We start from the raw sequence: 57,671 nt of genomic DNA on the forward strand, positions 1-57,671 counted from the left end.
GGCGGCGTTCGGCGGTGGTGGCCGCGGCCTCAAGGTCGCGTGGACCGCCGAGGAACTGCCCGAGCTGTTCGAGAGCGCCGTGCGCGAGGCGGTCGCCGCCTTCGGCCGCGGCGAATGCTTCGTCGAGCGCTACCTGGACCAGCCGCGCCATGTCGAGACGCAGGTGCTCGCCGACACCCACGGCAACGTCGTCGTCGTCGGCACCCGCGACTGCTCGCTGCAGCGCCGCTACCAGAAGCTCGTCGAGGAGGCGCCCGCGCCGTTCCTCACCGAGGCCCAGAACACCGAGCTCTACGAGGCGTCCAAGAAGATCGTGCGCGAGGCCGGCTACGTCGGCGCGGGCACCGTGGAGTTCCTCGTCGCCAAGGACGGGATGATCAGCTTCCTGGAGGTCAACACGCGCCTCCAGGTCGAGCACCCGGTGACGGAGGAGACCTCCGGCGTCGACCTGGTCCGCGCCCAGTTCCGCATCGCCGAGGGCGAGGCGCTCAACCCGGTCGACCCCACCCCGCGTGGGCACTCGATCGAGTTCCGCATCAACGGCGAGGACCCCGGCCGCAACTTCCTCCCGGCCCCGGGCACCGTCACCACGTTCACCGCCCCGGCCGGCCCCGGTGTTCGGCTGGACACCGGTGTCGAGAGCGGCAGCGTGATCGGCGGGGCGTTCGACTCCCTGCTCGCCAAGCTCATCATCACCGGCGCGAGCCGCCAGGAGGCCCTGGAGCGGGCCCGCCGCGCTCTCGACGAGATGGTCGTCGAGGGCATGGCCACCGCGCTGCCGTTCCACCGCGCGGTGGTCCGTGACCTGGCGTTCGCCCCGGAGGCCGCGGACGAGCCGTTCCGGGTGCACAACCGCTGGATCGAGACCGAGTTCGACAACACCATCCCGCCCTTCACCGGTGGCACCGATGCGGACACCGCCACCGATCCGCGGGAGACGGTGGTCGTCGAGGTCGGCGGCAAGCGTCTCGAGGTCGTGCTGCCCGCCGGTTTCGGCGCGGGCGGTGGCGGTGGCGCGGCCACGGCGGGTTCCGCGCCGAAGCGCCGGTCCGCCGGCAAGGCTGCCTCCAAGGTCACCGGCGATGCCCTGACGAGCCCGATGCAGGGCACCATCGTCAAGGTCGCGGTCAGCGACGGTGACACCGTCGAGGCCGGCGATCTGATCGTCGTGCTCGAGGCGATGAAGATGGAGCAGCCCATCAACGCCCACCGCGCGGGAACCGTCGGCGGGCTCACGGCAGCGGTCGGGGCTGTCGTGACCAGCGGCGCCGTTCTCTGCGAGATCAAGGACTGATCTCGCCCGACGGGCACCTGCGGCGGCGTTCCCTCCCTCACGGGCGGGAGCGCCGCCGCTGCCGTTGCGGGGCGCCACGCAGGTGCGCGCGGACACGGGCGGGCCTGGCGGCAGGAGGCGTGGGCGGGCCCGGTGGCAGGAGACGGCGAACGGCACGCGACACCCGCCGATTCGTGGACGGCACGCCGCGCTGGGGCGGTCCTGGCGTCCGTAGGCTCTAGCTATGGACGGTCAGGCCCAGCATCCCGATACCGACGCGGAACCCGCCCGAGCGGTTCCAGCCGAGGCGGTTCCGGCCGAGGCTGACTCGACCTCTACCGCGGCCGCGGCCGACTCACCGGTATCGGCCGAGGCCGAGGGCGACTCACCGGTAGTCGACACCGGCTCGACCTCCGACCCGGCGGCCGGCTCGGCCGCAGCGGTGGCCACCGGGCCGGAGACTCCTGCGGGCGGCGGCACGCGGGCGCGGGAAAGCCCACCGCTCGGCGGCAGAATGCACTACCTGCTCGGCGGCACGCTCCCGCCGCGGTACAACGACTGGGTCTCGCACGACCTCACCGGGTCGGGGTGGCGGCTACGCCAGGCGTTGCGGCCCTTCGTCCTCATGCTCCCCTTCGCGGTGGTGTTCGCCCTGCTGCCCGGCCAGCTCAGCGTCCGGATCACCATCGTCGTGTTCCTGCTGCTCTCCGGCGTCGGCCTGGGTCTCGCCACCAGCGGCTACTTCCGCAACCGGAGGCTGGAGCAGCACGGTTTCCCGCCCGTCTTCCCCCCCACGGAGTGATCGGCGCTCCGACCTGCCGCGAGCGCGCCCGACAGGTGTGAGATGGAAAGGGTTCAGTGCTGGTCGAGGTACTGACGGGTGGTGTCGCGCGGGGCGCCGAGGTCGGTCACGCCGCCGGCGTTGACGGCGACGACCCGGTCCGCGCCGCGCACCGTTGACGTCCGGTGTGCCACCACGAGCACGGTCCGGCCGGCCGTCGCAGCGACGAGAGCGGCCTCCACCAGCCTCTCCGTGCCCGGGTCCAGGCCGGAGGTCGCCTCGTCGAGCACGACGACGTCCGCGTCGAGCAGGCAGACCCGGGCCAGCGCGACCAGCTGCCGCTCACCGGCGGACAGCAGCGAGCCGCCCTCCCCCACCGGCGTGGCCAGGCCGGTGGGCAGGCCGGCCAGCCAGTTGCCGGCACCGACCGCCGCCAGCGCCCCGGCCAGCTCGTCGTCGGTCGCACCGGGCCGCACCGCACGCAGGTTGTGCGCGAGGGTGCCGGCGGTGAGCTGGCCGTCCTGGGCGACCATCACGACCCGCGAGCGCAGCGCCGGCCAGGTCGCCTCCCGGACGTCCACCCCGGCGTAGCTGACCCGGCCGGCCGTGGGGTCGAACAGCCGGGCCATCAGCTTCGCGAGGGTCGACTTGCCGGCCCCGGTCGGCCCGACGAGCGCCACCCGCTCCCCGGGCCGCAGCGTCAGGTCCACTCCCCGCAGGACGTCCGGCTGGCCGTCCCCGTAGCGGAAGCCGACGCCCTCGGCGGCGAGCGGGCCGGTGCGCACCAGCTCCCGGGAGCCCTCCGGGACGTCCACCGGCTCGTCGAGCAGCGCGTAGATCTTGCGCAGCGCGGCGGCCGCCGACTCCAGGACGGTGACCAGGAAGCTCAGCGACTGCACCGGCTCAAAGGCGAGCAGCAGGTAGAGAACGAACGCGCTGAGGGTCCCGATGGTCACCGCGTCCCGCGCGGCCAGCACGCCGCCGACGGCCAGCACCGCGGCGATGCTGCCCACGGTGGCGAACTCCATGGCGGCGAGGTAGAAGGACTGGACGCGCACCGCGGTGACGTTGGCGTCGAGCTGCCTGCGGCTGCGCGCCAGCAACAGCTCGGTCGTGCCGGCCTCCTGGCGGAACGCCCGCACCACCCGCAGCCCGGCGAGCCGCTCGGTCAGCGCGGCCACCGTGTCGGCGACGCGGTCGCGGACCGCGGCGAACGCCGCGCGGGAGGCACGGCGGAACCACACCGTCGCCGCGATCAACGCGACCGCGGGCAGCAGGCAGACCAGCGCGAGCTGCCAGGACAGGGCCACCAGCACGACGGCCAGGAACATGAGAGTGAGCACCGCCTGCGCGAACGGCACGATGCCGAGCTGGACGACGTCCTGCAGTGCGTCGATGTCGGCGGTCAGGCGCGACACCAGCACCCCGGCCGGTGTGCGGTCGAAGTAACGCACCGACATCGCCAGCACGTGGTCGGCGGCCCGGCTGCGCAGCTCGCGCACCAGCCATTCGCCGATCCAGCCCACCAGCCTGACCTGCACGCGGGCCATCGCCAGGCCGGCAACCGCCAGGCCCAGGTAGAGCAGGCCGGCACGGGTGACCACGCCGGTGTCGGGATGGTCGCCGACCAGCCCGTTGTCGACGGCGTAGCGCAGGATCCAGGGCCCCGCCAGCGACGTGGCCGTGGTCGCGACGAGCAGCAGCGCGGCCAGCGCGACCGCCGCCCAGCGCGGTCGCAGCACCGCCAGGGTCCGCACCGCGAGACCGGCGCCTGCGGTGGACGTCATGGCGTCACCGAGACGGCGCGGTCCACGCCGCCGGAGTGCGTGTCGCCGGAGTGCGCCCCGCCGGGGTGCGTACTCCCAGGGAGCGTGCCGCCGGGGAGCGCGCCGCCGGGGTGCGCGGCCAGCACCTGGCGGTAGCGCGGAGATCGGGTGAGCAGGTCGTCGTGGGTACCGAGGTCCGACACCCGGCCGCCGTCGAGCAGCACGACCCGGTCGGCGAGGGCGATCACCGCGGGCTGGTGCGCGACGAGCAGCGTCGTGCGGCCCTGGATCACCGTCGCCAGGGATGCGACGATCTCGGCTTCCTTCGCCGGGTCCACCGCGCTGGTCGGCGAGTCCAGCAGAAGCACCGGCGGGTCCGCGACCAGCGCGCGAGCCAGTGCCAGCCGTTGGCGCTGGCCACCGGACAGGTCGAGTCCGCGTTCACCGACGGCCGCGTCGTAGCCGCCGGGACGCCCCGCCACCACATCCTGTGCCCCGGCCAGCCGGACGGCGACCCGCAGCCGCGTGTCGTCGGCCTCGGGCGCGCCGAGGCGGAGGTTGTCGCGGACCGTCCCGCTGAACAGGAAGGCGTCTTCGAAGCCGACGCCGAGCTGGGCACGCAGTTCGGCGAGGGGCCACTGCCGGACATCGCGCCCGCCGACGAGGATCCGGCCGGCATCGACCTCGTAGAACCGCGGCACCAGGGCCCCGAGCGTGGTCTTGCCGCTGCCCGTAGCCCCGACCACGGCGACGCACTCGCCAGCCCGCACCACGAGGTCGAGATCCCGCAGGACGGGACGTCCCGGGCCGTAGCCGAACGTCACGCCCTCGAAGCGGACGTCCAGCCCGCCCGCCACCCGCCCGGTCGAGCGGGTGGGGTCGCCCCCGGCCGGTCTGGTCGCCGGTGCCGGGGCCGGGGCCGGTGCCGGTGCCGGTGCCGGCCGTCTCTGCGACGCTTCCTGACGCTCGTCGAGGACCGCGGCCACCAGGCCGGCCGAGACCACCGCGCGCTTGAGCTGGGACGCGGTCATCCCGGCTATGCGCAGCGGGCCGACGATCACGAGCCCGAAGTAGCTGAACTGGACCAGCTCGCCGACCGTCAGGGAGCCGTGCGCGACCCGCAGCCCACCGATCCACAGCACGCCGACCAGCCCGAACGCGGGCAGCAGATCGATCAGGGGCTGATAGGTGGCGCGCACCGTGTTCAGCCGCAGCGCCGCCCGCTGCACCTCACCGGCCCGCTCGTGGATGCGGCGCCGCTCGTCGTTCTCGGTGCCCAGGCCCTTCGTGGTGCGCACGCCCGCGATCGACTCCTCCACGGTGCTGGCGAGCCGGCCAAGCCTGGTCTGCAGGTCCAGCGCACGCGGCCCCAGCCGCCGGGTGAACCGGACGGCGACCGCGAACACCGCGACCGCCGGCGCCAGGGCGATCGCCGCCAGCACCGGATCGATCGAGGCCAGCAGCACTGCGGCCCCGACAAGCATCACCAGGTTCGAGACCATGATCGCAATATTGATCACGGGCTGCTGAGCCTGCTGCAGGTCGGTCGTCGCCCGGGCGACCAGGACCCCACCCGGGTGTCGATCATGGAAGGCCGCCGGCAGCCTCACCACCCGGGCCAGCAGGCGGTCGCGCAGGTCGGCCTCCACCACGAAGGCCAGGCACTGCCCGTAGTAGCGACGCAGCCCGGCGAAGCCTGCGCCGACCACCGCCAGCCCGGCGAACAGCATTACCCCGAGCCACAGGCGGCTCGTGTCACCACCGAGCACCCCGGTGTCAATGGTCCACGTGACGAGCGGAGGCGCGGCAAGCTTCGTGCCCGTCCAGACCAGGCCAGCACCGATCCCGGCGGCCAGCAGCCGCCGGTGGCGGCCCACCGCCGCGACGATCAACGCCAGGCCCGGCCCACCGCGCACCGCCCGTGCGGTCGCAGACCGTGGGGTCGCAGACCGTGCGGTCCCAATCCGATTGGTCAATGGCGGGTTGGTCACAGCCCGGCTGGGTCCGGCGTCCCGCCTCCAGCGGGTGCGGCGGCGGCAGCCAGCGCGGCCGGTACCGGTGCGACGTCGTCCCGCTGGGCCGCCTCGCCGCGGTCACGCCGGGCCACCTCCGCGCGCACGAGCGGCAGCAGGTGGCGACCGTAGTCGATCGCGTCGTCCAACGGGTCGTAGCCGCGGATCAGCAGCGTCGTGACGCCGATGTCGACGTAGTCGAGCAGGGCCGCGGCCACCGTCTCCGGCGTGCCGACCAGGGCCGTGGAGTTCCCACCACCGCCGACCGCGGCGGCCAGTGGCGTCCACAGCGCCCGGTCGTGCAGCTCGCCCTTGGCCGCGGCGGCGAGCAGCCGTTGCGAGCCGATGTTCTGGGGCGCGTCGCGGTTGCCGGTGAAGCCGCGGAACTCCTTGAAGTACCGGGCTGCCTTCCCGACGTTCGCCCTGGTCGAGGCAAGGATCTGGTGGGCCCGCTCCCAGGCCAGCTCCTCGGTCGCGCCGAGGATCGGCCGGAACGACACGCTGATGCGAGGCGGCGTGTCGCGGCCGGCGGCAGCGGCGGCGGCGTTGACAGCCGCGATCTGCTGGGCGGTTTCGGCGAGCGGCTCCCCCCACAGCGCGAAGACGTCCGCGTGCCGGCCGCCGACCCGGTAGGCCGCCTCGGACGAGCCGCCGAAGTAGATCGGCAGATGCGGCTGCTGCACCGGAAGCACTCCGGCCAGCTGGTCCTCGAGCTGGTAGTAACGCCCTTGGTGGGAGAAGGGCTCGGTCGCGGTCCAGGTCCGGCGGACGATCTCCAGGTACTCGTCGGTGCGGGCGTAGCGCTCGTCCTTGCTCAGATAGTCGCCGTCGCGCCGCTGCTCGGCGTCACTGCCGCCAGTGATGATGTGGATCGCCACCCGGCCGGCGGAGAAGTGGTCGAGCGACGCGAAGTACCGCGCGGCGACGGTGGGGAACACGACACCGGGCCGATGCGCGACCAGGTAGCCGAGCCGCTCGGTGTGCGCCGCGGCGTAGGCGGCGACCTGCAGGTTGTCGACCGAGCCGCTGCTGTAGCCGATGAGCACGCGGTCGAAGCCGGCGTCCTCGTGGGCGACGGCGAACCSCCGGGTGTAGTCGCGGTCCACGACCGGTCCGGGGGTGAGGCTGCTCGCCTCGGAGCCGGGACGGGTGGCGATCAGGCCGATGAACTCGACCGGCATGGTGGCACCTTTCTCCGCACGGGTGACCGGTTGACTGCGCTGTGATGAAGAAGTGCTGATCGAGGCAACCCTCGACGATCACCCTCTATGTCGATCGACTAAGTGAACTTAAGACACGTTGTCCGAACAGAAGGGGCTTGTCAATACAAGAACAATCAGTTACAGACTTGGCACACCAGGCAGGCGCGACCGGATGCGCGCCACGTCGACCGCACGACCCGAAAACCCGACAGCCGAGACACCGAAGGCGCGGCAGATACCCACACCCCGCCGCCTGAGCGCGACCTACACCATCACCGCAGGCGATCAAAAGGTCACCCGAAGGTGGGACGAACGCTACCATTGCCACCCGAAACATGACTGGACGTCGCATGACGGGGGACGATCAAGCCAGTGACACACGATCGGCAGCCGACCCTCGACRATCAACAAACATGGCGAGATCTCTCGGCCGCACTGGCAGACAGCTGGCAGGGGCGCGCAGTCCTCGCCCAGCTTCGCGACGACCGGGCCGCAGGCACCGAATCACTGCGCGCGATGCTGACCGAAGGGCCGCCGCCCGCCTTGTCCAGGCTGGTCGAGCTGTACGGCGTCGACCGGCTTGTCACCTGCGCACGCGGGCAGGCCCGCACTCGGCTCCCCCGGCGCGCAGTGATCGCGGGGTGTGCTTTCGTCGCCCTGGTCGTCGCCGTCGTGGCGACGGTCGTGTCGATCCACGGCTCGGGCGGAGAGTCACCTCCGTCGGCGAGCCCGACGATGCAGGAAGCCGCCGCGCCCACCGGACCCGCGACGCCCGGCCCGTCGGCGACGGTTCCGGAGCGCACCGGCCCGTTGTCCGGTGACCTCCAGGACAAGGAGCTTCAGGCCGCCGTGGTCCGGCGCCTGGCCGGCGCGCAGTGGGTGCGGTTCACCAAGCAGGGCTTCGCGTACGAGGCACGTGCTGTCATGGTGCATAACTTGACCGACGGGACGGAAATCGCCAGGCCAGGCTTTCACAAACTGGCTTTCCTGATCGAGGTGCACAACCTGCAGAAGGACCGACCAGCACCGACTCCGATCGCGGGCGACTACTTCGGCAGTCTCATAGCCGTCCCGAAGAGTTTCGCCGCCGGGATGGATGACGGCTGCGCGTACCCGTTCACGGACAGGTTCTACGTCTCCGCCGCCGAGCTGGTCGACAGGACGACGGACAAATGCGATATGGCTCTGCAGCCGTTGGCCCGGAAGGACAGGTATGAGTTCACCGACCTGAGCACTGCCCCCGACCAGAGCATTGTCGCCGACCAGAGCGTCACGTTCGGCATGGTCGCCGAGAGCGACGTGTCCGACGCGGTGCCTGACACCGCGGTCAGCCTTGTCGTCAACGGCGACACGAGCGCCGGAAGCACCGATGCCTCCTCCGTGCTCGTCCCCCTCGGATTCGGATGAGGCCGCTGGGGGCGCGGCCAGATCGCCGCGCCGGTCACACGGCGCCGTAGAGGCGGTCGCCGGCGTCGCCGAGGCCGGGCACGATATACGCGACGTCGTTCAGGTTCTCGTCCACCGCGGCCGTGACGACGCGGACGTCGAGACCACTCTTTTCGAGTGCGGTGAGACCTTCGGGCGCGGTGACGGCCGAGACCACCACGATGCCGGTGGCACCGCGGGCCGTGAGCAGCCGCAGCGCGTGCAACGCCGATCCACCGGTTGCCAGCATCGGGTCGAGCATGAAGACCGGCCGCCCGGCCAGGTCGGCGGGCACCGACTCCAGGTAGACCCTGGGCTCGAACGTCGCCTCGTCCCGGGCGAGCCCGATGAAGGCCGTGCGGGCGTCCGGCATGACCGTGAGCGCGGCCGGCAGCATGCCCAGGCCGGCCCGCAGCACCGGGGCGACCACCGGCTCAGCGGCGAGCACCACACCGGTGGTGGTGGTCAGCGGCGTGGTCACCGAGACGGGCATGGTCGGCAGGCCGCGAGCGGCCTCGTAGACCAGCATCATCGCCAGGTCGTGCAGGGCAGCGCGGAACTGGGGACGCGCCGTCCGCTCGTCGCGCATCACGGTGAGTGCCACGGCTGCCAGCGGATGGTCGACGACCTGTACCTGCACGGTTGGCTCCTGCCGGGAGACTTTTGGGTCCGGTTTTTCGATGAGCGATGATGCCAGGTATGCCGACGGACCCCACCGTTCCGGATCGTCCCGCGTCGGGCGACGACGCGGCCACACCTCCGGCCGCCCTTCGCCGCGCCGACCTCGCGAAGATCATCGATCACACGCTGCTACGCCCGGAGACGACCGGCGAGGAGATCGTCAACCTGTGCACGGACGCGGCGAAGCTCGGTGTCGGCACCGTCTGCGTCGCGCCGACCCACGTGTATCTGGCCGCAGCGAGCGCACGACAGGCGGGCAAGGACGACGAGCCCTCGTTCGCGGTGGCCTCCGTTGTGGGCTTCCCGCACGGCACGGGCCTCACGGTGATCAAGGCCGAGGAGGCCCGCCGCGCGGTCGCCGACGGGGCCACCGAGATCGACATGGTCATCGACATCGCGAACGCCATGGATGAGAACTGGCGCGCCATCGAGACCGAGATCACCGAGGTGCGGCTGTCGGTGCCGCCGCATGTGATCCTCAAGGTGATCCTGGAGACCGCGTTGCTGCCCGACGAGTGCATCGCGGCCGCCTGCCGGGCCGCCGAGAGCGGCGGGGCCGAGTACGTGAAGACCTCGACCGGCTTCCACGCCGCCGGCGGCGCGTCGCTGCGCGCGGTCCGGGCGATGGTGGCGGCGGTCGGCGGCCGGCTGGGCGTGAAGGCGTCCGGAGGCATCCGCACCGCGCCACAGGCTCTGGCGTTCCTCGAGGCCGGGGCCACCCGCCTCGGGCTCTCGGCGACCAAGGACATTCTGGCCGACATCCCGGTCTGAGCTGGCCGGCTGACCGGCTGGCCGGCTGGCCGGTGATCCCGGCGTCAGGCCGGTCTGATCCGGATGCCGGGCCGGGCCGGCCGGCCGCAACCCCGCCGGCGACAGCCGGCTCGGGCGTTACGCTGGTCCGGAGGTTCACGCCCGCCAGCCATCGCGAGGAGGTGCGCCATCACCGCCGAGATGATCGCCCCTGCCTGGATGCACCAGCAGATCACTGCCGACCAGTACGACTCCTGGTCCCCGGAGCAGTGCGCGGGCATCGAGATCGTGGACGGGATGATCGTCGTGAGCCCCAGCGCGTCCAAACGCCACAACCGGCTGATCAAGATTCTCGCCGTCGCCCTGGAAGCCGCGGCCGGGCCGGGCTGGAACGCCGACTTCGACTTCGACGTCCGGCTTCAGGACGCGCCGCTGACGAACCGGCGCCCCGATGTCACCGTCTACCGCGCCGACACGATCGACATCATGCCGGCCCGCCCCGAGCACATCCTGCTCGTCGTCGAGGTCGTCTCGCCCGGCTCGGAGACGACCGACCGGATCGTCAAGGCCGAGCAGTACGCGAAGGCCGGCATCTCCTACTACTGGCGGGTCGAGCAGCCGCCCGCCGGAGTCCCCGTCGTCTGCACCCACGTCCTCGACCCGGCGAGTCGGGCCTACCACGCCGGTGAGGTCTTCACGGGCGTCGTCGACGCCGTCGCACCGTTCCCGGTCAGGATCGACCTGACCCGGCTCTGACGTCGTCTCCGCCGAGCTGACACGGGTACCGGGCTGGAGCCTGTAGCAGAATCCTGAGACGCGGCGGATCCGGGCCACCGGTTGGGGCTTGGCGCAGCCGTGCTGACGGAATGCGAATCCCACCCGCACGGCCACCCATCGAGGATTCCGCACCGCCGTGCAGCACCGACGATTCACACCTCAAGAGTGGCAAAAGGGGCGCAGATTCACCTGACAACCCGCAGGACTTGAGGATTTTGGTCGTCAGAACGACCAAAATCGTTCACTCTTGCGACTCGTCAAACCGGGCCGCCGGGCTCGCGTAGGCCCGGCCGCGTTCGTGGAGTGCGGACCTCCCCGCCCACCGACCAGCGATCTTGATTGGCACCGATCTGCGACAGGCTCTCTGGCAACCAATATCCTCAACTCTCGGGGTTGTCAGGCGGCTCCGCGCGCTGCCGTCGCGCTGAAGCCGCTAGAGCCGCAGCAGTGCCCGGAGGTCGTCGCGCAGCGCCGCGAGTTCGGACTCGGCCCGCCGCCGGGCGGCGGGCAGCCCGATGGCCGCGATGTCCGCCGGGCCCACCACGGTCTGCAGATAGAGCTTGAGCTTGGGTTCCGTCCCGCTCGGGCGGGCGACGACGCGGGCGGCGCCGGCCAGATGAAAGATCAGCACGTCGGCGGCCGGCAAGCTTTCACCGTCCGGCCCGGCAGCCCCGACGCCTCCGGCGGACCCGGAACCTCCGGCAGGTCCGGTGGGTCCGGCAGGTTCGATGGGTCCGTCGAGCAGGTCGCGTACCGCGCTGACCGCCCGGCCGCCGAGGTGCGACGGCGGCGACGCACGCAGCGCGCCCATCACCGCGTCGATCGCGGCGAGGTCGGTGAAGCGAGCGGCGACCTGACCGGTGGCGAAGACGCCCACCTGGCGGCACAGGTCGTCCAGGACGTCGAGCAGCGTCCGGCCGGCGCGCTTCGCACGGAGCGCGGCGTGTGCCAGGGCCAGGGCGGCGGTGATGCCGTCCTTGTCCCGGACCAGGTCGGGCGCGACGGCGTAGCCCAGGGCCTCCTCGTAGCCGAACGCCAGGCGCGGATCCGCCCGCATGATCCACTTGAAGCCGGTCAGTGTCTCCACGCAGGGCACCCCGTACCGGCGCGCCAGCTCCCGCAGCGCCGACGAGCTGACGATGGTGGTGGCTACCGGTCCAGGCCGCTCCCGCAGCACCTGCTCGGCGAGCAGCAGGCCGACCTCGTCCCCGGTGAGGACACGGCGGCCGACCGCGGCGGCGCAGCGATCGGCGTCCGGGTCGTTCGCCAGCACCAGGTCGGCTCCCAGACGCTCGCCGAGCGCGAGGACCGCGTCCAGGGCGCCGGGCTCCTCCGGATTCGGGAACGGCACCGTCGGGAAGGCCGGATCGGGTTCCCGCTGGTCGGCGACGGCGACGGGGGCAGCCAGACCGGCCCGGCGGAACACCGCGTCGACCACGTCCGCCCCCACCCCGTGCAGCGGCGTGTAGGCGACGCACAGCGGCGGCGGGCCGCCCACCACGTCCGGCGCACCGGCGTTCCGGGCCGCGCCAGCGCCACGGGCCGTACCAGCAGCGCCGGCAGCATCGGCCGGACCTGCAGCAGCACCAGCCGGACCGGCGCCAACCTCGCCGACCGCGGTCACCGCGCCCTCGACGTACGCGGCGACGATCGAGTCGTCCAGGCGGTGCCAGTGGTCGGCGAGAGGGACGTCCACCGCCGGGCCGACAGCCGCGATCGTGTGTTCGATCTCGGCGTCGGCTGGTGTGACGAGCTGGGCGCCATGCCCGGGATCCCCGGCGCCGGTTCCCCTGCCGGCAGGTCCCCCGCCGGCGGATTCCCCGCTGCGCGTTCCCCCGCCGAAACCGGCCAGATACACCTTGTAGCCGTTGTCGGCGGCCGGATTGTGGCTGGCCGTGATGACGATTCCGGCGTCGGCGGCGAGGTGGCGGACCGCGAAGGCCACCACGGGTGTGGGCGTGGGTGCCGGTAGCAGCAGCGCCCGCGCCCCGGCACCGGCCAGCACCCGCGCGGCGTCGAGCGCGAACCGGTCGCTCCGCCGGCGCGCGTCGTAGCCGATGACCACCGTCGGGTCCGCCCCACCGGCCCGGCCGCGCAGCCACTGCGCGAGGCCGGCCGTGGTCCGGCGCACCACGGCGGTGTTCATACCGGCGGGCCCGGGCCGCAGCGGCCCGCGCAGCCCGGCGGTGCCGAAGGCCAGCGGGCCGGCGAAGCAGCCGGCAACCGTTTCGACGTCCCCCGCGGCGACCAGCCGGGCCAGTTCGGCCCGGTCATCCGGGTCCGGGTCGCCGCGCAGCCAGGAGGCGACCTGCGCCGCCAGCGGTCCGGGCAGGTCAGGCACGCCGGGCCGGCCGGGCGGTCCGGGCGGCTCGCGGTTCAACGCGCTTTCACAACGCCACGGCAGGGGACGTCGCGGCAGCGGGGCGTCACAGCGACGGGACGATCTTCGCGAGGATCGAGCCCATCCGCTCGGCCGCGGCGGCACCCGCGGCAAGCACCTCGGTGTGGCTCAGCGGCGTGCCGGTCATCCCCGCGGCCAGGTTCGACACCAGGGACAGCGCCAGCACCTCCAGCCCGAGGGCACGGGCGGCGATCGTCTCGTGCACCGTGGACATTCCGACGAGATCGGCACCGAGGCCGCGCAGCATGCGGATCTCCGCCGGTGTCTCGTAGTGGGGGCCGGGCAGCGCGGCGTAGACACCTTCGGCCAGGCCGGGCTCGATGGTGCGCGCGAGCGAGCGCAGCCGCGGCGAATAGGCGTCGGTGAGGTCGGTGAACAGCGGGCCTACCAGCGGGGAGCGGCCGGTCAGGTTGAGATGGTCGGCGATCAGCACCGGCTGGCCGACGTACATGTCCGACCGGAGCCCGCCGGCCGCGTTCGTCAGGATCACGGTACGGGCACCCGCGGCACGCGCGGTGCGGACGGTGTGCACGACCCTGGTGAGGTCATGGCCCTCGTAGGGGTGCACCCGGCCGAGGAAGACCAGCAGCCATTTTCCGCCGACCTGGATGGAGCGGACCTTGGGCGTGTGCCCGGACACCTCCGACACCGGAAAGCCGCCCAGGTCGGAGAAGGGGATGTCGATGACGTCCCCACCGGCGCGCGCCAGGACGTCGGCGGCAGGTCGCCAGCCCGACCCCAGCACGATTGCCACGTCATGCCGATCCACCCCGGTGACACCGGCCAGCCGGGCGGCCGAGGCCTCGGCCTCCGCCCCTGGTTGCCCGCCGATGCTGCCACGTTCCGCCACCAGGCGACTGTACGGGCACGCTCCGACCACACCGGGGTGGCCCACTACACGCCACGACGTGGCGTACGCGGAGCACACTGGAGGGGTGGCGCTCGTGTCCGCTGTCCGCAAGCCCCCTCGGGTCCCTCTGGAAGAGGGCGAGTTCATCGAGGTCGTGCTCCGTGGCCGGATGACCGATCCTGCAGGTGGCGGGCGTGTCGTCGCGAAGGCCGAGCGTTTCATGGGGCATCGGCTCGGAATGTCGCGCTGGATTCTGCTGACGACGCGGCGCCTTCTCGTGGTCGCGCCGTTCCCCCGCGAAGGTGACTGGTTCGACGTCTCGCTCGACCGGCGCGATGTGTCCGCGTCCCGCGGCCTGCGCCACGGCGAGGTGATCGTGGTGGAGCTCACAACGCCCAGCGGGCGTCAGATCCTGCGAATCCCGAACCGGATGCGCGCCGAGGCGGCGCGTTTCATCCGGGCCCTGCGCCGCTGAGGCCGCCGCGCGGCCGATCAACGGGCGTCCTTCCGATAGGGTCGCCGGCAGGCATCACGTATCTCGAGATACAGGATTCCTCTGATTCGTGGTGTCGTGACAGCGGCACCCAGTGACAGCGGCACGCAGTGATACAGGACGGATGGCAATGTCGACAGCCTCCAGCACGCCCGGAACGCACAGCACGGCGATGCGTACCCACCTGTGCGGCGATCTGCGGCTGGACAATGCCGGCCAGCGGGTCACGGTGTGCGGGTGGGTCGCCCACCGGCGCCAGCACGGCCAGTCGCTGATGTTCGTCGACCTGCGGGACCATTCCGGGCTGTTGCAGTGCGTCGTCGACGGCTCGGTCGACGCCCGCTCCGAGTACGTCCTGCGAATCACCGGCACCGTCTCCGTCCGGCCCGAGGGCACCGCCAACCCAGGACTGGCGACGGGTGACGTCGAGCTGACGGACTGTTCGGTCGAGGTGCTCTCCACCGCGACGCCGCCGCCGTTCCCGCTCGACGACCGGGCCGACTCCGTCGAGGAGGGCACCCGGCTCGCCTACCGCTACCTCGACCTGCGCCGCGAGCGGATGCAGCGCAACCTGCGCACCCGCTCGGCCGTGCTCGGCGCCCTGCGCTCCGCGTTCGCCGACAGCGGCTTCGTCGAGGTGGAGACGCCGCTGCTGATGCCGTCGACGCCGGAGGGCGCCCGCGAGTTCGTGGTCCCGTCCCGGCAGTTCCCGGGCAGCTTCTACGCCCTGCCGCAGTCGCCCCAGCTGTTCAAGCAGCTGCTGATGGTCGGCGGGATGGACCGGTACTTCCAGCTCGCCCGCTGCCTGCGGGACGAGGACCTGCGCGCCGACCGCCAGTACGAGTTCACCCAGCTCGACCTGGAGATGAGCTTCGTCGACGTGGACGATGTCCTTGGCGTGGTCTCCTCGGCCGTGCTGGCCGCGGCCGGGGCCGCCGTCGCGGGCTCCGGGCGGGCGATGCCCCCGATCGAGCGGCTGACCTGGCACGACGCCATGAACCGGTTCGGTGTCGACAAGCCGGACCTGCGTTTCGGGATGGAGCTCGTCGAGCTCACCGCGATCTTCGGGAACAGTGGTTTCAAGGCCTTCGCGGGTGCTCCCGCGATCAAGGGCATCCGGGTGCCCGGTGGGTCGGCCACCCACAACCGCAAGGCGCTCGACACGCTGACCGACCGTGCCAAGAAGCTGGGTGCCAAGGGCCTGGTGTGGATGCGGGTCGCCGCCGCCGGCGCGCTGGAGTCTCCGGTCGCCAAGTTCCTCTCCGCCGAGGAGCTCGCCGCGATCGTCACCGCGACGCAGGCCCAGGAAGGCGACCTGCTCCTGCTCGTCGCGGACGAGTGGGAGACGGCCTGCGAGGTGCTGGGCCAGCTGCGCAACGACCTGGGGCGCCCGCCCGCGGGCGAGGGTGAGCTGCGCTTCGTCTGGGTCGTGGACTTCCCGCTGTTCGTCGGCGTGGACGCCGCCACCGGGCGGCCGAAGCCCGGGCATCACCCGTTCACCCGGCCGCATCCCAGCGACGTCGAGAAGATGGAGTCGGACCCGCTGGCCGTCCGCAGCCTTGCCTACGACCTGGTCCTGAACGGGTGGGAGCTGGGTTCGGGGTCGATCCGGATCCACGAGAGCGAGCTGCAGCAGCGGATCTTCGGCCTGCTCGGCATCTCACCCGACGAGGCGCAGCAGCGGTTCGGGTTCTTCCTGACCCCGTTCGGGTACGGCGCTCCGCCGCACGGCGGTTTCGCGTTCGGTATCGACCGCCTCGTCGCGATCCTCGCGGGCGAGGACAACATCCGCGAGGTCATCGCCTTCCCGAAGACCCAGTCCGGGCTGGACCCGATGACGGGCGCGCCGACCACCGTCGACGAGCGGCAGCTACGGGAGCTCGGTATCCGGGTGGTCGTGCCGCAGGCCGCGCCCTCGCCGCGCCCCGCCGCGGCCTCCTGACGCCGCCGCGGGTGTGCGGCTGCCGCGGCTGCCGTACACCCGCGGCTGCCGCGCGCCCCTCACCCTTCCCCTCCGCACCCCCTTCGGACCCCCTTTCTCGTCACGGTCGCTCGCCCGCACCACGGCGACGACCTCGAACGTCTCATCATGTCGTGACGCAAAAAAGGCGATGGGTCCGAAATTCCTTCTATGCAAAGCACGAAATGTGACCTTAATATGACTCCGAGTTGGAGCTGATCCGGGAACTGGCGTGCGCACGGTCCGGCGGGGGCCAACAAAGTGGCCCCTTCCGCCATCGTCGGCGGGGATACGGCCGCGCGGTCTGGGTAACCAGCCCGGAGAGCTCGCTGCCCGAGTTCCGGGTTCGCCCACCGGCGTGCCCGCTCACCCGGAGGAGCCGCGGTGCACATTCCCTTCGTTTCGTCGCCGAGTTCTAGCCTGGGAATCGAGTGGGAGCTGGAACTCGTCGACCTGCAGAGCCGCCATCTGCGTTGCGGCGCGACCGAGATCCTCGAGGACCTGCGCGGGAAGGTCGGCGAGGAAGCGGCGGCGAAGGCCAAGCACGAACTCTTCGAGTCCACGATCGAAGTGATCACCGGGGTGTGCGGATCCGTCCCGGAGGCGCTCGCGGACCTGAGTGGAACCGTCGACCCGCTGCGTGACCTGGCGGAACGGCGCGGCCTCGGCCTGATGTGCTCCGGAACTCATCCGTTCAGCGACTACACGACGCAGCGGATAACCACCGACGACCGCTACAGCCGGCTGGTGGCGCAGATGCAGTGGCTGGCCCGCCGGCTGCTCATCTTCGGGGTGCACGTACACGTGGGTGTCCGCTCGCCGGCGAAGGCGATGCCGATCGTGAACGCCCTGATGTCGTACATTCCGCATTTTCTCGCCCTGTCGGCGTCGTCGCCGTACTGGAAGGGCACGCACACCGGGCTCGCGTCATCACGCTCCCAGATCTTCGAGAGCCTGCCGACCGCCGGGCTGCCGTATCCGCTGCACGACTGGGCCGCCTTCGAGCAGTTCATGGAGACCCTGGTCACATCCGGGACGATCGAGACGATCCGTGAGGTGTGGTGGGATATCCGCCCACACCCGAACTTCGGCACGGTGGAGCTGCGCATCTGTGACGGCCTGCCGACCCTGATGGAGATCGGGGCGGTCGCGGCCCTGGCCCAGTGCCTCGTCGACCGGATGAACACCCAGCTCGACCGTGGTTACACACTGCCGGCGCCGCACCGTTGGGTGGTTCAGGAGAACAAGTGGCGGGCCGCCCGCTACGGGCTCGACGCCGAGATCGTCGTGGATGACCACGGCGGGGTCCGCCCGGTGCGCACCGAGATCGAGGACCTCGTCGACGACCTTCTCCCGGTCGCCCGCCGGCTCGGCTGCGCCGAGGAGCTCGGCAACGTCCACCGAATCCTGGCGGATGGTGCCAGCCACGCCCGCCAGGAGACCGCGGCCCGGCGGGCCGGCGGAGACCTTACCGCCGTGGTCGATACGCTGCTCGCCGAGATGAACATGGGGCGGCCAGTGACCCCCGGGTAGCTGGCCGACGAATTCGGCGGAGGGCCTGGGCCCGGTAGATGACATCGGACATGACACACAGGACCGCCGCGGCGATGGCGCCCGCCGCGGCGGTCTGGCTGGCGGAGCACGAGAACGACCTGATCCGGCTGCGCCGTGATCTGCACGCGCACCCCGAGCTCGGCCGGCAGGAGCACCGTACGACCCGCGCGGTGGAGGAACGTCTGCTCGCCGCCGGGCTGAGCCCGCAGCGCTTCCCCGACGTGCCAGGCCTGTGGTGCGACATCGGCCCGGGGGTGGACGCCGACGCCCCGGTCGTGATGCTGCGGGCCGACCTGGACGCGCTGCCGCTGTCCGACGTCAAGGACGTCCCGTACCGGTCGACGGTGCCCGGCATCGCGCACGCGTGCGGCCACGACGTCCACACGACGGTCACCCTCGGGGCCGGCCTCGCCCTCGCCGCCTACGCCCGGACGCACCCGCTGCCCGGTACCGTCCGCCTGCTGTTCCAGCCGGCGGAGGAGACCATTCCCGGGGGTGCGCTGGATGTGATCGACGCCGGTGTCCTCAAGCCGGTGACCGCCGCGATCACCATGCACTGCGACCCGGCGCTCGACGCGGGCATGATCGGGCTGCGCTCCGGCCCGATCACCTCGGCCGCGGACGCGGTGGAGATCACACTGGCGGGGCCGGGCGGCCACACCTCACGCCCGCAGAACACGGTGGATCTGGTCTACACACTGACCCGGCTCGCCGTCGACCTGCCCGCCGCGCTCTCCCGGCGGGTCGATCCACGGTCGGCGTTGTCGCTGGTCTGGGGCCTGGTGCAGGCCGGCACGGTCGCCAACGCCATCCCGCGCACCGGCAAGCTGCGGGGGACGATCCGCACGCTGTCCCGCGAGACCTGGGAGGAGACCCCGGAGCTGCTCGAGCGGCTCGCCGAGCAGATCGTCGCGCCCTACGGGGCGCAGATCGCCATCGACTACGTCCGCGGCGTTCCCCCGGTGGTCAACAACGCCGCCGTCGTAGACGCGTTCGGCGCGGTCGTCGACGCGGTGTTCGGGCACGAGGCGGCGACGTCGGTCGCCCAGTCGCTGGGCGGTGAGGACTTCGGCTGGTATCTCACCCATGTGCCCGGTGCCCTCGCCCGGCTCGGCACCCGCACCCCCGGTGGCCCCACCTACGACCTGCACCAGGGCAGCTTCGACGTGGACGAACAGGCCATCGGCGTCGGTGTGCGATTTCTCTCCACCGCGGCGTGCGAGCTGCTCGACCGCTACACCGACCCGGCGAGCATGGAGGAACCCCTCACCTGAGCGGCTCCCGGGCCCGCCACGGCGGGCCCGGGCCGGCACCGGTAGCCCGCTGGTGCCGGCCACCGGTCAGTGGCTGGCGCCAGCGCCGGTAGGCGGCTGGTGCCGGTAGCCGCCATGGGTCATGCGATCGGGCGGCTCCGCAGCTCGGAGACGTATTCGGACGGCGCGCCCGCCTTCTCCGCGGCATCGGCGATCTTGTCGACGTGATTGCGTGACGGCAGCCCGCCCTCGTAGGCGTTCAGGACGTACGTCCAGGCCAGGCTCTCACCGTCCAGGGTGGACACCCGCACCCGGATCCGGGTGTAGAGGCCGGTGTCCGCCCCCTCCCAGACATCGAGACGCTCCAGATCGTAACGATCGAGGTCGTAGAGGAGCACGTACACGTGGGAGCCCGGCGCCTCGACGATGGTCGAGAGCGCGCCATCCCAGCCGACGTTCTCACCGCCGAAGGTCAGGCGCCAACCCCTGATCCACCCGGTGCCGATCACCGGGGAGTGCGGCGCACGTTCCTTCATGTGCGTCGGATCGAGGTTGCTCGCGTAGGCGGCGTACTTCGTCATCGTCGGAGTCTTCCGATCTCCCCGCCAGGTGTGTCCGCGCGGGGTGCTGCCACGCCGGGAGAGGCCGCCGGCGTCACGGGGGTGGGTCACGGGATGAACCGACGTCACATCAGGTCGTCCGACGTCGGTGGAGATACTACGGAGCCGACCGAACCGGAACGAGAGGGACGTCGGAAGAGGGGCAAACTAGAGGGGTACCGCGAGCTCAGGGAGGACCTCACGTGACGCGAATCGTCATCCTCGGCGGCGGGCCGGGGGGCTACGAGGCAGCCCTGGTCGCCGCGTCGCTAGGCGCCACGGTGACCGTGATCGACTCCGACGGCATCGGCGGCGCCTGCGTCCTGACCGACTGCGTCCCGTCCAAGGCTCTCATCGCGACCTCGGAGACGATGACGAACTTCGCGATGGCACCGGCGCTCGGGGTCCGTCCGCATGCCGACCCCGGTGCCGAGGTCGGCAGCTGGGAGCTGACCGAGCCGCCGCACCTCACCCCGCCCGACGTGGTGTCGGTGGATCCCGAGCAGGTCAACGAGCGGGTGCGGGCGCTGGCCCTGGCGCAGTCCGCCGACATCCGCCACCACCTCGAGCGCGAGCACGTCCACGTGGTGCACAGCACCGGGCGGCTGGTCGGCCCGCACGCCGTCGAGACCGCGGACGGTGAGACCTTCGTCGGCGACGTCGTGCTGGTCGCGACCGGTGCCTCACCGCGCGAGGTCCCCGGCTGCGAGCCGGACGGCGAGCGCATCCTCACCTGGCGCCACCTGTACGACCTGAAGGAGATTCCGGAGCACCTGGTGGTCGTGGGCTCCGGGGTGACCGGCGCCGAGTTCGCGAGCGCCTACCGCGCGCTGGGCGCGGAGGTGACCCTGGTGTCCTCCCGCGAGCGGGTGCTGCCCGGTGAGGACTCCGACGCCGCCCGTGTCATCGAGGACGTCTTCGTCCGTCGTGGCATCCAGGTGCTCAACCGTTCCCGGGCCGCGTCCGTGCGTCGGATCGGTGACGGTGTGCTCGTGGAGCTGACCGACGGCAGGGCCGTGACCGGCAGCCACGCCCTGATGGCGGTGGGCTCGGTGCCGCGGACGAAGAGCCTCGGGCTCACCGAGGTCGGCGTGCGCCTCGGCTCGGGTGGCCACATCGTGGTCGACCGCATGTCACGGACGTCGGTTCCCGGCGTGTACGCGGCCGGTGACTGCACCGGCGTGCTCCCGCTGGCCTCGGTGGCGGCCATGCAGGGGCGCATCGCGATGTGGCACGCGCTGGGCGAGGCGGTCACCCCGCTGCGGCTGGGCACCGTCTCCTCGAACATCTTCACCGAGCCCGAGATCGCCACGGTGGGCGTGACGCAGCGGATGAAGGACTCCGGCGCGATCGCCGCCGAGGTCACCACGGTGCCACTGGCCCGCAATCCCCGAGCGAAGATGATGGGGATATCGGATGGTTTCGTGAAGTTGTTCTGTCGGCCCGGAAGTGGCAGCGTGCTCGGTGGCGTCATCGTCGCTCCGCGTGCAAGTGAACTAATCCTCTCAATTTCCATCGCGGTGGAGAACGGTCTCACCGTGGACCAGATCGCACACACCTTCTCGATCTATCCCTCCTTGTCCGGTTCCATCACGGAAGCGGCCCGGGTCCTGCGGCCTCGCGACCTGTTCGCCGGGTTCGACACCCCCGCCTGAACAGGCCTGTCACTCCGGCGCAGGCCGGATAATGGGCGCATGAAAGGCGTCTTCGTCGGCCTGACGACGCTTGATTCGGTCTACCTCGTCGATCAGCTGCCAGGCGCCGACGAGAAGTGCGTGGCCCGGGATTTCGCCATGAATGCGGGCGGCCCCGCGACGAACGCGGCGGTGACGTTCGCGTACCTCGGCGGGCGCCCCTGCCTGGTGAGCGCGATCGGCACCTCCCCCGCGGCCGCGCTGGTGCACGCGGATCTCGCCCGCCACCGGATCCGCCACCTCGAGCTGGTGCCCGAGCAGACCGCCGGCGACCCGGCCGGCGGGCCCGGCGGAACCGGCCAGCACCTGGGCCAGGTCGGAGCGCCGCATCTGCCGCCTGGAACCCGTGCGGGCGGCATCCGGGCCAAGTACGGCCCGCCCGCCACCACCGGAGCCGTCATGCGCACCAAGGTCACCGGAACCGGTCATCCCGGTGCTGTCGAGAACGGCGGCCTGGTCGTCCCGGGCCAGGCCGGCTCTTTCGGGCGCGGTCGCGCCGCCGCCGTGAACACCGCCACGACCGGCGACGGCGGCGTGCCAGGGACCGTCGGCAGCGGCCCGGCCGGCCCGGGAAGCTCGTTCGCCCTGCCGATGTCGGCGGTCATGGTCACCTCCGTGACCGGCGAGCGCGCGGTGGCCTCGACGCACGGGATGGTGCCGCGGTGCACGGCGAACACCGCCGCCGCGGCCGCCGTCGCCGACGCCGACGTCGTGCTCGTCGACGGCCACCAGGTGGACGCCGCGATCGGCCTGCTCCGGTCGCTACGGCGCGGCGGGCCGCCGGTCCTGCTCGACGGCGGGAGCTGGAAGCCGGGCACCGAGCGGATCCTGCCGCTGGTCGACGTGGTGATCTGCTCCACCGCGTTCCGACCGCCCGGCTTCGACCCCGGCGCGGACATCCTGGACCTGCTGTTGCACTACGGCCCCTTCTTCGTCGCCGTCACGGACGGGCCGGGCCCGATTCGCTGGGCGACGAAGGACCGGCGCGGCTACGTGCTGCCACCCGTGGTCACCGCCCGGGACACCCTGGGCGCGGGCGACATCTTCCACGGCGCCTTCGCCTGGATGATGGCCCACGGCGCGATCGCGACCGACGAGCTGGTCTCCTCGCTCGGCGAGGCCTCCCGGGTCGCGGCCCGCTCCGTGCAGACCTTCGGCCCGCGGAGCTGGATGACCTGACGCCCGCCCGACGACTGCCGCCGCCCGACGACTGTCGCCGAGCAGGAGGTGAGGATCCTGGTCGTCAGGACGACCAAAATCCCATGATCTTCAAGCGGTGCCGGCCTCAGCCCGTCATACCGCGCGCCACGCAGCCGTCGAGGTGATCGTCCACCAGCCCGCAGGCCTGCATCAGCGCGTACGCGGTGGTCGGGCCGAGGAAGACGAAGCCCCGCGTGCGCAACGCCTTGGCCAGGGCCTTCGACTCGGCGGTCACGGCGGGGACGTCGGCGAGCGTCCGCGGAGCCGTGCCCGGCGACGACGGCGCGAAGGACCACACGATGTCCTCCAACGGTTCGTCCAGGGCGAGCACGGCGCGGGCGTTCACGATCGTCGCCTCGATCTTGCGACGGTTCCGGACGATGCCGGCGTCCGCGAGCAGCTCCGTGACCTGCTGGTCGTCGAACGCCGCGACGGCGGCGGGGTCGAACCCGGCGAAGGCCGCCCGGAACGCCGGCCGCTTGCGCAGGATCGTCAGCCACGACAGCCCGGACTGGAACGCTTCCAGCGTGATCCGCTCGAACAGGCCGACGGTGTCCCGGACCGGCCGGCCCCACTCCGTGTCGTGGTAGTCGATGTACAGCGGAGTCGACAGCGCCCACGGGCAGCGGAGCGCACCGTCCGGGCCCGCGACGGCACCACGGACCGGGTCATCAGCCATAGCCGCCACCATCTCACGCCCGGCCGGACATCCAGGTCACGCCCGTCAGGCACCCAGGTCACGCCGGCCGGGCGCCGCTGCCCGCCCGGTCAGGCCCCAGGTGCGCCCGGCGGGATCAGCGCGTCGAAACCGGGCTTGATGACGTCGTTGATCAGCGCGAGGCGCTGGTCGAACGGCAGGAACGCCGACTTCATCGCGTTGATGGTCAGCCAGCTGATGTCCGGCCAGCCGTACCCGAACGTCTCGGCCAGGGCGGCGAACTCGCTGGACAGCGTGACACCGCTCATCAGCCGGTTGTCGGTGTTCACCGTCACCCGGAACCGCAGGTCGCGCAGCAGGCCGATCGGGTGGCGGTCCAGGCTCGGCGCCGCCCCCGTGTGCACGTTCGACGACGGGCACATCTCGAGCGGAACACGGACGTCCCGTACGAAGCTGGCCAGATCGCCCAGCGTCGCGTTGCCGTCGGGGTCGACCGTGATGTCGTCGACGATGCGCACGCCGTGCCCGAGCCGGTCGGCGTTGCACCACTGCAGCGCCTCCCAGATGGACGGAAGCCCGAAGGCCTCCCCGGCGTGGATCGTGAAGTGGCCGTTCGCGCGCTGCATGTACTGGAAGGCGTCGAGGTGCCGGGTCGGCGGGTTGCCCGCCTCCGCTCCGGCGATGTCGAAGCCGACCACGCCGGCCTCCCGCCAGCGCACGGCCAGCTCCGCGATCTCCAGCGAGCGGGCCTGGTGACGCATCGCGGTCAGCAGCGCCCGGATGTGCAGACCGGTTCCGGCGGAGCCGACGCGGAAACCGTCCAGCACGGCTTCGACGACGTCGTCGAGCGAGAGGCCCCGCCCGACGTGCAGCTCGGGGGCGAACCGGACCTCGGCGTAGACGACACCGTCGGCGGCCAGGTCCTCGGCGCACTCACGCGCGACCCGGGCCAGCGCGTCCGCCGTCTGCATGACGCCCACCGTGTGACTGAACGTCTCCAGGTAGCGCACCAGGGACCCGGTGTGGGCGCCGCCGCGCAACCAGGTCCGGAGCTTGTCGACGTCCGTGGTCGGCAGGCCGCCGTAGCCCGTGGCGTCCGCCAGCTCGACGATGGTCTCGGGCCGCAGCCCGCCATCCAGATGATCGTGGAGCAGGACCTTCGGCGCCCGCCGGATCTCGGATTCGGTGATCACACCCACCACCTCGCCCCCACCCGCCGGCCTCATCCGCCGGACCTGGCCTTCGGACCCGGTCTGCCGGTTCGTCGTCCGGCCCGCGAGTCCCTTGTCGCCACGTTAGTCCGCACCGCGCGGCCGGCCGTCGTGGCGGCCTCGGCGAGTCCCGGCCAGCGCGGCGGCGACACCGCAGGCCGCCGGCCAGCGGGTTCGCGAGGCCGCCTGCCAACCGGTCGGTCCGCCGGCCGGTCAACCGGTCAGCCGGTCGCCGGGTCAGCGGATATGAGCCAGCACGAGAGGTGCGGAGGCGGGCCGGGTCCTGGTGACGGAGACTGCGCCGGCCAGCGCCTCGACGGCGCGCGGGAACGTCGACTCGTCGTCGCTGTAGAGCTCGATCAGCGGTTCTCCGGCCCTGACCTCCTCCCCCACCCCGGCGAACCAGCGAAGACCCGCCGCGGGCGCGACCGCGTCCTCCTTGCGGGCCCGCCCGGCGCCCAGCCGCCAGGCGGCGACACCCACGGCACGGGCTTCGAGCCGGCTGAGGAAGCCACTGGCCGGAGCGGGCACGACCTGGGTGAACGCGGGCGTGGGCAGCGCCGCGTCCGGATCACCGCCCTGCGCGGTCACCATCGCGCGCCACACCTCGTGGGCGGCCCCGGAGGCCAGCACCGCCGCCGGGTCCGGTGCCGGCGAGCCCGAAGAGCCCGACGAACCCGAAGAGCCCGACGAACCCGGACCGAGGCCGGCCAGGTCGAGCATGATCCTCGCCAACGCGACCGTGATCTCGGCGAGGTCGGCGGGCCCGCCGCCGCGCAGCGTCTCGACAGCCTCGGCCACCTCGGGGCCGTTGCCGGCGGTGCGGCCCAGCGGGGTGTCCATCGCCGTGATCAGGGCCTCCGTCCGGACCCCGGCGCGGGTGCCGAGCCGGACCATGGTGCGGGCCAGCTCGTGCGCGTCGTCGACCGAGGTCATGAACGCGCCGCTGCCGACCTTGACATCCAGCACCAGGGCCGAGGTGCCCTCGGCGATCTTCTTGCTCATGATCGAGGAGGCGATCAGCGGGATCGACTCGACGGTGCCGGTGACGTCACGCAGCGCGTAGAGCCGGCGATCGGCCGGGGCCAGGCCGGCCCCGGCGGCACAGATCACACCGCCGACCTCGGCGAGGATCCGCCGCATCCGCCCGGCGTCGAGATCCGCGCGCCAGCCCGGGATCGCCTCCATCTTGTCGAGAGTGCCGCCGGTGTACCCGAGCCCGCGTCCCGCGGCCTGCGGGACGGCTGCCCCGCACGCCACCACCAGCGGGACGAGCACCAGGGAGACCTTGTCGCCGACGCCTCCGGTCGAGTGCTTGTCCACGGTCGGCCGGGGCAGCCCGGTCAGGTCGAGGCGCTCGCCGCTGGCGATCATCGCGGCGGTCCAGTGATCCAGCTCGTCCTCGGTCATGCCGTGCCAGCACACGGCCATCAGGTAGGCGGCCATCTGCTCGTCGGCGACCCGGCCGCCGGTGTAGCTGTCGAGCAGCCAGGCGATCGCGTCCCCGGGCAACGCCGCGCCGTCCCGCTTGGCGCGGATGAGGTCGACCACATCGAAGGCGCTCATGCCACCGGCTCCGTGCCCGGCCCGGCAGCGGACACCGTGGCCGTGGGCGGGAGGGCGTCGGGCGGGAGGGCGTCGGGGCCGAAGGCGTCGGGGAGCAGCTCGGCCAGCGTCCGCACCCCACCGGCCGTGGTGACCAACAGCTGCGGGCCGCCGTGCTCGTGGAGCAGCTGGCGGCAACGCCCGCAGGGCGCGAGCAGCGCGCCGGCCGCGTTCACGCACACGAAGGCGACGAGACGCCCGCCACCACTCGCCCGCAGCGCCGACACGAGTCCACATTCGGCACACAGGGTCAGGCCATACGATGCGTTCTCGACGTTGCAGCCGACCACGACACGGCCGTCATCGACCACCGCGGCGGCACCCACCTGAAGGCCCGAGTAGGGCGCATAGGCGTACTGCGCGGCCTTCACGGCCTCGTCGCGCAGCCGTAGCCAGACGCTGTCGTCCACGATCCCCTCCCGGGTTGGTCGGTCTCCTGACCCGGTCGGCACCGTGGCCGAGCCGGGTCGCCGTCGGCCCGGGCCGGGCCAGGGCGGGCTGGTCGGGACCCGCCGAGCCGGCCTGGACCGGGCCGCACCGGGCCCCGACCAGCATGCCCCACTGACGGGAGGTGTACCGGGTGTGATCCCATGGGGATGATGGAGCGCCGAGCGGAGAGGACTGCCGATGCCAGGCGAGCGCCGTGACGCTCCCGATCCAGCCGCTCCACGCGTGCTCATCGGGCGCCGGTACCGGCTCGACGGTGTGATCGGCCGTGGCGGCTTCGGTGTCGTGCACCGCGCGACGGACGAGCTGCTGCGCCGGCAGGTGGCCGTCAAGGAGGTGCTGCTACCCACCGACGGCAGCGAACAGGAGCGGGAGCTCGCCCGGGAACGGGTGCTGCGCGAGGCCCGCGCCGCGGGCCGGCTGCATCACCCGGGCGCGGTGGCGGTGCTCGACGTCATCTCCGAGGGCGACCTGCCGTGGATCGTGATGGAGCTCGTCGACGGGCAGGCCCTGTCGAAGATCATCGATGAGCGCGGGGCGCTGAGCGTCGCCGAGGTCTGCCGGATCGGGATCAGTCTCGCCTACGCCCTGGAGGCGGCGCATCGGCTGGGCATAGTCCACCGCGACGTCAAGCCGAGCAACGTGCTCGTGACCGGCGATCAGCGGGCACGGCTCACCGACTTCGGCATCGCCGTCAGCCACGGCGACCCCCGGCTGACCACCACCGGGATGGTCCTGGGCTCACCCGCCTACCTGTCACCCGAGCGCGCCCGCGGCGACGCCGGGACGGCCGCGAGTGACCGCTGGGGGCTCGGCGCCACCCTGTTCACCAGTGTCGAGGGTGCCTCCCCGTTTCCCGGTGGCGATCCGATCGCCGTGCTCGCGGCGGTGGTGCAGGGCCGCCGCCGGCCCTTCCAGGCCGCCGGGCGGCTCTCGCCGGTCATCGACGAGCTGATGGCCCCGAGCGAGGCCCATCGCCCGAGCCTGGCCACGGTGCGCGCACGGATGCGCGAGATCCTGGAGCAGGAGGAGCGCGGCCGCCCGCATCGCACCCGCAGCCGCCCGGCCCGCCCGCCGGTGTCGACCGCCACCCCACCGCCGCCGGGGGTCGCGGCCGCCCTCGCACCACGGCCGGAGCCGGCGCCGACGATGGTCCTCGGGGCAGCGGAGGAGACCGTGCTGACCAGCCGGCCGACGGCCGGCGCCGCCGTGCCCCCGCCAGCGGTCGCCGCTCCTGGCACGACTGGCGCTCCTGGCACGACTGGCGCTCCTGGCACGGCTGGTGCTCCTGGCACGGCTGGAGGCCCTGCGGTCGCGGGGTCGGAGACGACCGTGCTGCGGCCTCGTGGGGATGGGCCGCCGTCGCCGTCCCGGTTCGCGAGCCGCCTGGAACGGGTCCGTGCGATGGACCGGCTGCGCGCCGCCGCACCCGACCGCAACCGCGACGCGGACAGGACACGCCAGACCGACCGGCTGCGCGGACTCGACCGCATGCGGGCACTCGGCGGGATACCGGCACGGGTGCAACAGGCCTCCCAGCAGGCTCCGGCGGCTGACACCGCCACAGCCGCGGCCACCCCGCCCGCCGCCACGGTGACGGCCGCCCCGGCCGACTCCACGGCTGTGATCTTCGCGCCCTCCGCCGCACCGGCACCGGTCATTTCCTCGGCGCCCGAGGGCCCCCGCGGGACGCCGGCCACGACGGCCCCGGCCTCCGGTGCGGTTCCGGCCTCCGGTGCGGTTCCGGCCGCGAGCGTGGACGCGACAGTCGCCGTGAAGCCGAGGGCCCTCGAACCCAGGGCCACGGCAGCACCTCCGGACACGAGCACGGCCGCCGACACAGCCGCGGCTTCGGCCGGGTCCGGGGCTGGAGCCGCGGCCGGGGAGACGGCCGCGAGCTCTCCCGCGGAAACGGGCACGGCGACACGGACGGGCCCCCGGCGGCGCACTGTGATGCTGGTCGCGACCACGCTGGTCGTTGTCTGCGCGGTGATCGCCATCCTCGTCGCCCGCGGCGGCGGCACGGACGAGGATTCCGGGTCCGCACCCGCTCCGACCTCGACGGTCGATCCGCGGGCCGCAGCCGTCGCGGCGGGAGGCGCCGTCGCGACCGATTCCACCCCGGTCGTTCCGGCCGCCGGCTGGGTCGGCTACACCGACCCGAGCGGGTGGTCGATCGCCTACCCGGCGACGTGGGAAAGCCGGCCGGGCCGCGGAGGCACGGGGAACATGGACTTCGTGGATACTGAGACTGGTACTTTCATGCGCATCGGAAGTATCGCGACGGCGAACACCTCGGCCATCGAGGACTGGCGCCGGAACGAGACAAGCTTTCGAGACCAGGTGAGGGACTACCAGCGGGTACGGATCGAACCGGGCGACGGGGCTGACGGCGCACGGCAGGCCGACTGGGAGTTCACCTACACCTCCAGTGGTGGGGGGACGGTGCATGTGCTCAACCGTGGCGCAGTGCGAAACGGGCATGGCTACGCTCTGTACTGGCACACGCCCGAGGAGCTGTGGGCGACGAACCAGCCGCTCATGCAGCAGCTCTTCTCGACGTTCAGGCCGGCGTCGTGAGTTGCCCGGTGTCCGGATTCCGTCCGCCTGACGAGCGGGGTAGCGTGTGCTCCGATCAATTCGTCTGTCAGACTTGAATCGATGGCCAGATCGGCGAGCGTGCCCCCGGATACCTCTCGGCACGGCACACCGCGCTACGTAGCGCAGCGCTACCGCCTTGACGCCCCCATCGGGCGCGGCGGTGCCGGCGTCGTGTGGCGCGGCGAAGATGAGCTGCTGCAGCGTCCTGTCGCCATCAAGGAAATTCTCGTGCCGATGGCTGGCGCGCAGGCGGAGCGGGATGCGATCCGAGCCCGCGTGCTACGCGAGGCACGGGCGCTGGCCAGGTTGCACAGCCCGGCGATCGTCTCCGTCTTCGACGTCGTCGAGGAGCATGAGCGGCACTGGATCATCATGGAGCTCATCGACGCGGACAGCCTCGGTGACACCATCAAGAACCACGGTCCGCTGCCCTTCGACCAGGTCGCGGCGATCGGTCTCGCGCTGGCCGACGCGCTGGCGGCGGCGCATTCGGCCGGTGTGCTGCACCGTGACGTGAAGCCGGGCAACGTGCTGCTCGGGCGGGACAACCGGGTCCGGCTCACCGACTTCGGCATCGCGGCGACCGAGGGCGACGTCACGCTGACCGGCACCGGTGCGCTCGTCGGTTCCCCGGCCTACATCGCCCCCGAGCGGGTCCGCGGTTCGTCCGGTACGCCGGCGAGCGACCTGTGGGGCCTGGGCGCGACCCTCTACTCCGCGGTCGAGGGCTGCCCGCCCTTCGAGGGTCCGGAGACCTACGCCGTGCTGAGTGCGGTGGTCGAGGGCCGCCGCCGGCCGTTCCGTCTGGCCGGACCGCTGCGCGGGCTGCTCACCGATCTGCTCGACCGCCCCGCGGAGCTCCGCCCGGATGTCGAGGAGATCCGCCGCCGGCTGACCCCGATCGCGCGTAACGCCACGCCCGTCCCGGCGGTCGTGACGAATCCGCGCAGCCGCCCGGCCGAGCCGTCCGACGACCTCGTCGCCTCCGATGACGGCCTGGAGAACCTGTCCGCTCCGTCCGCTCCGTCCTTCCCGCCCCAGGGGGAGCAGCAGGCGGCTCCGGCGGCGGACATCGGCGTGACCGACCGGCTGCCGGCCGGCCACGAGATCACCCCCGTGCCGTCGGTTCCAGGCCTGCCCGGAGGCGACGACGAGCTGACGGCGGTCGGTCTCTCCCCGGTCAGCGGCCCGAACCCGACCGCGTCCACCGGCCCGCATGACGATCTCACCCAGATCGGGCCGCTGGCTCCGGCGCCGGACCTGTTCGACCAGGATGACGCGAACCTGGCCGCCGGGCTGCTGAGCCTGGATCGGGATGCCGCACGCGACCGTGAGCGCGGCGATCGCACCGGTCGCGCGCCGGTCTCCCACCGCGCGTCGTCCACCGGTCGCGGCGATCATCGCGGCGAGACGGGCCGCGGCGCCGGCTCAGGACGCCGGCCCCCACTCGTCGTGATCATCGCCGGCGGAGCGGCGGCCGCCCTGGCGGGTCTCGCGATCCTGCTGACCGTGCTGCTCACCGGCGGCAAGGACCCGGCGCAGGGAACCGACGTCGACAACGTCACGCCATCGCCGTCGGCCACACCCGCGCAGGGAATCCTCGCTCCGGCCACCGACGAGGCGACCGTCGAGCCGACGCCGACACAGACGCGGTCGACCTATCGCCCGCGGCGGACGACGACTCCCACCCCGGAGGCGACCCAGCCGCCGATCAACGAGCCCCCGCCGGAGACGACCCCGCCGGTCAAGGTGTCGCCGCCGTCGACGCCGGCCACCACGCCCGCGAGCACGCCGCCGGTGACCCGCAGCCCGGATGCGCCGTCCACGCAGACCGGGGGCCCGACGGGCTCGCCGTCGGGCACCCCCCCGCCTGGCTTCTGAGAATCGGTCCGCGAGAGCCGGGATCAGCGTGGCCCGCCGGCCCGGCCCTCGCGGCGGCCGGCTGGCCACCCCGGCGACAGCCAGCACGGCAGCCGGCACCGGCAGCGGCGGTTGGCGCCAGCAGCGCCGCTCAGAGCTGGCGGCGCGGCATGAGGTCCTGTGCCTGCAGCGTTCTCAGCAGGTCCTCCGGGTTCACGACGATGCGGCCGGTGCAGGCCCGTGGTGCCCCCGCCTCGTCGTACTCGAGCTCGACGGGCAGGCGGTAGAAGGTCGCCAGGTGCCGGGACAGCTCGAGCAGGCGTCCTTCGAGCTCCCGACTCGTCCGCCAGCGGTCCTCGTCGTGGGGTGTGTCCGCCACCCCCTCCTGCTGGAGGCGGTGGCTGCGGCACAGACCGTCCGGGTCGCTGGCGAGTGCCCGCTTGCCACACCGGTGGACGGCGTAGCCACGGCCTCCGCCCATGACTGTCGCGGTGCAACGGTCACGGTCCCGCATGTCGATCGAGCTCCTGTCTCCCCCGACAGCCCGGCGGCCTGGCGGCCTGGCGGCCAGGCGGCCAGGCACCTGGCGGCCTTGCCGCCGCCCGCCGGTCCCGCACGTCAGGCTATGAGGCCATTCGGGGTATTTCCGCAGGTCAGGCGCTGAATTCACCGCACCGTCACAGACCAGCACGGAGACGACCGAATCCGTCCCGGACGACCACCGCGGGCTCTTCTCAACGTGACCGGCCCCGCCGAACCGGCGGACCGCCGCGACCGGCGCCGGACACCACGATCACTTGACATACCGTGGCAACAGCCATCAACATAGGTAAGCCTCACTTAAGTGGGGATTTCCTCCCTTCTGCCGCTTCCCTCGCGCACCAGGAACCACCGGATCGGCCAGGCCGTCTCCAGGGCCGCGTTGACCGCTCCAGGGCCGTGTCGACGTTGTGGCGTTGTGGCGTTGTGGCGCGCCCTGCCGTATGGCCGTTCCGCCGTCTTCAGCCCCGCCGCACCAGCTCTTCCAGCCCCACACCGGACGCCAGGGCCCAGTCCGGCTACCGGCATGCCCTGATGCCCCTGATGTATCAGCAAGATCCCTGTTCGCAGACCAGAGGAGAAAAACAAGACATGCGGGTCGTAATGTTCGGATACCAGACCTGGGGGCATCGCACGCTGCAGGCTCTTCTCGACTCCCATCACGACGTCGCCCTGGTCGTGACGCATGAGAAGAGCGACCACGCGTACGAGAAGATCTGGGATGACTCGGTGGCCGACCTCGCCACCAAGCACGGCGTTCCCGTGGCGATTCGCAACCGGCCTGACGACGAGGACCTGCTGTCGCTGCTCAAGGAGACCGACCCCGACGCCATCGTCGCCACCAACTGGCGGACCTGGATTCCGCCGCAGGTCTTCAACCTGCCGCGGCTGGGAACGCTGAACATCCACGACTCGCTGCTGCCCTCCTACGCCGGGTTCGCGCCGTTGATCTGGGCGCTGATCAACGGCGAGCCCGAGGTGGGCGTGACGGCGCACATCATGAGCGACGAGCTCGACGCCGGTGACGTCGTCCTGCAGCACCGGGTGCCGGTCGGCCCGCGTGACACCACCACCGACCTGTTCCACCGCACCCTCGCGCTGTTCGGGCCGATGGCGGTGGAGGGCCTGGACCTGATGGCCAGTGGCCGCACCGACTGGGCTCCCCAGGACCGTTCGAAGGCCAGCTTCTTCCACAAGCGCTCAGAGCGGGACAGCCTCATCGACTGGACCTGGACCGCCGAGGAGCTCGACCGGCTGGTGCGCGCCCAGTGCGACCCCTACCCCAACGCGTTCACCTACCGCAACGGCGAGCGGGTCCGCATCGTCTCCGCCGAGGTCTCCAAGGGCTGCTATGGCGGCACCCCTGGACGGATCTTCATCCGCGAGGGCGACGGTGTGGTCATCGTCGCGGGCGCGCAGGCACGGCATGGACGCAGCCACGGCCTGCTGATCCGCACCGTGCGCCTGGACGACGGCCGCGAGCTGGCGGCGGCGGACTACTTCACGACGATGGGCGGGTACCTCACCGACCGCGCCCAGGTCTCCTAGGTCTCCGGCAGCGAAACCGGGCGGCACGCACTTGTCTGCGTACCGCCCGGTTCCGCGTTCATTCGGTGCTGTGCCTACTTATCCGTGCCGTGTCCTTGTCCGTGCCGTGTCGACCGGCACGTCAGCCGGAGGTGCCGGCGACCTTCTCGAGGGTCGACTCAAGCTGCTCGAGCTGCCACGGGATGTTCAGGATGGTCGGGTTGTTGACCGCACCCGCGGTGAAGGCGTCCACCTCCAGCGCACGACCGTCCACGACCGCCGGAATCTTCTTGAACAGGTCGTTCGCGTCCATCTGGGTGCGCAGCTCGTCCGTGGCGTACCCGATCAGCAGGAAGTCGGCGTCGAGCTCGCCGACCTTCTCCAGGCTCAGTTCGCGGTCGACGACACTGGCCGTCACCTTCGGCGAGAGCTTCATGCCGAGCTGGGAGTACAGCTGGATGGAGACGGTCTCCGGGTCGTCGATCACCGCGAGGCCGTTGGCGTCGTAGTAGAAGCTGTAGCTGAATGTCTTGTCCTTCAGCCCGGGAAGCTTCGCCGCGGTGTCGGTGATGCTCTTCTCGGTGGCGGCGACCGCTTTGGCGACGTCGGCCTCACGCCCGACCGCCTTGCCGATCGTCGTGCTGACCTCCTGCCAGGTCGCGATGCCGGCCTCGGTCTTGTAGGCGACCGTCGGCGCGATCTCGGAGAGCCGGTCGTAGTAGTCCTCGAGCCCGTAGAAGTTGGTGGCGAGGATGAGGTCGGGCTTCAGCGAGGCGATCTGCTCGAGGTTGAGGTCGCTGCTGGTGTCCAGACCCGTGCTCTTGGCAAGGTCAATCCTGCCGTCGAGCCAGGGGAACTTCCCGTCTTCCTTGTAGGGGTTCGTGGCGTAGGCGATCGGCGTGATGCCGAGCGTCGCCAACGTGTCCTCTTCGTAGCTCAAGGCGATGATTCTCGTCGGCGCCTTGTCAATCGTCGTCGAACCGAACTTGTGCTCGATGGTTACCGGGAAACCGGCGGCCGCCGCGGTATCCGTCTGGGTCGAACCGCTGTCGTCGTCATCCCCACAGGCCACCAGCCCGGTCATGACCGCACCGGCAACACACAGTGCTGCCAGTGTGCGCGCTATTCCCCGCACTACAGTCCTCAGCCTTCCGCCTTCGCCACGCCAGCGCGACGATTCGCTTGATCGAATAAAATTTTGGTTAGCTTAACCTAAATCGTTGCCGGCACAACAGGTGCGATCAAGCCGAAATGCACCTGGCGCGGGTCAGGGCCGGCCACATGTTCGCTGTCTTCGGGAGCAGGTCAGTAGGTCGCGGGCAGGCCTCGACGTGCGTACGTCGGGCGCAGCCCGCACCGGGCGGGTCGGCGACGTGAAGGGCTCACCGGTCGAGCCGGTCGAGCCGGTTCCGCAGCTCCCGTTTGTCGATCTTTCCGACGGCGGTGTAGGGGAACCCGTCCATGACCTCGAGCCGGTCGGGAAGCATGAACCGGGCCAGGCCGCGGTCCCGCAGATAGTTCTTGATCTCCTTGAGCCGGGGCGCCCCACCGGGGGCCGCGACGACGACCGCGCAGACGCTCTCCCCGACATCGGGGTCGGGCAGCCCGACGACCGCCACCTGGGCGACCGCGGGATGGGTCTGCAGGTGCTCCTCCAGCTCGCCGGCCGAGACGTTCTCCCCGCCGCGGTTGATCACGTCCTTGACCCGGCCCTCGACCACCAGATGCCCGGTGGGCAGCTGACGCACGAGGTCGCCGGTGCGGAAGAAGCCGTCGGCACCGAAGACGGTCGCGTTGTGCGCCGCGGCCCGGTAGTACCCGCGGATGGTGTAGGGCCCGCGGGTCCACAGCTCACCGACCTGGCCGGCCGGCACCTCGTACCCCGACCCGTCGAGCACCCGGACCTCGTCCGCCTCGGCCAGCGGCCGGCCCTGGGTGGTGAAGACGGTCTCGTCGGGGTCGTCGAGGCGGGTGTAGTTCAGCAGCCCCTCGGCCATCCCGAAGACCTGCTGGACGCCGGCCCCGAGCGTCGGCGTGATCCGCCGGGCGAGGCCCTCGTCGAGCTTGGCGCCGCCCACCTGGAGCAGGCGCAGGCTGGTGGTGTCCGGCCCCTCCCACCCGGCCGCCTCGACCCACAGCCGCGCCAGCGGCGGGACGGCCGCGGTGACCGTCACCAGCTCCCGGCTGATCAGGTCGAAGACGGCGTCCGGGCTCGACGACAGCGCCATCACCGCCGCCGCACCCACGGTGAACGCGCCGAGGATCCCCGGGCAGGCCAGCGGGAAGTTGTGCGCCGCCGGCAGCGCGACCAGGTAGACGTCGGCGGCGGTGAGCCGGCACACCTCGGCGCTGGCCCGGGCGTTGTAGGCGTAGTCGCGGTGGGTGCGCGGGATCAGCTTCGGCTTGCCGGTCGTTCCGCCGGAGATGAGCAGCACGGCGATGTCGCCCGGATCCCGCCCGGGGACGGTGGCCCCGCCAGCGGTAGCCCCGCCAGCGGTAGCCCCGCCAGCGGTGGCCCCGTCTGCGGTAGCCCCGTCTGCGGTAGCCCCGCCTGCGGTGGCGTCGGCGGAAGGCGCGGCGGCCAGCCGGGCAGAGCGGCCCGCAGCGGACAGCGCGTCGAGGCCCGTGTACGGACCGGGCTCGCCCGCGACCAGGACGTGCCGCACCGACGGCACCGCCTCGGTCACCTGACGGGCCAGCTCCCGGTAGTCGAAACCTTCGAACCGGTCGGCGATGACATACCCGACGGCGCCGGCCAGGCTCGCGAAGTGCTCGATCTCCACCCGCCGGTGGGCCGGCAGCGCGAGGACGCCGATCGCGCCGCGGCGCATCAGCGCGAACAGCGTCGTCACGAACTCGGCGCGGTTCGGCAGGTGCACCACCAGGTGGTCACCGGGGCCGATGCCGACCGAGGCGAGCCCCGCGGCGAGGTCGTCCACCGCCTCGTCGAGCTCGGCGTAGCTGATTCGCCGGTCCCCGCAGACCAGTGCGGTGGCCGGCCCGGACCGGCGGGCCCACTCCCGCAGCAGCTCGTCCAGCGTCCGGTCGCCCCAGTAGCCGGCCTCCTGGTACCGCTCGACGAACTCCGCCGGCCACCGGTTCCACCCCGGGTCCGCCGCGCCGTCGCCGGGCTGGCCACCAGGCTGGCGGTCAAGGTGGGCGTCGAGCTGGCCGTCGGGCCGGTTCGTCGTCGTCGACGGGACGGTCACCGTGCGCCTCCCGGTTCGTCGAGTCCCGGTTCGTCGAGTCCCGGTTCGGCGAGGTCCGTCGCCTCGCCGCCGAGCGCGGCGGCCACCTCCGCGTCGGTCATCGCCGCGATCTCCAGGGCGATCGCGGCGACCCGGTCCGCCCGGCCCGGGACGGGGTCGGCGGCCCGGATCCGCTCGGCGAGCGTCGCGACGGTCGGCGCCGCGAACAGGGAGCGGACGGTGACCGCGGCGGTGTCCAGCTCGTCACGCAGCCGCCGCACCACGGCGGTGGCCAGGACGGAGTCACCGCCCAGCGCGAAGAACTCGTCGGTGACGCCGAACTCCGGCACGCCGAGCACCTCGCGCCAGACGTTGAACACGACCTGTTCGAGATCGCCGCGCGGCGGGGTGTGCTCCCCCGTGCCCGCGCCCAGAGCATGGCGCACGGCGGCCGTCACCGCCTTGCGGTCGATCTTCCCGTTCGCGGTGAGCGGGAGGGTGTCGAGCGTGACCACCAGGTCGGGCACCATGTGCGGCGGCAGCATCCCGCGCAGGCCCTCCCGCACCGCGGTGGCCAGCTCCGTACCCGCCAGCCCCGTACCCGCCAGCCCCGTATCCGCCAGCTCCGTACCCGCCAGCTCCGTACCCGCGGCGTCGGCGCCCACCGCGTCGCCGCCCGCGGCGTCGGCGGGGACCACGCCGGCTCCGAGCGCGGCGGGGTGGCCGGCGGCGCCCTCGACGAGCACCGCCACGCCGGCCCGCACCTGTGCCAGCGTGTCCAGCGCGGCCTCGACCTCACCGAGCTCGACCCGGAAGCCTCGGATCTTGACCTGGTGGTCGCGTCGGCCCAGGAACTCGACCGTCCCGTCCGGCTGGTAGCGGGCCAGGTCACCGGTGCGGTACCAGCGCACGCCGCCGTGTTCGACGAACCGGTCCGCGGTCCGCTGCGGGTCCCCCAGGTACCCGCGGGCGACCCCGTCGCCGCCGATCCACAGCTCGCCGGTGACGTGGTCGGGGCAGTCCCGGCCGAGCGGGTCGACCACCCGCAGCCGCACGTTGCGCAGCGGCGTGCCATACGGCACCGAACGCCACCAGTCGGGCACCGGCTCGGTGCCGACGACCTCGCAGATCGTCGAGTGGATGGCCGTCTCGGTGGTGCCGCCGAGACCGAGGAAGCGGCAGCCGGGCACCGCGGCGTCCAGCCGGCCGGGCAGGTCGACACCCACCCGGTCGCCGCCGAGCAGGACCGCCCGCAGCGTCGGGCCGAGGTCCACCCCGGTGGACAGGACGAGGTCGAGCACGGTGGGAACGCAGTTGAGGATGGTCACCCGGTGATCCCGGACGAGCTCGGCCCACCGGTGCGCCTCCCGGCGCGACTCCTCGTCGAGCAGCACCACCGCACCGCCGACCGACAGCGGCGCGAACAGGTCGAACACCGACAGGTCGAAGTCGAGGGCCGACACCGCCAGCGTGCGGTCGTCGACACCGAGGCCAAGCCGGTCGATCAGGTCCTCGATGGTGTTCGCCGCGGCCCGGTGCCCGACCTCGACCCCCTTGGGCTGGCCGGTCGACCCGGACGTGAACAGCACGTAGGCGGGCCGGTCCAGCCCGCCGAGCTCCGCGGGTGCCAGCAGATCCGGCACCGGCAGCGGCTGCACAGCCGGGTCGGGCCGGGCGGCCTGGTCGGGGGCGATCTGGACGACGCCGGCGGGGACCCCGTCCCGCGGCGCGTCGGTGATCAGGACGCCGAAGCCGGCGGCGGTGGCGATGCGCTCCACCCGGGTGGGCGGCTGCTCGACGCCGACCGGCACGTATGTCGCGCCCGCGGCCAGCACGCCGAGCACGGCGACCACCTGGGACGGCCCCTTGGGCAGGCTGACACCGACCAGGTCACCGCGGCGCACGCCGTGACCGACCAGCGCGCCGGCCAGGCTCAGCGCCTGGCGCCGGAGCTCGCCGTAGCTGAGCTCGCCCCGTCCGGGCGCGCCGGCGGTGTCGTCCCACACCAGCGCGGGCGCGTCGGGGGCGCAGACGGCCCGCTCGAAGAACCCCTCGTGCAGCAGCCGGGTCGGCACCCGCCCCGCGGTCTCGTTCACCGCCCGGCGGATCTCACTGGTCGCCGCGGGCAGCAGGCCGTCCACAGGGACGTCCCAGGCCTCCCCGGCAGTGGCGAGATCCCGGACGAGATGTTCGAAGGCACCGAACATCCCGTCGACGGCGCCGGGCGGAAACTCGTCCTCACGGACGTCCCAGTTGATCAGCAGGCCGCCGTCGATCTCGGTGACCTGCGCGTCCAGGAGCACCTGCGGGCCCTGCGAGATGATCCAGACCGGGTCGCCGAAGAGGCGGCGCACACCGGCGTCGAACAGCTCGCCGAGCCCGAGGGCGCTGGTGAACACGACCGGCGCGAGCACCTGCTCACCGGTGCGGCGGGTCAGGTCGCGCAGCACCTCGACGCCCGAGTACTCGGCGTGCGCGGCGTCGGCGTGCAGCCGCGCCTGGATCTGGCGCACCCGGGCCGCGAACGGCAGGTCCTCGGTGACGTCGACCTCCAGCAGCACCGAGCTGGTGAAGTCGCCGACGACCTGGTTGATGTCGGGGTGGACCGGCTCCCGGTCGAACATCGGGACGTTGAGGACGAACCTCGACTCGGTGCTCCACCCGGCGAGGACCTCGGCGAACGCGGTGGCCACGGCCATCGCCGGGGTGACGCCCCGGCTGTGCGCGGCCGCCCGCAGGGCGTCCCGGGACGCCGGCGGGAGGACGAAGTGGCGTCGTGCCACCGACGGCCGTCCCCGCCTGCCGGCGCCGTCGGCGACCCGGGGCAGGCCGGGGGCACCGGGCAGGCTCGGCAGTCGGCCCTGCCACCACTCGGCCGCAGCTCGGGCCGCGGCGGTGCGCTCGGCCGCCCGCGCGGCGCGGTACTCGCGGTAGCTGTAGCCCAGCGGCGGGAGAACCTCCTGCGGCTGATCGTAGAAACGGGCGAGGTCGGCCAGCAGGACGCGGAAGCTCACCGCGTCGGCGGCGACCATGTCGACGTCCAGGTGCAGCCGGGTGCGCCCCGCGGGCAGCAGGCTCAGCTCGGTCGCGAAGACCTCACCGGACTCGATGTCGAGCATCTCGTGCGACATCCGGTCCCGGATCTGGTCGAGGCGGGCCCGCACCGTCGGCTCGTCGAGGGCACGCAGGTCATGGACGGTGAGCCCACGCCAGCCCGAGTGCTCCTCGACGATCTGGGCACCGTTGTCGGTGACCCGCACACGGAGCATGTCGTGCCGGGCCACCAGCCGCTCGATGGCGCCGCGCAGCCGGTCGGGGTCGACGTCCTGGCCGTCGAACTCGGTGAAGAGGTGCGCGGCGACCTCGCCGAGCGGCTGGCCGCCGTCCCGGCCGACCCAGTAGGCGTGCTGCATGAGCGCGAGCGGGAACTCGGCGTCGTCGGCATCCGTGTCGGCGTCGTCAGTGCCGGTACCGGTACCGGTACTGAGGCTGAGGTCGACGCCGGGCGCGAGGCCGGCGTCGGCGGCGGTGTCACCGTCCACAGCGGCGGCGGCTTCGGCAGGGTCCCCGACGGGGCTCGGCGAAACCGCCGCGACAGGATCACCGGCAGGCGGCGCCCCCGCGGGCGGCAGCCCGGCAGGCGCGATCCCGGCAGGCGGTGTCGTCACGGCGGAGGGTGCGCCGGCGGGAGGTGCGTCCGGTGCCGGGGCGCTGGGCATCCGGGCGAAGAGGATCTTGAACCAGCCGTCCACGGTCGGGTTCTCGGCGAGCTCGCCGAACGAGACCGCGACCCCGGCCTGCCGCCAGCGTCCGACCGCCTTCATCAGGGCGATGGACTCCAGTCCCAGCTCGAACAGGTTCGCCTCGTAGCCGACGTCCTCGGGCTCCTCGTCGAGCATCCGCGCCACGATCGCGCGGACCGCGTCGATGTCCTGGGCCAGCGCAGGCCCGGCGGCCGCCGCGGCGGCCACGGTCCGCGGAGCCGGTGCGGCCGGCACGGCCGGCACGACCGACACCGGCTGCACGGCCGGCGCGGCCTGCGCAGCTGGCGCGGCCTGCGCAGCTGGCGCGGCCTGCGCAGCTGGCGCGGCCGCGACGAGGAAACGGCTGACGCTACGCAGCTTCTCCCGGGTCTCCTCCGCCTCACGGTCGGGCTCGGACTGGGCGACGATGCCGGCGCCGGCCCGCAGCCACGTCCGGCCCTCGTGCTGGAAGACGGTGCGCAGGACGAGTGCCGCGTCCAGGGACCCGTCCGCGTCGACGGTGAGCACCGCCCCGCTGTAGAGGCCACGCGGTTCGCTCTCGTACCCGGTGATCGCCTCGCAGGCGGCTGCCTTCGGCACCCCGGAGGCGGTGATCGACGGGAAGACGGTCCCGAAGGCGTCCCAGGCGTCGCGGCCGACGGCGAGGCGCCCGGCGACGCGGGAGGCCAGGTGCTGGACGCTGCCACGTTCGAGCACGGTCATGAACTCGTCGACGGCGACCGAGCCGGGCCGGCAGAAGCGACGAAGCTCCTCCTGGCAGGCCTGCACCGAGACGGCGTGCTCGTAGATCTCCTTCGGGTCGGAGAGCAGCACGTCACGCAGCCCGCGGTCGGTGGCGGCGTCGCCGGTGAGCGCCCGGGTGCCGGCCAGCGGCTGGGTGGAGACGAGGCCGTCGGCGCTCACCTCGACCACGGTCTCCGGGCTGAAGCCGGTCGCACGCAGGTAGCCGACGTCCAGCAGGAAGGAGCGTGCCGGGGTGTTCCCGGCCCGGCCCGCCTCGTAGGTGGCGACCAGGTCGATGTCGCCCTCGACGGGGACGACCCGGGAGAGGATCACCTTGCGCAGCCGTTCGGCGTGGATGTCGGCGACGGCCGCGGCGACGGCCTGCCGGTACCCGTCGACGCCGTGCTCGAGGTCGGCGACGGCGAGTGGTCCGGCGGCGCTCGGGGCGTCGACGGCACCGCCCGTGACCAGTTCCGCCAGCGCCGCCTGCTCTGCCAGCGCCGCCTGCTCTGCCAGCGCCGTCTGCTCTGCCAGCGCCGCCTGCTCGGCCGAGTCGGCCAGCCCGCCCGTCGCCGGTGGGATGACGGCCGCCGCCAGGGTGCGCAGGGTCGCGGCACCGTCGACGAGCCGAGCCTCCTGCCGGGGCACGATCAGGTGCAGCAGCGGTGCGTCCCCGGCCGGCACGGCGAGGCCGGCGAGCAGGTGGCTGAGCTCGAAGGCCGCCCAGCCGTAGGCCCGCCAGCCGGCGATGTCGAGGCCGGCGAGGATGCCCGCGATCTGGCGCAGCGGCGCGGGACCGGTCGGCTCGACCTGCCACTGCCCGGTGCCGGTGCGGTGGCGCAGCTCGTGCGCACGCAGCTCGATCTCGGCCAGGACGCCCGTCCCGAAGGACCATTCACCCGCGCGCTCGTACACGACGAACGGGCCGGTGGCGGAGCGGGCCAGCCGGGCGGCTACGGCTGCGGGCGGCTGGCCGAACGGGACGATCCTGCGGTGGCGGTCGGGGCGGGTGGTCACCGGGAGGCTGAAGCGTCGGAGCGGGCGACTTCCCCGGCACGGGCGTCGGAATCCATCTGAGCGACCAGGCTCAGCGGACGCAGATCGGTCCAGTGGGCCTCGACGTAGTCCAGGCAGGACTGGCGTGTCTCCTCGCCGTGCACAACGGTCCAACCCGCCGGAACGGCGGCGAAGCTCGGCCAGAGGGAGTGCTGACCCTCGGAGTTGACCAGTACGAAGAAGCTCCCGCTTTCGTCATCGAAGGGATTCGTCGACATACCCGCCGTCTCCTTGATCGCACCAGAACAGTTAGGCCGACCTAAGTCGGTATAAGGTGAGGTTAGCCTAACTAATGCGGTATGACCAGCGATTACGCCGGATCGCTCACGATCGGATCGCTCTGCAGCTGGCTGGGCACGGAATGTCCCGCATCGACCAGGACGTCTCCCGCGGCATCTCCCCGGACGTCTCCGGCGACGTCTCCAGCGGTGTCACCCGAGGTGTCACCCGCGACGAGACGGCCGGAGACGAGGCGAACCCGCCGCGGCAGGCGGTCGATGGTCGCCTGCCGGTGCGCGATGACGATCAGCGTCCGCCCCGGGCGCAGGTGCTCCACCGCTGTCTCCAGCCGGCGCGCCACGTCGGGGTCCAGGTCGGCCGTGGCCTCGTCCAGCACCAGTACCGGTGGGTCGACCAGGGCCGCCCGCACCAGTCCGACGATCTGGCGCTCGCCCGCGGACAGCAGCTCACCGCGGGCGCCCAGGGACGCGTCGAGGCCACCGGGCAGTCCCGCCACCCACTCGGTCAGACCCAGCACGTCCACCGCCCGCTCCATCGCCGCGCGGTCGGGCTCGCCCGGCGCCAGCGCGAGATTCTCCGCGAGCGAGCCGGTGATGATGTGCACCTGCTGCGGCACGAGGACGACATGGCGCCGGATCTCCTCGGGCGACACGGTGCTCAGGTCGACGCCGCCGAACGTCACCACGCCCGCGTCGGGCTCGTAGAGACCGCACAGGAGCTTCGCGAGCGTCGTCTTGCCCGAGCCGGTGGTACCGACCAGCCCGGCCCGGTCTCCGGACGGGAAGCGCACCGACACCCCCCGGAGCACCTGCGCGTCCTCGTCCGTCCCGTAGCCGAACCACAGGTCCGTCGCGGCGAGCTCACCGCGCGGCGGGAGCGACACCGCACCACCACCGGCGGTGGTGGTGGGTGCGTCGGAGGCGGGCGCATCCGTGGCCGACGCGGCAGTGGCGGGCAGATCGATGGCGGGAGAGTCGGTGCCAGGCGCGTCGGCGCCAGGCGCGTCGGTGGCTTCCAGCAGGTCGGCCAGGCGGGCCACGCCGACCCGCGCGGTCTGCAGCTGCCCGATCAGGCGGGACAGGCCGGCCAGCCCCTCGAACAGGTTGCGGGTCGCGAGCACGAACACCACGACAGTGCCCACGCCGAGGTGGCCCGACCGGGCCAGCCACACGCTCAGCAGCAGCAGAACCGCGGTGGCCAGTCCCTCGAGCAGGCTGAAGAGCTCCAGCCGGTTCTGCGCGCCGATGGTCCGGTTGGACGCCCGCAGCAGTTCGTCGTTGTCGCGGCGGAACCGCTCGACCCACTCGCCGGGACGTCCGACGACCACCAGCGCCTCACCGGCGGCCAGCGTCTCGGTGAACGTCGCGGTCATCGTCGCGTCGGCCGAGGCCTGCCGGCCGAACGCCGTGCGGGCGACCTGGTCGAACCACCGGACCACCGCAACCGCGGCGGGGATGAACAGCACGACGAGCACCAGCGACAGCAGCGGCGAGTAGACGATCAGCAGCACCGTCGTGAGCACCACGGTGAGCCCGATGCCGAGCAGGTTCGGCAGCTGCTCGCGGATGAACAGTGCCAGGTCGGCGATCTCGCCGGTGGCCCGCCGCAGCAGGTCCCCGGTTCGGTGCGCCTCCACGAACCGCAGCGGCGCGCCCGCGAGCCGCTCCACGACGAGGTCGCGCAGGTCCTGCACCACCCGTTCGCCGGCCCGGGCCAGCAGCACCTCCGACCAGCGCAGGAGCAGCAGACGGGCGAGGACGAGCACGATGAGGCCGCCGACCGTCCACCACAGTGCCGTCCGGTCGCGGGCGATCACCGCGTCGACGCCACGGCCGATCACGGGGGCGATCCCGACCACGGCGGCGGTGCTCGCGACCGTCGCGGCCAACGCGGCGGTCAGCAGCCGGCGGTGTGGTCGCAGGTGGCGCCACGCCTGGCGCAACGCGCCCGCGGTGGCCGGGTCCTCGTGCAGCATGCGGACCTCAGCCACGGTGACCTCCGGCGGTCAGATCAGCAGCATCAGCGGACAGCTCGGCACCGCCAGGCGAATCGGCGGCAGCAGCCGGCTCGGCAGCAGCTGCAGCAGGCGACTCGGCGGCGGCGGCCGGCTCGCGCTCGGCACCGGGCGGCGCGGTGTTGCGGGGTGGCGGTGGCAGCGTCAGCACCCGGTCGGCGGCGGCCAGCACCGCGGGCCGGTGCGACACCACGACAATCGCGCCGGTGGGATTCCATTCCCGCAGCCGGCGCAGCACCGCGGCCTCGGTCTCGACGTCCAGCGCCGAGGTGACGTCGTCCAGCACGAGGACAGCGGGACGCCCCAGCAGGCCGCGGGCGAGCGCGAGCCGTTGGCCCTGCCCGCCGGACAGCGTGCCGCCCCGCTCGCCGACCACCGTGTCGTACTGGTCGGGAAGGCTCATGATGAACTCGTCCAGCGCGGCGGCGTGGCAGGCGGCCCGCAGCTCGGCCAGCTCGATCTCGCGGCCCAGCCGCAGGTTGTCGGCGATCGTGCCGGTGAGCACGAGCGGCCGCTGCGGCACGAGGCCGATCCGGGTCAGCACCTCGGTGCGCGACGCGGCCCGCAGGTCCACCCCGCCGTAGCGGATCGTCCCCTCGGTCGGGTCCTCGATCCGGCACAGCAGCCGGGCCAGGGTGGACTTGCCCGATCCGGTCGGGCCGGTGACCGCGATGAACTCGCCGGGCGCGGCGCACAGGTCCGCCGGCCCGAGCACGTGGCGGTCGCCGTGGCGGACCACGGCGCCCTCCACCCGCAGGGCGCCGGTGGCCGGCAGCGGCACCACGGCGGCGGGGTCCTCGGCGAGCCCCGGGGTGCCGAGCACCTCGGCGATGCGCTCGGCGGCGACCCGGGCCTGGCCGCGGCCGGCGAGCAGGTCGACCAGGATGGCGATGGCCAGCGCGAGAGTCGTCATCCAGGAGGTGAAGGCGACCAGGCCGCCGATGGTCAGATCACCGCTGATGGYGGCGGCCCCGCCGATGCCCAGTCCGACCGCGATCGCCAGCCGGGGCAGCGCCGGCGGCACCGCGGACCACCAGGCCGACACCTCGGCGACCCGCAGGGACGTGCTCGTCACCGACCGGGACAGGTCGTGATGGCGGCGGACGAGCACCCGCTCGCCACCGAGCCCCCGCACCGCGGCGCTGGCCGACAGCAGGTCCTCCACCGCGTCCGCGCGGGAGCCGTGTGCCTCGGAAAGCGCCTCGTTGGCGGTGTCGTAGCGGCCGGGGAAGAACGCGTTGGCCAGCCCCACCAGCGGCACCGTCACGACGGTGACGAGCAGCAGGAGCGGGTCGAGCAGCCCGATGGCCGGCAGGACGACGACGACGGTGACGACGACCCGGACCCAGACCCCGAGGTTCTGCAGCCACAGCCGCACCAGGTCGACGTCCCGGGTGACCCGCATGACGAGGTCGCCGCGCCCGAAGCCGACCAGCGCGGGCCGGTCGAGGGTGGTCACCTTGTCGATGAGCTCGCTCCGCAGGCCGTGCGCGACCCGGTTGGCCGCGATACCCGACCACCACTGGCCACCCACCCCGCCCACCAGGAACGCGAGCGAGATACCCGCGGTGATGAGCGACCAGCGCACCGTCTGGTCGACGTCCAGCGGGGTGATGCCGTCGTCCAGGGCGTGTTGGATGCCCCAGGGCAGCACGAGCATCGCCAGCTGTTGGACGAGGGTCGCCAGCACGCCGAGAGACAGCGGACCGGGCATGGAGCGCAGCTGCGCCCACAGGACGGTGTTGCCAGCCGACATGGCCATCGCCAGGACCACTCCAGGGTGGGTGCCCGGCCCGGCCGGGAGCCGCCGCGGCGGAGCGCCCGGCGCTCGGGTGCGAGCAGAGACGGGGTCGGGACACCGGCGACGGGACAGCGGCCCGCCGCCGGGCGACCGAAACCTAAGGGAGACAACACCGATAAATTAGGTAAAGCTTAGCTAAGTACCCGGAACGGGTCAATCGATACGCCGACGTAACAGCATCCGCGCGAGCACCGTGCTCAGATCCGCCGCCGCTGCCGGGCCAGCAGCCACACCAGGTAGAGACCACCGACGGCGTTCGTCGCCACCCCGACGGGCAGCTGCGAGGGAGCGAACGCCCGCTGGGCCACCAGGTCGCTGGCCACCACGAGCAGCGCGCCGAGCAGCGCCGCCGGCAGCAGTGCCGCACCCGCCGACCGCGCCAGGTGCCGCGCGAGCTGCGGCGCCGCCAGCGCGACGAAACCGATCGGGCCCGCCGCCGCGGTCGCGCAGGACGCGAGCGCCGCACCCACACCGAGCAGCGCGAGCCGGCTGCTCTCCACCGACACGCCGAGCGCCCGCGCCGTGTCGGCACCCATGGCCAGCATCGACAGCCGCCGGCTCAGATAGAGCGCGGCCGGCAGCAGCACGATCACGGCGAACACCAGCGGGCGGACCTGCTCCCAGCTGCGCCGGCTCAGACTGCCCAGCAACCAGGTCTGGGCCGTGATCGCGTCACCGAGGGTCGCCCGCGCGATCAGGTAGGAGTTCAGGGCGGTCAGCATCGACGCCACCCCGATCCCGATCAGGATCAGCCGGGGGCCGGCGACACCCCGCCGGAACGACAGCAGGTAGATCGCGACCGCGGTCAGCACACCGCCGGCGATCGCACCGAAGGACGTCTCGTAGACGCTGCCGTGCAGGACCAGGATCACGATCACCGCCCCGGTGGCCGACCCGGCGGTGAAACCGATGACGTCCGGGCTGCCGAGCGGGTTGGCCGTCATCGTCTGGAAGATCGCCCCGCTGACGGCCAGGGCCGCGCCGACCAGCAGGCCCGCGACCAGCCTCGGCAGCCGCAGCGTGCGGACGATGAAGTCCGTGCCGGAGCTGCCGTGCCCGAGCAGGCTGTCGACCACCTCGCGGACCGACAGGTGGTAGTCACCCGTCGTCAGGGTCAGGACGCTGACCACCAGAATGGCCACGACCAGCCCGAGGCAGACCAGCACCCCCCGGCCGTCGACGCGCAGCGACACCCGGTCACCTCGGTCGCGAAGCACCCAGCCGCGTGGCACCGCACCCCCGGGCAGGACGCCGCCCGGCAGGACTCCGCGCGCCGCTCCGGGCAGGCCTGCCGTTCCGGTCGCTCCTGTCGCCATGGACTCACCTCCCCCCACTGCCGCCCCGTTGGCTCCAGCGGCCCCGCGCGTGGTCATCGTCGCCACCGCGGGGCGTGTTCCGCTCACAATCGACCCAACCGTGCGCGCCGACACAGCACGATGAAGACCGGGGCGCCTACGAACGCGCTGACCACACCGACCTCCAGCTCGGCGGGCGCGATGATCACCCGGCCGACGACGTCGGCGGTGAGCAGCAGCACCGGGCCGAGCACGGCGGAGTAGGCCACCACCCAGCGCTGGTCCGGGCCGCAGATCGCCCGCGCGATGTGCGGGACGCCCAGCCCCACGAACGTGATGGAGCCGGCCGCCGCGGTGCCGGCACCGCACAGCAGCGCGACGGCGAGCACCCCCAGCGTCCGGGTGCGGGCCACATGGACCCCGAGACCGCGGCCGGCATCCTCGCCCATGGCCATCGCGTCGAGCGCGCCGCCGATGGCGAAGGCAACCAGCAGGCCCACGCCGATGAAGGGCACGACGACGGCGAGCTGTGGCATGTCGGCCCGGGCCAGCGAACCGACATCCCAGAAGCGCAGCCGGTCGAACGTCTCGTGGTCGAGGAAGGCGACGGCGTAGGTGAAGGCGGCGAGCACCGCGCTGAGAGCGGCGCCGGCCACGATGAGCCGTTCCGGCGCGACGGCCGCCCGGCCGGTGGCACCCAGCACGTAGACGGCGGCGGACGCGGCGGCGGCGCCGAGCAGCGCGAACCACACGTAGCCGCTGGGCGAGGTCACACCCAGGAACGACACCGCGGCGACAACCGCGGCAGCGGCCCCGAGGTTGACCCCGAGCAGGCCCGGGTCGGCGAGGGAGTTGCGGGTCAGCGCCTGCGCCAGCGCGCCGGCCACGCCCAGGCCCGCGCCGACGACGAGCCCGACGAGGGTGCGGGGAACCCGCATGTCGTGGACGATCACGGCGGCGTCGGACCGGTCGTCGTGCCACAGCACGCGCCAGACGTCCGACAGCGCCAGGTGGTTCGCGCCGACGGCGATGCTCATCAGCACGGCGCCGGCGAGCAGCACGACCGCGGCGACGAGTCCCAACGGCCGCAGCGCTCCCCGCGCCGTCCCACTCGCGGACGGGTCCGTGGACCGGCCGGCCGACGGGCCCGCGGACAGACCGGCCGACGGGCCGGTGGACATGCCCGGGCTCGCCACAGCCGCTGTGGCCGGCGCCCTGGGCCCCGCGGAAATCCCGATCACCGTTCCCCGCTCCACGACGTTATTTAGGTCAGGCTTACCTCCAGTAGTCAACACCAGTACGAATCACTCGGGTGCGCGCGGCGCCAGGAATCACGATGAGGCCTTGACCAGCCACGGAAGCAGCCCACACGATAAGTGAGGCTTACCTAAAGAGATCGGGGTTGGTAGAGGCCTTGAACACACGACGTGGACAGCGCCCGGCATCGTTGCGCAGGACTGCCGCATCCGCCGACGGCGGCGAGGAGGAAGCAGGCCTGCCACAGCGCAGCGACGACGGCGGTTCCACGACGGCAGCCGCGGTGTCGACCGCCGCAGCGACTGTGGCGTCCCAGCCGGCCATGGGGTCCCAGCCGGCCGTGGTGTCCCAGCCCGACGGGGAGCCCCGGCTGCACGCGAGGGGCCTGACCCTCGCCTACGACCAGCGCGTCGTCGCCACCGACCTCGGTGTGCGCATCCCCGACAACTCCTTCACCGTCATCGTCGGCCCCAACGCGTGCGGCAAGTCGACCCTGCTGCGGGCGCTGGCCCGGATGCTGCGCCCACGTCACGGCGCGGTCTACCTCGACGGGGCGCTCATCCGGTCGCTGCCGTCGAAGGAGGTGGCGCGCCGGCTGGGGCTGCTGCCGCAGACCTCGATCGCCCCGAGCGGCATCCTCGTCTCCGATCTGGTCGCCCGGGGCCGCTACCCCCACCAGCGCCTGCTGCGCCAGTGGTCCCGCCAGGACGAGGACGCCGTCCGCGACGCGCTCGCGGCCACCCATACCGAGGACCTCGCCGACCGGTTCGTCGACGAGCTCTCCGGCGGCCAGCGCCAGCGGGTCTGGCTCGCGATGGCGCTGGCCCAGCAGACGCCGATCATGCTGCTGGACGAGCCGACGACGTTCCTGGACCTCGCGCACCAGATCGAGATCCTCGACCTGTGCGCGGACCTGCACGAGGAGAGCAACCGAACCCTCGTCGCCGTCCTGCACGACCTGAACCAGGCCTGCCGGTACGCCACCCATCTGGTCGCGATGAAGGACGGGCGCATCGTGGCACAGGGGGACCCGAACGAGATCGTCACCGCGGAGCTGGTGGAGGAGGTCTTCGGCATCTCGTGCAGCGTCGTGCCCGACCCCGAGACCGCCACACCGCTGGTGGTGCCCGCGGCCCGGGCCCGGCGCCGCGAGCTTCGCGAGAACCTGGCGACAGCCGAGCAGGCCCGGCCTCAGTCCCACACCGCAGACACGGACACGGACACCGACACCGACGACAGGGACGCCGGCACCGACTCCGAGGCCGGCACCGATCCCTCCGGCGCCGCGGCGTCGGGCACGGCCGTGGCGGTCGGCGCCGGCTGATGGCGGCGCTGACCGCGGACGTCGGCCACCCGCACACCGCCGGGGTGGGGTGCGGCGCGGCGGCGAGACGAAGTGACGACACCGACGGATCCGCGAGCCAACCGCCGATCCGCGTCGACGGGTGCCACCTGGTCGTGGTGCGGACGCGCGTCGGCGCCGCCGGGAGGTCCAGCCCCACATAGTAGGGGCGCAGGGCGTCGGCGTAGGGGCGCAGGTCGTCGGCGACCGCGTCGCCGACGCCCCACACCGGGAGAGCAGCAGTTCGGGACTCTCCCCGGCCATGGTGCCGCCGGCCTCCGTGGGAACCCCGGGAAGACCAGGTCCGGGACGCGGCGCCTCGGCACCGAAGACGAACGCCTGCGGATCACCGCGGGCCAGGCGGCGGACGAGCGCGGCGGCGCCCACCAGCCCGGGGGCGCGCAGCGTCCGGGCCAGCACGGCCTTGTCGAGTTCACCGGCACACAGCCGGGCCACCGCCCGGGCAACTCCGGCGGTGTGGTCGACGGCGCCCGGCAGGGCCTCGATCGCCCCATCATCGAAAGACTTAAGTAAACCTAACCTATACCTTGCGGGACGCAACCGGTCAAGCCGTCGCGAGCCATGCCAGTCGCCACATCCGACCTGCTTGACCACCAACCGCATCACACCTAAGTTAGGTTCACTTAACATATTCAGCTCCATGCTGGCCGCGGTCGTCGCAACGCACAGTCACCTTCGATCACGTGCCGTCGTCCATATCCATCCACGACGACCCACCACAACCGCGACCCTTCACCTCGACCGGCGCGACAAATCAACAATGGACGCCAACCGCGCGGTCCCCGCGCGCACCCCAGGCGGACCCGACCAGACGCCCTCATCGCCACCTCGACCGGCGCGACCTCGGCGAACGCCTTGACAGAGCAACAGGTCGACCCGAACATAGGTAAAGTTAACCTAAATTCACATCCGGTCAGATCCGGTCAGATCAACCGACAAGAGGGGCAGCCGTGGGAGACCGTCCACCGACCGCGGAACTCGGTGTGCACGACGTCATCGGAGTCGGGTTCGGACCCTCGAACATCGCCCTAGGCATCGCGATCGAGGAACACAACAGCAGCGTCTCCGCCGGGGCCGCCCTGCGCGCGATATTTCTGGAACGCCAGCCCCGCTTCGGCTGGCATCGCGGGATGCTGCTCGACGGCGCCACCATGCAGGTGTCCTTCCTCAAGGATCTGGCGACGCTGCGAAATCCGTCCAGCAGCTTCAGCTTTCTGAACTACCTGCATTCGCAGAACCGGCTCGTGGACTTCATCAACCACAAGACGATGTTCCCGCTGCGCTGCGAATACCACGACTATCTGGAATGGGCCGCGGGCCGGCTCGACAATCTCGTCGAATACGACACCGAGGTCCTGGATCTGCGGCCGGTCGTCCACGAGGGCGCGGTCGCCTACATCGACGTGATCAGCGGCCGGCCCGGCCAGCCGGGCCGCACCGTCGTCCGCCGGGCCCGCAACGTCGTCATCGCCGCCGGGCTCGAACCGCGGCTGCCGGAAAACGCCGAGCTCGGCGACCGCCTGTGGCACAACCACGACCTGCTGCACCGGCTCGCGCAGATGCCGTCGACACCACGCCAGCGCTTCGTCGTGGTCGGGGCCGGCCAGAGCGCCGCCGAGGTGACCGAACACCTGCACACCCGGTTCCCGCAGGCCGAGGTGTTCGCGGTGTTCGCCCGGTACGGGCTCACACCGGCCGACAACAGCGGCTTCGTCAACCAGATCTTCGACCCGGACGCCGTCGACGAGTTCTACCACGCGCCGGAAGGCGTCCGGGAGATGCTGCTGACCTATCACCGCAGCACCAACTACGCCGCGGTCGACATGGACCTGATCGACGAGCTCTACCGACGCAGCTACCAGGAGAAGGTCCGCGGGCCCCAGCGGCTGTACTTCCTGCGAGCCTCGCAGGTGGAGGCCTACGAGGCGCTGCCGGACGGCACCCGGGTCCACATCCGGCACCTGCCCACCGGCGACAAGCGGGTCCTGGACACCGACATCGTCGTGCTCGCCACCGGCTACAACGCCCGGGACCCGCGGCGCGTGCTCGGCAGCATGGAGGACGCCTGCCTGGTCAGCGACTCCGGCCGGCTCCAGGTCGCACGCGACTACAGCATCGAGACGAAGCCCGACACCACGGCCGGCATCTACGTTCCCGGTGCGAGCGAGTTCCAGCACGGCATCTCGTCGTCCCTGCTGTCCAACATCTCGATCCGGGCCGGCGAGATCCTCGACTCGGTGCTGCGCCGACAGGAGCTGGACGAACCACTGGCGGCCATCGGCCAGGGCATCACAGCCCCCTCGTATCTCCCCGCCCAACACAAGACCCAGTCGCAGAACTGACCCGCGTCACCGTCGCCGTCGCCGTCGCCGTTGGCACCGTTCCGGAGTGCGCTGGCCCGGTACACGCCCGAAGACGCAGGAATACGCGCTGGTGCCGCCGTGAGCCTTCGCCATCTCACGGTGTGTGGTCAGAGCCTGGGGCAGGCCCGAGCTCGACGGCGGAAAACGCACGATGACGGAAGACGGGCGTGGAGAGCGCATTCGCCGAGCACTCCCAGACGCCGGCCATCCCCGGCTGGTCGACCTTCTCCGCGCCCGTCAACTCGTCAGACCGTCGCCCGTCAACTCGTCAGACCGTCACCGTTCCTGACGCACCGCGGCCACCTCAGAGCTGAGCGAGGCCCGCGTTGGCGGCAGCGACATCCTTGTGGTGGCGAAACGGGATCCAGACCTTCTCGCCCGCAAGCGACATCGAGCCGACGAAACCCCGCGGTGGCCCCAGCACGGTCCGGCGCGGCAGCCGCACCAGCGGCACCGGCCCGCTCGGTGTTCTCGAGGCGAACAGGCCGGCCTCGAGAACCACGACGGCCTGGTCGGTGACGACCACGATCCGGTTCCGCGTCCGGGCGAGAACGACCAGAGCAAAACCCATCAGAAGTACCACGAGAATGGCGTCGCCGACGTAGTACTGGGAATCGGGGAGAAGACGATCGATCAGGCCGGTCAGAAAAAAGCCGGTTCCGAACAGGAGGCCCCAGTACGGCGAGGCCCCGGTCCGCGCCTGGAAGGCGTTCACGGCCCGCTCCCCCGGAGCCAGGTACGGAACCAGCCGCCTGGCGGTCTTCGCGCGCACTGCCATCCCGCGCTCCCCGGACGTCACCCGGATCGAGGCAATCCCCGTTCCAGCGGCGAATCATAACGCGCCAGGGCACCCGCCGTGACACGGAATTCGGCGGCCTCGGCGTCGGCGGCGGCGAGTTCAGCGGTGTGGAGTCCAGCGTCCCGGAGTTCGGCGTCCCGGAGTTCGGCGTCCCGGAGTTCAGCGGTCCGGAGTTCAGCGGTCCGGTCCGCGCGGGCACGTCCGGTCAGGCCGGCACCAGGCCCGCGTTGGCCGCGGCGACCTCCCTGCGGAAGCGGACCGATACCAGCAGCCACTCGCCCGCCAGCAGCAAGATCCGCGGATCGTCGAGTTCACCCCGGGCAGGCTGGCGCTGTCGCCTTCCGGACCAGGACAGTCAGGGGCCGGCGCACAGCACCAGGCACCGATTCTGCGCCCTGTCAAGGGTGGCATCACGAACAGAAACGGGGCGCCACCCGGCCGAAATTCACCAAAGAATCCTCGAGGCCGCCGCCTGTCCCACGGAAGACATCGTCACTCTGGCCTCGGGGCGGCCTTTCTTCGGCATCGTGTTGCTCGTTGAAACCAACGACAAATGCCGTTCCCGTAACGGCTGGCGATGTGCACGGAGGTAGGGATGAGCGGCCTGCGACGGGTCCGGAATGTGCGCCGATCGGTGGTCGGCGCGATCGCCGCGTGGGCGTTGGCTCTGCTGTTCTCGGGATGCCAGGAAGGCGGCCTCGTGATCGCGCCGCCGACCACCCCGGCGGCTACGCCATCGGTGGCCACCGCGGCGCCGGCGACCGGTCCCGCCGCCCCGGCCACCGGCGCACCGGCTCGGGACCTTCGCGCGGGTGACTACGTCCTCACGGCCGCACCGGAGACGGCGGGCTTCGAGAGCTCGGGCGGCGCGGATGACCCCGACAGCAGCCTGATCCGCGGCGAGGTCGCGGAATGCGTCGGCATCACCGGGTACGACCCGACCCCGCCGGCGGACGAGACGGCCGGCGACACGTTCTTCAACACCGACGCGAACGAGATCCAGGCGAGCAGCCACGCGAAGGTTCTCTCCGCGAGCCAGATYCAGCAGAACGCCGACATCGTCACCAGCCCGCTTTTCGGTGACTGTTTCCGCGGGGCGCTCGAGGAACAGCTGGCAGGAGAGCAGTCGGAGGAGCTCACTGCCGAGGTCGTCGCGGTTGACACGTCCTTTCTGCCACGTGGCTGCACCGCGCTGGTCCGTACCTCGATGAGCATCACCGACCAGACCGGCACCTACAGCTACATCTTCGACACGGTCTACTTCTACGTGGGTCAGGTCGCCGTCGAGCTCACCGTCACCAACATCCAGGATGACCCCCCGCAGGACACCGAGCAGGGTTTCATCGACCAGATCGCCGGCAAACTGACCAACCAGTGAGCCCACCGGTGTCAGCTGATCGCGGACCCCGGCCAGGGCGGTGACGTCACCACGGCCAGTTCGGCGTTCGCCGCGGTGACGCGCTTACGAAAAAGGGGCGACACCCACAGCTTCTCTCCCGAGAGAAGCATCGCGCCGGCCAGACCCCTGGGCGGGCCCAGAACGGTCCGCCTCGGCAGGCGGAGAAGCGGGGGCCCGTTCGGCGTGGACCAGGCGATCAGGCCGGCTCCCATCAGGAGAATGGCCTGGTCGGTCACGACCAGAATCCTGTTCCGCACCCGGGTGAGGCAGATCGTGTACCCAGCCAGGACCAGCGCCGCCATCACGGCGCCGGAAGCGAAGAAATAGAACTCCGACCAGGGGAGAAGATTGATTGTCAGGTTCCAGACGGGGAATCCGAGTGGTGGCACGAGGTTGAAGTACGGGGATAGACCCGCCTGCGCCAGAACAACGTGCTGGACCTGCTCCCCCGGAGCCAGGTACGGGCGCACCTGAAAGGCGATCCGATCACGCAGCGCCATCCCACTCCCCCGCCGCTGTCGCCTGGATCGGGTAGCCCCGGGCCAGGAGACAAAACCTTACGCGCCTACCGCGCACGCGTCCTGGAATTCTGCGCTCAGCCGGTCTCCATCGCCAGGGCCAGTGGCATCACGGCGGGTGCGCCGGCGGCGCGCAATGCGCGGGCCGCCGCCGTCATCGTCCAGCCGCTGACGACCAGATCGTCGACGAGCAGCACCGRGCCGGTCAGGCCACCGAGCGTTTCGGCGAGCGGAGGCGGCACGTCGAACGCCGACCACAGCCCGGCGAGGCGGTGCGCGCTGTTGTGCACCTGGCCGGCGAACGGCCCGCCCGAAACCCGCGGCAGCTCCCCGAGCAGGGGCAGCCGCCCGACCTGGGCGATGCGCTGACCGAGGTCGCCGACCAGCCGCGGGCGGCTCCGGGAGCCGACCGTCACCACCGCCGCCGGGCGCTGCTCCCATTCCCAGGCCGCGAGCATCCGCACGACACCGTCGAAGACGTCGTCGGGAACCGGCTGGTCCACGCCACGCGCCTCACCCGAGCCGGGCGCACTGTCGAACATGGGCCGCAGCCGGTTACCCCACCCGAGGTCGTTGAGCCGGGCGAGGGCCCGACCGGACAGGGCACCGGCCGCGGCGGGAATCCGGCCGGAGGCGTTGATCCCCAGCGTGCGCATGCCGGTGGGCCACATCTTGCGCGGTTCGACGACGACCCCGGGCCGACGCAGCTCCGTGCGGGCGCTGGCCCGCGCCTGCGCCGAGACGTCCGCCGCCCAGCTCCGCCCGGTGCACCGGTCGCACCGCCCGCAGGCAGCCGCGTACGGATCATCGAGGGCCCGGCGCAGGAACTCCATCCGACAGGACGTCGTCGCGATGTAGTCCAGCATCGACTGCTCCTCGACCGCGCGCGCCGCGGCGACCCGCTCGTAGCGGCGCGCGTCGTACGCCCAGGGCTGCCCGGTGTGCTCCCAGCCCCCCTTGACCCGCCGGACCGCGCCGTCGGTGTCCAGCACCTTCAGCATCTGCTCCAGGCGGCCCGGCCCCAGGTCGACCACGGCGAGCAACGCCTGGGTCGACATCGGCTTCGACGCCTGCTCCAACGCGCCGAGCACGTCCCGCACCAGCCGTTCCGGTGGGAAGGACGTGTCGGCGAAGTACCGCCAGATGGCGCGGTCCTCCGCGGCCGGCAGCAGGATCGCCTCCGCGGACTCCAGCGCGCGGCCCGCCCGGCCGACCTGCTGGTAGTAGGCGATCGGGGAGTTCGGTGCCCCGACGTGCACGACGAAGCCGAGATCCGGCTTGTCGAAGCCCATCCCCAGCGCGCTGGTGGCGATCAGGGCCTTGACCCGGTTCGCGAGCAGGTCCTCCTCCGCCGCGATGCGCTCCGCCGGTTCCGTCCCGCCGTGGTAAGTCGCCACGGTGTGGCCCTGGGCGCGCAGGAAGCCGGTGAGCTCCTCGGCGGCGGGCTTCGTGAGCGTGTAGACGATCCCGGAACCGGGCAGCTCGGGAAGACGATCAGCCAGCCAGCCGAAGCGCTCCTCGGCGGTGGGCAGGCTGACCACGCCCAGCCGCAGGCTCTCCCGCTCCAGCGGCCCGCGCAGCACCAGCGTCTCGGCGCCCACCGTGCCGTCAGGTGCGGCAACGACGCCCGCGCCGAGCTGCTCGCTGACGTCCGCGACGACCCGCGCGTTCGCGGTGGCCGTCGTGGCGAGGACGGGAACGCCCGGCCGCAGCTCACCGATCAGCGACCGCAGCCGGCGGTAGTCCGGCCGGAAGTCGTGGCCCCAGTCGGAGATGCAGTGCGCCTCGTCGATGACCAGCAGGCCCGTCGTGCGCGCCAGCTCCGGCAGGTACTCGTCCCGGAACGTCGGGTTGTTCAGCCGCTCCGGGCCGACCAGCAGCAGGTCGAGCTCGCCGGCCCGCAGTGCGCCGTAGACCTCGTCCCACTCGGTGAGATTGCCCGAGTGGATCTCCCCGGCCCGGATGCCCAGCCGCGCGGCGGCAGCCGCCTGGTTGCGGATGAGCGCCAGCAGCGGCGACACGATCACCGTCGGCCCGACCCGGGCCGGGGCGGCGCCGCCACCCGAGCCCTCGCTGCCGCGCAGCAGAGCCGTGGCCAGGAAGTACACGGCGGACTTGCCCCAGCCCGTGCGCTGGACGAGCAGTACCCGGCGCCGCTCGCTCACCAGCGCATCGATCGCCCGCCACTGGTCGTCGCGCAGCACCGCACCCGGACCCGCCAGCGCCCGCAGCAGCTCCTCGGCCCGAGCCCGCGACACGTCGCCTCCGGAACCACCGCGATGCGCCGCCTGATCAGCCATGCCCCCTGTCTACCCGACACCGCCGACAGATCCGCGTTCGCCCCGGCAACGCCTGTCTCGCGGTCACCACAATCACAGGGGCCACGGGCGACCGGTCCGCGAGACCGACCTGGCCGGCCAGGCGAGACGTCCTCCGCTGACTCGAACGGGCGACCGGCTCACACCCGCGCGGCTGGCCGTGTCAGGACGGCCTGACCGTACCCGCCGTCGACCCGCGGTTCCGCGGAACCGCGCGCGGTCCGCGCCCACGCGCCCACGCGCGCTCGAGCGACACGCCGCACGACCATCCGTCGGCGAAGTCAGATTCTTCGACGATTCAGGGTGGAGTGATGTCAGCGTTGGCTGCGGCGACGTCCTCGTGGAATCCGGCCGTCACCCACGTCTTCTCCCCGCGACGGCGGTGGCGGTCCCGTCGGCGCGCCGGCCGGCGGGACCACGGCCGGTCCGGCCGGTCCGGCTGGTGCCGCCCAA

40 protein-coding genes (1 of these 40 only partly in view) are annotated in these 57,671 nt (G+C 72.3%); 17 read left to right on the top strand and 23 right to left on the bottom strand.

Annotated elements, in window-relative coordinates:
- Window positions 1–1,294, top strand: partial view of a biotin carboxylase N-terminal domain-containing protein gene (locus CcI49_RS15605; RefSeq protein ID WP_054570542.1) — the 3' portion only. The gene continues 470 nt to the left of window position 1, outside the view; only the last 1,294 of its 1,764 coding nucleotides appear in the window; its start codon lies beyond the left edge, outside the window; its stop codon occupies window positions 1,292–1,294.
- Window positions 1,295–1,517: 223 nt separating this feature from the next.
- Entirely contained in the window at window positions 1,518–2,075 is a 558-nt protein-coding gene (locus CcI49_RS15610) for a DUF5313 family protein (RefSeq protein WP_054570541.1), read from the top strand.
- Window positions 2,076–2,128: 53 nt separating this feature from the next.
- Here CcI49_RS15610 and CcI49_RS15615 read toward each other — a convergent pair whose 3' ends face one another.
- The 3 genes from CcI49_RS15615 to CcI49_RS15625 all read right to left on the bottom strand — a co-directional run bounded on the left by CcI49_RS15615 (window position 2,129) and on the right by CcI49_RS15625 (window position 7,013).
- Entirely contained in the window at window positions 2,129–3,841 is a 1,713-nt protein-coding gene (locus tag CcI49_RS15615; protein WP_054570540.1) for an ABC transporter ATP-binding protein, read from the bottom strand.
- Window positions 3,838–5,736: an ABC transporter ATP-binding protein gene (locus CcI49_RS15620; RefSeq protein ID WP_241840089.1), complete on the bottom strand. Its 1,899-nt coding sequence runs from the start codon at window positions 5,734–5,736 to the stop codon at window positions 3,838–3,840. The genes CcI49_RS15615 and CcI49_RS15620 overlap by 4 nt, the downstream gene beginning before the upstream one ends.
- A gap of 71 nt (window positions 5,737–5,807) precedes the next feature.
- The gene (locus CcI49_RS15625) at window positions 5,808–7,013 is read right to left on the bottom strand and encodes an LLM class flavin-dependent oxidoreductase (protein WP_076827450.1); all 1,206 of its coding nucleotides are present in this window, start codon (window positions 7,011–7,013) and stop codon (window positions 5,808–5,810) included.
- 393 nt (window positions 7,014–7,406) lie between these two features.
- Here CcI49_RS15625 and CcI49_RS15630 point away from each other — a divergent pair, with 393 nt between their 5' ends.
- Window positions 7,407–8,441 (top strand): hypothetical protein, encoded by a 1,035-nt coding sequence (locus CcI49_RS15630; protein ID WP_076827453.1) that lies wholly within the window; start codon window positions 7,407–7,409, stop codon window positions 8,439–8,441.
- A 34-nt stretch (window positions 8,442–8,475) separates the two neighbouring features.
- Here the strand turns inward: CcI49_RS15630 and upp are convergent, their stop codons facing one another.
- Entirely contained in the window at window positions 8,476–9,099 is a 624-nt protein-coding gene (gene upp, locus CcI49_RS15635; protein WP_054570537.1) for a uracil phosphoribosyltransferase, read from the bottom strand.
- A 50-nt stretch (window positions 9,100–9,149) separates the two neighbouring features.
- Here upp and deoC point away from each other — a divergent pair, with 50 nt between their 5' ends.
- Window positions 9,150–9,911 carry a deoxyribose-phosphate aldolase gene (deoC, locus tag CcI49_RS15640; protein ID WP_116437424.1) on the top strand — a complete coding sequence of 254 codons (762 nt, stop codon included), beginning with the start codon at window positions 9,150–9,152 and terminating at the stop codon, window positions 9,909–9,911.
- 180 nt (window positions 9,912–10,091) lie between these two features.
- Window positions 10,092–10,646 carry a Uma2 family endonuclease gene (locus CcI49_RS15645; protein ID WP_054570535.1) on the top strand — a complete coding sequence of 185 codons (555 nt, stop codon included), beginning with the start codon at window positions 10,092–10,094 and terminating at the stop codon, window positions 10,644–10,646.
- Between the two features lie 454 nt (window positions 10,647–11,100).
- On the opposite strand, the gene CcI49_RS15650 is transcribed toward CcI49_RS15645, so the two are convergent.
- Together CcI49_RS15650 and CcI49_RS15655 are read right to left on the bottom strand one after the other, a co-directional pair.
- Window positions 11,101–13,047, bottom strand: a complete 1,947-nt coding sequence (locus tag CcI49_RS15650; protein ID WP_241840090.1) for a phospho-sugar mutase — start codon at window positions 13,045–13,047, stop codon at window positions 11,101–11,103.
- A gap of 46 nt (window positions 13,048–13,093) precedes the next feature.
- Window positions 13,094–13,918: a purine-nucleoside phosphorylase gene (locus CcI49_RS15655; RefSeq protein WP_050796020.1), complete on the bottom strand. Its 825-nt coding sequence runs from the start codon at window positions 13,916–13,918 to the stop codon at window positions 13,094–13,096.
- A gap of 85 nt (window positions 13,919–14,003) precedes the next feature.
- On the opposite strand from CcI49_RS15655, the gene CcI49_RS15660 reads away from it, so the two are divergent.
- The 4 genes from CcI49_RS15660 to CcI49_RS15675 all read left to right on the top strand — a co-directional run bounded on the left by CcI49_RS15660 (window position 14,004) and on the right by CcI49_RS15675 (window position 19,199).
- Window positions 14,004–14,393 (top strand): hypothetical protein, encoded by a 390-nt coding sequence (locus CcI49_RS15660; RefSeq protein WP_035953389.1) that lies wholly within the window; start codon window positions 14,004–14,006, stop codon window positions 14,391–14,393.
- A gap of 148 nt (window positions 14,394–14,541) precedes the next feature.
- The gene (gene aspS, locus CcI49_RS15665) at window positions 14,542–16,353 is read left to right on the top strand and encodes an aspartate--tRNA ligase (RefSeq protein ID WP_054570533.1); all 1,812 of its coding nucleotides are present in this window, start codon (window positions 14,542–14,544) and stop codon (window positions 16,351–16,353) included.
- A gap of 402 nt (window positions 16,354–16,755) precedes the next feature.
- Window positions 16,756–17,904 (top strand): glutamate--cysteine ligase, encoded by a 1,149-nt coding sequence (locus tag CcI49_RS15670; RefSeq protein WP_054570532.1) that lies wholly within the window; start codon window positions 16,756–16,758, stop codon window positions 17,902–17,904.
- Window positions 17,905–17,978: 74 nt separating this feature from the next.
- A complete protein-coding gene (locus CcI49_RS15675) occupies window positions 17,979–19,199 on the top strand; it encodes an amidohydrolase (RefSeq protein ID WP_054570531.1) in 1,221 nt (406 codons plus the stop codon).
- Window positions 19,200–19,318: 119 nt separating this feature from the next.
- On the opposite strand, the gene CcI49_RS15680 is transcribed toward CcI49_RS15675, so the two are convergent.
- Window positions 19,319–19,759, bottom strand: a complete 441-nt coding sequence (locus CcI49_RS15680) for a gamma-glutamylcyclotransferase (protein WP_054570530.1) — start codon at window positions 19,757–19,759, stop codon at window positions 19,319–19,321.
- A gap of 221 nt (window positions 19,760–19,980) precedes the next feature.
- Between CcI49_RS15680 and CcI49_RS15685 the strand changes: the two genes are divergently transcribed.
- Both CcI49_RS15685 and CcI49_RS15690 read left to right on the top strand, forming a co-directional pair.
- Entirely contained in the window at window positions 19,981–21,432 is a 1,452-nt protein-coding gene (locus CcI49_RS15685; protein WP_054570529.1) for an NAD(P)H-quinone dehydrogenase, read from the top strand.
- Window positions 21,433–21,471: 39 nt separating this feature from the next.
- Window positions 21,472–22,650 (top strand): PfkB family carbohydrate kinase, encoded by a 1,179-nt coding sequence (locus CcI49_RS15690; RefSeq protein ID WP_076827458.1) that lies wholly within the window; start codon window positions 21,472–21,474, stop codon window positions 22,648–22,650.
- Window positions 22,651–22,756: 106 nt separating this feature from the next.
- Here the strand turns inward: CcI49_RS15690 and CcI49_RS15695 are convergent, their stop codons facing one another.
- From CcI49_RS15695 to CcI49_RS15710, 4 genes are all read right to left on the bottom strand, one after another.
- A complete protein-coding gene (locus tag CcI49_RS15695) occupies window positions 22,757–23,350 on the bottom strand; it encodes a DNA-3-methyladenine glycosylase I (RefSeq protein ID WP_116437416.1) in 594 nt (197 codons plus the stop codon).
- A gap of 89 nt (window positions 23,351–23,439) precedes the next feature.
- The gene (locus CcI49_RS15700; RefSeq protein ID WP_054570526.1) at window positions 23,440–24,555 is read right to left on the bottom strand and encodes an adenosine deaminase; all 1,116 of its coding nucleotides are present in this window, start codon (window positions 24,553–24,555) and stop codon (window positions 23,440–23,442) included.
- Between the two features lie 222 nt (window positions 24,556–24,777).
- Window positions 24,778–26,106, bottom strand: a complete 1,329-nt coding sequence (locus CcI49_RS15705) for a thymidine phosphorylase (RefSeq protein WP_076827460.1) — start codon at window positions 26,104–26,106, stop codon at window positions 24,778–24,780.
- Complete coding sequence (locus tag CcI49_RS15710; protein ID WP_054570524.1) at window positions 26,103–26,555, bottom strand: cytidine deaminase; 453 nt, start codon at window positions 26,553–26,555, stop codon at window positions 26,103–26,105. The genes CcI49_RS15705 and CcI49_RS15710 overlap by 4 nt, the downstream gene beginning before the upstream one ends.
- 217 nt (window positions 26,556–26,772) lie before the next feature.
- On the opposite strand from CcI49_RS15710, the gene CcI49_RS15715 reads away from it, so the two are divergent.
- Together CcI49_RS15715 and CcI49_RS15720 are read left to right on the top strand one after the other, a co-directional pair.
- Window positions 26,773–29,172 (top strand): serine/threonine-protein kinase, encoded by a 2,400-nt coding sequence (locus tag CcI49_RS15715; protein WP_076827462.1) that lies wholly within the window; start codon window positions 26,773–26,775, stop codon window positions 29,170–29,172.
- Between the two features lie 81 nt (window positions 29,173–29,253).
- Window positions 29,254–31,074: a serine/threonine-protein kinase gene (locus tag CcI49_RS15720; RefSeq protein WP_076827464.1), complete on the top strand. Its 1,821-nt coding sequence runs from the start codon at window positions 29,254–29,256 to the stop codon at window positions 31,072–31,074.
- Window positions 31,075–31,204: 130 nt separating this feature from the next.
- On the opposite strand, the gene CcI49_RS15725 is transcribed toward CcI49_RS15720, so the two are convergent.
- The gene (locus CcI49_RS15725) at window positions 31,205–31,567 is read right to left on the bottom strand and encodes a hypothetical protein (RefSeq protein ID WP_076827466.1); all 363 of its coding nucleotides are present in this window, start codon (window positions 31,565–31,567) and stop codon (window positions 31,205–31,207) included.
- Window positions 31,568–32,184: 617 nt separating this feature from the next.
- On the opposite strand from CcI49_RS15725, the gene CcI49_RS15730 reads away from it, so the two are divergent.
- Window positions 32,185–33,141 carry a methionyl-tRNA formyltransferase gene (locus CcI49_RS15730; RefSeq protein WP_076827468.1) on the top strand — a complete coding sequence of 319 codons (957 nt, stop codon included), beginning with the start codon at window positions 32,185–32,187 and terminating at the stop codon, window positions 33,139–33,141.
- A gap of 121 nt (window positions 33,142–33,262) precedes the next feature.
- Here CcI49_RS15730 and CcI49_RS15735 read toward each other — a convergent pair whose 3' ends face one another.
- The 8 genes from CcI49_RS15735 to CcI49_RS15780 form a co-directional block, all read right to left on the bottom strand.
- The gene (locus CcI49_RS15735) at window positions 33,263–34,204 is read right to left on the bottom strand and encodes an iron-siderophore ABC transporter substrate-binding protein (RefSeq protein WP_063793302.1); all 942 of its coding nucleotides are present in this window, start codon (window positions 34,202–34,204) and stop codon (window positions 33,263–33,265) included.
- A 298-nt stretch (window positions 34,205–34,502) separates the two neighbouring features.
- The gene (locus CcI49_RS15740; RefSeq protein ID WP_076827471.1) at window positions 34,503–36,329 is read right to left on the bottom strand and encodes an AMP-binding protein; all 1,827 of its coding nucleotides are present in this window, start codon (window positions 36,327–36,329) and stop codon (window positions 34,503–34,505) included.
- Entirely contained in the window at window positions 36,326–41,812 is a 5,487-nt protein-coding gene (locus CcI49_RS43290; protein ID WP_083749531.1) for a salicylate synthase, read from the bottom strand. The genes CcI49_RS15740 and CcI49_RS43290 overlap by 4 nt, the downstream gene beginning before the upstream one ends.
- Complete coding sequence (locus CcI49_RS15760) at window positions 41,809–42,069, bottom strand: MbtH family protein (RefSeq protein ID WP_054570516.1); 261 nt, start codon at window positions 42,067–42,069, stop codon at window positions 41,809–41,811. The genes CcI49_RS43290 and CcI49_RS15760 overlap by 4 nt, the downstream gene beginning before the upstream one ends.
- A gap of 92 nt (window positions 42,070–42,161) precedes the next feature.
- Window positions 42,162–44,081: an ABC transporter ATP-binding protein gene (locus tag CcI49_RS15765; RefSeq protein WP_198955550.1), complete on the bottom strand. Its 1,920-nt coding sequence runs from the start codon at window positions 44,079–44,081 to the stop codon at window positions 42,162–42,164.
- Window positions 44,074–45,867 carry an ABC transporter ATP-binding protein gene (locus CcI49_RS15770; protein ID WP_076827743.1) on the bottom strand — a complete coding sequence of 598 codons (1,794 nt, stop codon included), beginning with the start codon at window positions 45,865–45,867 and terminating at the stop codon, window positions 44,074–44,076. Before CcI49_RS15770 ends, CcI49_RS15765 begins: the two co-directional genes overlap by 8 nt.
- 236 nt (window positions 45,868–46,103) lie before the next feature.
- On the bottom strand, window positions 46,104–47,222 hold the full coding sequence (locus tag CcI49_RS15775; protein ID WP_083473838.1) for an iron chelate uptake ABC transporter family permease subunit: 1,119 nt from the start codon (window positions 47,220–47,222) through the stop codon (window positions 46,104–46,106).
- A gap of 83 nt (window positions 47,223–47,305) precedes the next feature.
- Window positions 47,306–48,382 carry an iron chelate uptake ABC transporter family permease subunit gene (locus CcI49_RS15780; RefSeq protein ID WP_076827746.1) on the bottom strand — a complete coding sequence of 359 codons (1,077 nt, stop codon included), beginning with the start codon at window positions 48,380–48,382 and terminating at the stop codon, window positions 47,306–47,308.
- A 398-nt stretch (window positions 48,383–48,780) separates the two neighbouring features.
- On the opposite strand from CcI49_RS15780, the gene CcI49_RS15785 reads away from it, so the two are divergent.
- Both CcI49_RS15785 and CcI49_RS15795 read left to right on the top strand, forming a co-directional pair.
- Window positions 48,781–49,782 carry an ABC transporter ATP-binding protein gene (locus tag CcI49_RS15785; RefSeq protein ID WP_083749546.1) on the top strand — a complete coding sequence of 334 codons (1,002 nt, stop codon included), beginning with the start codon at window positions 48,781–48,783 and terminating at the stop codon, window positions 49,780–49,782.
- Window positions 49,783–50,771: 989 nt separating this feature from the next.
- On the top strand, window positions 50,772–52,163 hold the full coding sequence (locus tag CcI49_RS15795) for a lysine N(6)-hydroxylase/L-ornithine N(5)-oxygenase family protein (RefSeq protein WP_054570514.1): 1,392 nt from the start codon (window positions 50,772–50,774) through the stop codon (window positions 52,161–52,163).
- 325 nt (window positions 52,164–52,488) lie between these two features.
- On the opposite strand, the gene CcI49_RS43295 is transcribed toward CcI49_RS15795, so the two are convergent.
- Window positions 52,489–52,962 (bottom strand): hypothetical protein, encoded by a 474-nt coding sequence (locus CcI49_RS43295; RefSeq protein WP_054570513.1) that lies wholly within the window; start codon window positions 52,960–52,962, stop codon window positions 52,489–52,491.
- 616 nt (window positions 52,963–53,578) lie between these two features.
- Between CcI49_RS43295 and CcI49_RS15805 the strand changes: the two genes are divergently transcribed.
- The gene (locus tag CcI49_RS15805) at window positions 53,579–54,361 is read left to right on the top strand and encodes a hypothetical protein (RefSeq protein WP_054570512.1); all 783 of its coding nucleotides are present in this window, start codon (window positions 53,579–53,581) and stop codon (window positions 54,359–54,361) included.
- An 11-nt stretch (window positions 54,362–54,372) separates the two neighbouring features.
- On the opposite strand, the gene CcI49_RS15810 is transcribed toward CcI49_RS15805, so the two are convergent.
- Both CcI49_RS15810 and CcI49_RS15815 read right to left on the bottom strand, forming a co-directional pair.
- Entirely contained in the window at window positions 54,373–54,882 is a 510-nt protein-coding gene (locus CcI49_RS15810; protein WP_076827475.1) for a hypothetical protein, read from the bottom strand.
- Window positions 54,883–54,977: 95 nt separating this feature from the next.
- The gene (locus tag CcI49_RS15815; RefSeq protein ID WP_241840091.1) at window positions 54,978–57,158 is read right to left on the bottom strand and encodes a DEAD/DEAH box helicase; all 2,181 of its coding nucleotides are present in this window, start codon (window positions 57,156–57,158) and stop codon (window positions 54,978–54,980) included.
- Between the last annotated feature and the right edge of the window lie 513 nt (window positions 57,159–57,671).

The organism is Frankia sp. CcI49, assembly GCF_001983215.1.
Lineage (GTDB): Bacteria > Actinomycetota > Actinomycetes > Frankiales > Frankiaceae > Parafrankia > Parafrankia irregularis.

What these genes read in the sequence shown, in the direction of transcription:
- CcI49_RS15610 (WP_054570541.1), top strand. Translation starts at nt 1,518, where the DNA reads ATGGACGGTCAGGCCCAGCATCCCGATACCGACGCGGAACCCGCCCGA.
- CcI49_RS15615 (WP_054570540.1), bottom strand. Translation starts at nt 3,841, where the DNA reads ATGACGTCCACCGCAGGCGCCGGTCTCGCGGTGCGGACCCTGGCGGTG.
- deoC (WP_116437424.1), top strand. Translation starts at nt 9,150, where the DNA reads ATGCCAGGTATGCCGACGGACCCCACCGTTCCGGATCGTCCCGCGTCG.
- CcI49_RS15645 (WP_054570535.1), top strand. Translation starts at nt 10,092, where the DNA reads ATGATCGCCCCTGCCTGGATGCACCAGCAGATCACTGCCGACCAGTAC.
- aspS (WP_054570533.1), top strand. Translation starts at nt 14,542, where the DNA reads ATGTCGACAGCCTCCAGCACGCCCGGAACGCACAGCACGGCGATGCGT.
- CcI49_RS15675 (WP_054570531.1), top strand. Translation starts at nt 17,979, where the DNA reads ATGGCGCCCGCCGCGGCGGTCTGGCTGGCGGAGCACGAGAACGACCTG.
- CcI49_RS15680 (WP_054570530.1), bottom strand. Translation starts at nt 19,759, where the DNA reads ATGACGAAGTACGCCGCCTACGCGAGCAACCTCGATCCGACGCACATG.
- CcI49_RS15690 (WP_076827458.1), top strand. Translation starts at nt 21,472, where the DNA reads ATGAAAGGCGTCTTCGTCGGCCTGACGACGCTTGATTCGGTCTACCTC.
- CcI49_RS15695 (WP_116437416.1), bottom strand. Translation starts at nt 23,350, where the DNA reads ATGGCTGATGACCCGGTCCGTGGTGCCGTCGCGGGCCCGGACGGTGCG.
- CcI49_RS15700 (WP_054570526.1), bottom strand. Translation starts at nt 24,555, where the DNA reads ATGAGGCCGGCGGGTGGGGGCGAGGTGGTGGGTGTGATCACCGAATCC.
- CcI49_RS15705 (WP_076827460.1), bottom strand. Translation starts at nt 26,106, where the DNA reads ATGAGCGCCTTCGATGTGGTCGACCTCATCCGCGCCAAGCGGGACGGC.
- CcI49_RS15715 (WP_076827462.1), top strand. Translation starts at nt 26,773, where the DNA reads ATGCCAGGCGAGCGCCGTGACGCTCCCGATCCAGCCGCTCCACGCGTG.
- CcI49_RS15720 (WP_076827464.1), top strand. Translation starts at nt 29,254, where the DNA reads ATGGCCAGATCGGCGAGCGTGCCCCCGGATACCTCTCGGCACGGCACA.
- CcI49_RS15725 (WP_076827466.1), bottom strand. Translation starts at nt 31,567, where the DNA reads ATGCGGGACCGTGACCGTTGCACCGCGACAGTCATGGGCGGAGGCCGT.
- CcI49_RS15730 (WP_076827468.1), top strand. Translation starts at nt 32,185, where the DNA reads ATGCGGGTCGTAATGTTCGGATACCAGACCTGGGGGCATCGCACGCTG.
- CcI49_RS15735 (WP_063793302.1), bottom strand. Translation starts at nt 34,204, where the DNA reads ATGACCGGGCTGGTGGCCTGTGGGGATGACGACGACAGCGGTTCGACC.
- CcI49_RS15760 (WP_054570516.1), bottom strand. Translation starts at nt 42,069, where the DNA reads ATGTCGACGAATCCCTTCGATGACGAAAGCGGGAGCTTCTTCGTACTG.
- CcI49_RS15775 (WP_083473838.1), bottom strand. Translation starts at nt 47,222, where the DNA reads ATGGCGACAGGAGCGACCGGAACGGCAGGCCTGCCCGGAGCGGCGCGC.
- CcI49_RS15780 (WP_076827746.1), bottom strand. Translation starts at nt 48,382, where the DNA reads ATGTCCACCGGCCCGTCGGCCGGTCTGTCCGCGGGCCCGTCGGCCGGC.
- CcI49_RS15785 (WP_083749546.1), top strand. Translation starts at nt 48,781, where the DNA reads ATGGGGTCCCAGCCGGCCGTGGTGTCCCAGCCCGACGGGGAGCCCCGG.
- CcI49_RS43295 (WP_054570513.1), bottom strand. Translation starts at nt 52,962, where the DNA reads ATGGCAGTGCGCGCGAAGACCGCCAGGCGGCTGGTTCCGTACCTGGCT.
- CcI49_RS15810 (WP_076827475.1), bottom strand. Translation starts at nt 54,882, where the DNA reads ATGGCGCTGCGTGATCGGATCGCCTTTCAGGTGCGCCCGTACCTGGCT.